The organism is uncultured Enterovirga sp., assembly GCF_964242715.1.
Taxonomy (GTDB): Bacteria; Pseudomonadota; Alphaproteobacteria; order Rhizobiales; family Beijerinckiaceae; genus Enterovirga.
On sequence record NZ_CAXTAZ010000009.1, the window covers coordinates 52,233 to 108,508 of the forward strand.

General features: G+C 64.6%; 58 protein-coding genes and 3 pseudogenes (2 of these 61 cut by a window edge). 35 read left to right on the forward strand and 26 right to left on the reverse strand.

All coding sequences use genetic code 11. From position 1 onward, the window contains the following. From ACFE87_RS06920 to ACFE87_RS06935, 4 genes are all read left to right on the forward strand, one after another. A protein-coding gene (locus tag ACFE87_RS06920) for a hypothetical protein (protein WP_375458894.1) crosses the window boundary here: on the forward strand, positions 1-1,126 show its final stretch. The gene continues 2,963 nt to the left of window position 1, outside the view; only the last 1,126 of its 4,089 coding nucleotides appear in the window; its start codon lies off the left edge, out of view; it ends in the stop codon at positions 1,124-1,126. A 282-nt stretch (positions 1,127-1,408) separates the two neighbouring features. After that, the gene (locus tag ACFE87_RS06925) at positions 1,409-1,705 is read left to right on the forward strand and encodes a hypothetical protein (protein ID WP_375458895.1); all 297 of its coding nucleotides are present in this window, start codon (positions 1,409-1,411) and stop codon (positions 1,703-1,705) included. Further along, positions 1,705-2,007, forward strand: a complete 303-nt coding sequence (locus tag ACFE87_RS06930) for a hypothetical protein (protein ID WP_375458896.1) — start codon at positions 1,705-1,707, stop codon at positions 2,005-2,007. The genes ACFE87_RS06925 and ACFE87_RS06930 overlap by 1 nt, the downstream gene beginning before the upstream one ends. Positions 2,008-2,076: 69 nt before the next feature. Next, positions 2,077-3,720, forward strand: coding sequence for a tail fiber domain-containing protein (locus tag ACFE87_RS06935; protein ID WP_375458897.1), 1,644 nt, complete (start codon positions 2,077-2,079; stop codon positions 3,718-3,720). Here the strand turns inward: ACFE87_RS06935 and ACFE87_RS06940 are convergent. Together ACFE87_RS06940 and ACFE87_RS06945 are read right to left on the reverse strand one after the other, a co-directional pair. Then, on the reverse strand, positions 3,717-4,442 hold the full coding sequence (locus tag ACFE87_RS06940) for a Stf0 family sulfotransferase (protein ID WP_375458898.1): 726 nt from the start codon (positions 4,440-4,442) through the stop codon (positions 3,717-3,719). The two genes, ACFE87_RS06935 and ACFE87_RS06940, sit on opposite strands and share 4 nt — an antisense overlap. 385 nt (positions 4,443-4,827) lie before the next feature. Then, entirely contained in the window at positions 4,828-4,974 is a 147-nt protein-coding gene (locus tag ACFE87_RS06945; protein WP_375458899.1) for a hypothetical protein, read from the reverse strand. A gap of 484 nt (positions 4,975-5,458) precedes the next feature. Here ACFE87_RS06945 and ACFE87_RS06950 point away from each other — a divergent pair, with 484 nt between their 5' ends. The 4 genes from ACFE87_RS06950 to ACFE87_RS06965 all read left to right on the forward strand — a co-directional run bounded on the left by ACFE87_RS06950 (position 5,459) and on the right by ACFE87_RS06965 (position 7,694). Further along, a complete protein-coding gene (locus ACFE87_RS06950) occupies positions 5,459-6,658 on the forward strand; it encodes a lysozyme (RefSeq protein WP_375458900.1) in 1,200 nt (399 codons plus the stop codon). A 4-nt stretch (positions 6,659-6,662) separates the two neighbouring features. After that, positions 6,663-6,998 (forward strand): hypothetical protein, encoded by a 336-nt coding sequence (locus ACFE87_RS06955; protein ID WP_375458901.1) that lies wholly within the window; start codon positions 6,663-6,665, stop codon positions 6,996-6,998. After that, on the forward strand, positions 6,995-7,444 hold the full coding sequence (locus ACFE87_RS06960) for a hypothetical protein (RefSeq protein WP_375458902.1): 450 nt from the start codon (positions 6,995-6,997) through the stop codon (positions 7,442-7,444). Before ACFE87_RS06955 ends, ACFE87_RS06960 begins: the two co-directional genes overlap by 4 nt. A 112-nt stretch (positions 7,445-7,556) precedes the next feature. Further along, positions 7,557-7,694 (forward strand): hypothetical protein, encoded by a 138-nt coding sequence (locus tag ACFE87_RS06965; RefSeq protein WP_375458903.1) that lies wholly within the window; start codon positions 7,557-7,559, stop codon positions 7,692-7,694. A 3-nt stretch (positions 7,695-7,697) separates the two neighbouring features. Here the strand turns inward: ACFE87_RS06965 and ACFE87_RS06970 are convergent, their stop codons facing one another. Then, positions 7,698-7,916 (reverse strand): hypothetical protein, encoded by a 219-nt coding sequence (locus ACFE87_RS06970; RefSeq protein ID WP_375458904.1) that lies wholly within the window; start codon positions 7,914-7,916, stop codon positions 7,698-7,700. 475 nt (positions 7,917-8,391) lie between these two features. On the opposite strand from ACFE87_RS06970, the gene ACFE87_RS06975 reads away from it, so the two are divergent. From ACFE87_RS06975 to ACFE87_RS06990, 4 genes are all read left to right on the forward strand, one after another. Then, on the forward strand, positions 8,392-10,575 hold the full coding sequence (locus ACFE87_RS06975; protein WP_375458905.1) for a hypothetical protein: 2,184 nt from the start codon (positions 8,392-8,394) through the stop codon (positions 10,573-10,575). Between the two features lie 86 nt (positions 10,576-10,661). Continuing rightward, on the forward strand, positions 10,662-11,621 hold the full coding sequence (locus ACFE87_RS06980) for a hypothetical protein (RefSeq protein ID WP_375458906.1): 960 nt from the start codon (positions 10,662-10,664) through the stop codon (positions 11,619-11,621). A gap of 38 nt (positions 11,622-11,659) precedes the next feature. Beyond that, positions 11,660-12,790, forward strand: a complete 1,131-nt coding sequence (locus tag ACFE87_RS06985; RefSeq protein ID WP_375458907.1) for a hypothetical protein — start codon at positions 11,660-11,662, stop codon at positions 12,788-12,790. A 55-nt stretch (positions 12,791-12,845) separates the two neighbouring features. After that, positions 12,846-13,832: a class I SAM-dependent methyltransferase gene (locus tag ACFE87_RS06990; RefSeq protein ID WP_375458908.1), complete on the forward strand. Its 987-nt coding sequence runs from the start codon at positions 12,846-12,848 to the stop codon at positions 13,830-13,832. Positions 13,833-13,896: 64 nt separating this feature from the next. Here ACFE87_RS06990 and ACFE87_RS06995 read toward each other — a convergent pair whose 3' ends face one another. Then, positions 13,897-14,769 (reverse strand): hypothetical protein, encoded by an 873-nt coding sequence (locus tag ACFE87_RS06995; RefSeq protein ID WP_375458909.1) that lies wholly within the window; start codon positions 14,767-14,769, stop codon positions 13,897-13,899. A 149-nt stretch (positions 14,770-14,918) separates the two neighbouring features. Further along, complete coding sequence (locus tag ACFE87_RS07000) at positions 14,919-16,217, reverse strand: FkbM family methyltransferase (protein ID WP_375458910.1); 1,299 nt, start codon at positions 16,215-16,217, stop codon at positions 14,919-14,921. A gap of 421 nt (positions 16,218-16,638) precedes the next feature. On the opposite strand from ACFE87_RS07000, the pseudogene ligD reads away from it, so the two are divergent. The 3 genes and pseudogenes from ligD to ACFE87_RS07015 all read left to right on the forward strand — a co-directional run bounded on the left by ligD (position 16,639) and on the right by ACFE87_RS07015 (position 19,448). Beyond that, a pseudogene (gene ligD, locus ACFE87_RS07005) lies at positions 16,639-17,683 on the forward strand (non-homologous end-joining DNA ligase). Between the two features lie 166 nt (positions 17,684-17,849). After that, positions 17,850-18,980 (forward strand): sensor histidine kinase, encoded by a 1,131-nt coding sequence (locus tag ACFE87_RS07010; protein WP_375458911.1) that lies wholly within the window; start codon positions 17,850-17,852, stop codon positions 18,978-18,980. A 75-nt stretch (positions 18,981-19,055) separates the two neighbouring features. Continuing rightward, positions 19,056-19,448: a response regulator gene (locus tag ACFE87_RS07015; RefSeq protein ID WP_375458912.1), complete on the forward strand. Its 393-nt coding sequence runs from the start codon at positions 19,056-19,058 to the stop codon at positions 19,446-19,448. Positions 19,449-19,492: 44 nt separating this feature from the next. Here ACFE87_RS07015 and ACFE87_RS07020 read toward each other — a convergent pair whose 3' ends face one another. Beyond that, a complete protein-coding gene (locus ACFE87_RS07020; RefSeq protein WP_375458913.1) occupies positions 19,493-19,714 on the reverse strand; it encodes a hypothetical protein in 222 nt (73 codons plus the stop codon). 201 nt (positions 19,715-19,915) lie between these two features. Between ACFE87_RS07020 and ACFE87_RS07025 the strand changes: the two genes are divergently transcribed. Continuing rightward, the gene (locus ACFE87_RS07025; protein WP_375458914.1) at positions 19,916-20,293 is read left to right on the forward strand and encodes a helix-turn-helix domain-containing protein; all 378 of its coding nucleotides are present in this window, start codon (positions 19,916-19,918) and stop codon (positions 20,291-20,293) included. A 98-nt stretch (positions 20,294-20,391) separates the two neighbouring features. Here the strand turns inward: ACFE87_RS07025 and ACFE87_RS07030 are convergent, their stop codons facing one another. Beyond that, on the reverse strand, positions 20,392-20,649 hold the full coding sequence (locus ACFE87_RS07030; protein WP_375458915.1) for a hypothetical protein: 258 nt from the start codon (positions 20,647-20,649) through the stop codon (positions 20,392-20,394). Between the two features lie 199 nt (positions 20,650-20,848). On the opposite strand from ACFE87_RS07030, the gene ACFE87_RS07035 reads away from it, so the two are divergent. After that, entirely contained in the window at positions 20,849-20,977 is a 129-nt protein-coding gene (locus tag ACFE87_RS07035) for a hypothetical protein (protein ID WP_375458916.1), read from the forward strand. Between the two features lie 754 nt (positions 20,978-21,731). On the opposite strand, the gene ACFE87_RS07040 is transcribed toward ACFE87_RS07035, so the two are convergent. Beyond that, entirely contained in the window at positions 21,732-22,421 is a 690-nt protein-coding gene (locus tag ACFE87_RS07040) for a hypothetical protein (RefSeq protein ID WP_375458917.1), read from the reverse strand. Between the two features lie 52 nt (positions 22,422-22,473). Next, positions 22,474-23,355, reverse strand: coding sequence for a hypothetical protein (locus ACFE87_RS07045; protein ID WP_375458918.1), 882 nt, complete (start codon positions 23,353-23,355; stop codon positions 22,474-22,476). Positions 23,356-23,827: 472 nt separating this feature from the next. Between ACFE87_RS07045 and ACFE87_RS07050 the strand changes: the two genes are divergently transcribed. Together ACFE87_RS07050 and ACFE87_RS07055 are read left to right on the forward strand one after the other, a co-directional pair. Beyond that, positions 23,828-24,370: a hypothetical protein gene (locus ACFE87_RS07050; RefSeq protein ID WP_375458919.1), complete on the forward strand. Its 543-nt coding sequence runs from the start codon at positions 23,828-23,830 to the stop codon at positions 24,368-24,370. 5 nt (positions 24,371-24,375) lie between these two features. After that, a complete protein-coding gene (locus ACFE87_RS07055) occupies positions 24,376-25,830 on the forward strand; it encodes a DNA modification methylase (protein WP_375458920.1) in 1,455 nt (484 codons plus the stop codon). Positions 25,831-26,185: 355 nt separating this feature from the next. Here the strand turns inward: ACFE87_RS07055 and ACFE87_RS07060 are convergent. The 11 genes and pseudogenes from ACFE87_RS07060 to ACFE87_RS07110 form a co-directional block, all read right to left on the reverse strand. Further along, positions 26,186-26,747: pseudogene (locus tag ACFE87_RS07060) on the reverse strand (DsbA family protein). A 41-nt stretch (positions 26,748-26,788) separates the two neighbouring features. Next, on the reverse strand, positions 26,789-27,559 hold the full coding sequence (locus tag ACFE87_RS07065; protein ID WP_375458961.1) for an ABC transporter permease: 771 nt from the start codon (positions 27,557-27,559) through the stop codon (positions 26,789-26,791). Positions 27,560-27,739: 180 nt separating this feature from the next. After that, on the reverse strand, positions 27,740-28,609 hold the full coding sequence (locus tag ACFE87_RS07070; protein WP_375458921.1) for an ABC transporter permease: 870 nt from the start codon (positions 28,607-28,609) through the stop codon (positions 27,740-27,742). Between the two features lie 217 nt (positions 28,610-28,826). After that, positions 28,827-29,873: an ABC transporter substrate-binding protein gene (locus ACFE87_RS07075; RefSeq protein WP_375458922.1), complete on the reverse strand. Its 1,047-nt coding sequence runs from the start codon at positions 29,871-29,873 to the stop codon at positions 28,827-28,829. Between the two features lie 26 nt (positions 29,874-29,899). Next, the gene (locus ACFE87_RS07080; protein ID WP_375458923.1) at positions 29,900-31,000 is read right to left on the reverse strand and encodes an ABC transporter ATP-binding protein; all 1,101 of its coding nucleotides are present in this window, start codon (positions 30,998-31,000) and stop codon (positions 29,900-29,902) included. Between the two features lie 80 nt (positions 31,001-31,080). Next, the gene (locus ACFE87_RS07085; protein WP_375458924.1) at positions 31,081-31,425 is read right to left on the reverse strand and encodes a hydroxyisourate hydrolase; all 345 of its coding nucleotides are present in this window, start codon (positions 31,423-31,425) and stop codon (positions 31,081-31,083) included. 35 nt (positions 31,426-31,460) lie between these two features. Then, positions 31,461-31,805, reverse strand: a complete 345-nt coding sequence (gene uraH, locus ACFE87_RS07090) for a hydroxyisourate hydrolase (protein ID WP_375458925.1) — start codon at positions 31,803-31,805, stop codon at positions 31,461-31,463. Beyond that, a complete protein-coding gene (locus tag ACFE87_RS07095; RefSeq protein ID WP_375458926.1) occupies positions 31,802-32,188 on the reverse strand; it encodes a hydroxyisourate hydrolase in 387 nt (128 codons plus the stop codon). The genes uraH and ACFE87_RS07095 overlap by 4 nt, the downstream gene beginning before the upstream one ends. Then, positions 32,185-32,700, reverse strand: coding sequence for a 2-oxo-4-hydroxy-4-carboxy-5-ureidoimidazoline decarboxylase (uraD, locus tag ACFE87_RS07100; protein WP_375458927.1), 516 nt, complete (start codon positions 32,698-32,700; stop codon positions 32,185-32,187). Before uraD ends, ACFE87_RS07095 begins: the two co-directional genes overlap by 4 nt. 216 nt (positions 32,701-32,916) lie before the next feature. Next, complete coding sequence (locus ACFE87_RS07105) at positions 32,917-34,995, reverse strand: molybdopterin-dependent oxidoreductase (protein WP_375458928.1); 2,079 nt, start codon at positions 34,993-34,995, stop codon at positions 32,917-32,919. Positions 34,996-35,010: 15 nt separating this feature from the next. Then, positions 35,011-35,589 carry a helix-turn-helix domain-containing protein gene (locus tag ACFE87_RS07110; protein ID WP_375458929.1) on the reverse strand — a complete coding sequence of 193 codons (579 nt, stop codon included), beginning with the start codon at positions 35,587-35,589 and terminating at the stop codon, positions 35,011-35,013. A gap of 205 nt (positions 35,590-35,794) precedes the next feature. Between ACFE87_RS07110 and ACFE87_RS07115 the strand changes: the two genes are divergently transcribed. The 7 genes from ACFE87_RS07115 (at position 35,795) to ACFE87_RS07145 (ending at position 42,098) form a co-directional block, all read left to right on the forward strand. Further along, positions 35,795-36,868, forward strand: a complete 1,074-nt coding sequence (locus tag ACFE87_RS07115; RefSeq protein ID WP_375458930.1) for an ABC transporter substrate-binding protein — start codon at positions 35,795-35,797, stop codon at positions 36,866-36,868. Between the two features lie 19 nt (positions 36,869-36,887). Then, positions 36,888-37,694: an ABC transporter ATP-binding protein gene (locus ACFE87_RS07120; RefSeq protein ID WP_375458931.1), complete on the forward strand. Its 807-nt coding sequence runs from the start codon at positions 36,888-36,890 to the stop codon at positions 37,692-37,694. Beyond that, a complete protein-coding gene (locus ACFE87_RS07125) occupies positions 37,691-38,554 on the forward strand; it encodes an ABC transporter permease (RefSeq protein ID WP_375458932.1) in 864 nt (287 codons plus the stop codon). Before ACFE87_RS07120 ends, ACFE87_RS07125 begins: the two co-directional genes overlap by 4 nt. Before the next feature lie 13 nt (positions 38,555-38,567). Beyond that, complete coding sequence (locus ACFE87_RS07130; RefSeq protein WP_375458933.1) at positions 38,568-39,188, forward strand: 2-hydroxychromene-2-carboxylate isomerase; 621 nt, start codon at positions 38,568-38,570, stop codon at positions 39,186-39,188. 45 nt (positions 39,189-39,233) lie between these two features. Beyond that, entirely contained in the window at positions 39,234-39,725 is a 492-nt protein-coding gene (locus tag ACFE87_RS07135; RefSeq protein WP_375458934.1) for an MOSC domain-containing protein, read from the forward strand. A gap of 12 nt (positions 39,726-39,737) precedes the next feature. Next, entirely contained in the window at positions 39,738-40,688 is a 951-nt protein-coding gene (locus tag ACFE87_RS07140) for a PDR/VanB family oxidoreductase (RefSeq protein ID WP_375458935.1), read from the forward strand. A gap of 93 nt (positions 40,689-40,781) precedes the next feature. Then, positions 40,782-42,098: an MFS transporter gene (locus ACFE87_RS07145; protein WP_375458936.1), complete on the forward strand. Its 1,317-nt coding sequence runs from the start codon at positions 40,782-40,784 to the stop codon at positions 42,096-42,098. 102 nt (positions 42,099-42,200) lie between these two features. Here ACFE87_RS07145 and ACFE87_RS07150 read toward each other — a convergent pair whose 3' ends face one another. From ACFE87_RS07150 to ACFE87_RS07170, 5 genes are all read right to left on the reverse strand, one after another. Beyond that, complete coding sequence (locus tag ACFE87_RS07150) at positions 42,201-42,743, reverse strand: aminotransferase class III-fold pyridoxal phosphate-dependent enzyme (protein ID WP_375458937.1); 543 nt, start codon at positions 42,741-42,743, stop codon at positions 42,201-42,203. Next, a complete protein-coding gene (locus tag ACFE87_RS07155; protein WP_375458938.1) occupies positions 42,725-42,958 on the reverse strand; it encodes an aminotransferase class III-fold pyridoxal phosphate-dependent enzyme in 234 nt (77 codons plus the stop codon). The genes ACFE87_RS07150 and ACFE87_RS07155 overlap by 19 nt, the downstream gene beginning before the upstream one ends. Before the next feature lie 74 nt (positions 42,959-43,032). After that, a complete protein-coding gene (locus ACFE87_RS07160; RefSeq protein WP_375458939.1) occupies positions 43,033-43,170 on the reverse strand; it encodes a hypothetical protein in 138 nt (45 codons plus the stop codon). A gap of 434 nt (positions 43,171-43,604) precedes the next feature. Continuing rightward, a complete protein-coding gene (locus ACFE87_RS07165; RefSeq protein ID WP_375458940.1) occupies positions 43,605-43,958 on the reverse strand; it encodes a hypothetical protein in 354 nt (117 codons plus the stop codon). A gap of 253 nt (positions 43,959-44,211) precedes the next feature. Then, the gene (locus ACFE87_RS07170) at positions 44,212-45,345 is read right to left on the reverse strand and encodes a carboxylate-amine ligase (RefSeq protein ID WP_375458941.1); all 1,134 of its coding nucleotides are present in this window, start codon (positions 45,343-45,345) and stop codon (positions 44,212-44,214) included. A 906-nt stretch (positions 45,346-46,251) separates the two neighbouring features. Between ACFE87_RS07170 and ACFE87_RS07175 the strand changes: the two genes are divergently transcribed. From ACFE87_RS07175 to ACFE87_RS07215, 9 genes and pseudogenes are all read left to right on the forward strand, one after another. Beyond that, the gene (locus ACFE87_RS07175) at positions 46,252-47,340 is read left to right on the forward strand and encodes an aldo/keto reductase (protein WP_375458942.1); all 1,089 of its coding nucleotides are present in this window, start codon (positions 46,252-46,254) and stop codon (positions 47,338-47,340) included. Positions 47,341-47,833: 493 nt separating this feature from the next. After that, positions 47,834-49,054, forward strand: a complete 1,221-nt coding sequence (locus tag ACFE87_RS07180; protein WP_375458943.1) for an ABC transporter substrate-binding protein — start codon at positions 47,834-47,836, stop codon at positions 49,052-49,054. A 38-nt stretch (positions 49,055-49,092) separates the two neighbouring features. After that, positions 49,093-49,965 carry a branched-chain amino acid ABC transporter permease gene (locus tag ACFE87_RS07185; protein ID WP_375458944.1) on the forward strand — a complete coding sequence of 291 codons (873 nt, stop codon included), beginning with the start codon at positions 49,093-49,095 and terminating at the stop codon, positions 49,963-49,965. A 38-nt stretch (positions 49,966-50,003) separates the two neighbouring features. Then, complete coding sequence (locus ACFE87_RS07190) at positions 50,004-50,900, forward strand: branched-chain amino acid ABC transporter permease (RefSeq protein ID WP_375458945.1); 897 nt, start codon at positions 50,004-50,006, stop codon at positions 50,898-50,900. After that, entirely contained in the window at positions 50,897-51,658 is a 762-nt protein-coding gene (locus ACFE87_RS07195; protein ID WP_375458946.1) for an ABC transporter ATP-binding protein, read from the forward strand. The genes ACFE87_RS07190 and ACFE87_RS07195 overlap by 4 nt, the downstream gene beginning before the upstream one ends. Then, positions 51,655-52,383 carry an ABC transporter ATP-binding protein gene (locus tag ACFE87_RS07200; RefSeq protein ID WP_375458947.1) on the forward strand — a complete coding sequence of 243 codons (729 nt, stop codon included), beginning with the start codon at positions 51,655-51,657 and terminating at the stop codon, positions 52,381-52,383. Before ACFE87_RS07195 ends, ACFE87_RS07200 begins: the two co-directional genes overlap by 4 nt. Before the next feature lie 338 nt (positions 52,384-52,721). After that, on the forward strand, positions 52,722-55,040 hold the full coding sequence (locus ACFE87_RS07205) for a xanthine dehydrogenase family protein molybdopterin-binding subunit (protein ID WP_375458948.1): 2,319 nt from the start codon (positions 52,722-52,724) through the stop codon (positions 55,038-55,040). Further along, positions 55,037-55,417: a PIN domain-containing protein gene (locus ACFE87_RS07210; protein ID WP_375458949.1), complete on the forward strand. Its 381-nt coding sequence runs from the start codon at positions 55,037-55,039 to the stop codon at positions 55,415-55,417. Before ACFE87_RS07205 ends, ACFE87_RS07210 begins: the two co-directional genes overlap by 4 nt. A 420-nt stretch (positions 55,418-55,837) precedes the next feature. After that, positions 55,838-56,161 (forward strand): annotated as a pseudogene (locus tag ACFE87_RS07215) (integrase core domain-containing protein); the annotation flags it as partial. 76 nt (positions 56,162-56,237) lie between these two features. On the opposite strand, the gene ACFE87_RS07220 reads toward ACFE87_RS07215, so the two are convergent. After that, a protein-coding gene (locus tag ACFE87_RS07220; RefSeq protein ID WP_375458950.1) for an FAD-dependent oxidoreductase crosses the window boundary here: on the reverse strand, positions 56,238-56,276 show its 3' portion. 1,560 nt of this gene lie beyond the right edge of the window; the window shows 39 of its 1,599 coding nt (coding positions 1,561-1,599); its start codon lies beyond the right edge, outside the window — the gene reads right to left on this strand; the stop codon is at positions 56,238-56,240.

Consider the following 56,276-nt stretch of genomic DNA (forward strand, 5'->3'; position numbering starts at 1 on the left):
GACCACTCGGGCGAGCGCCGACGCTGCGCTCTCAACTTACGCTACGGGTGTGGCCGCCCAGGTCGGGACCAACCTCGCGCGCCTCGTCACGGAGGAGACCACGAGGGCGAGCGAGACCTCGGCCCTGTCGACCTCGCTTTCCGGTCTGTCAGCAACGGTCGGGACCAACCTCGCGCGCCTCGTCACGGAGGAGACCACGAGGGCGACGGCCATCAGCGGATTAGCATCCCGAACGCAAGCGCTCGAGACATCCCTCAACGATCCCGCGACGGGTCTCGCGAACACTTATGCCGGCCTGATCGCTTTTCAGCAGGCACAGGTGGCCTCGAACTTCGCACTGTCCTCAAGCGCGGCATCGAACGCAGCGTCGATTGGCGGCCTTCAGGCCTACGCCGACGCGATCAACTCGGCCCGGATCGCGAGCGAGATCGCTCAGGCGGCCGACATCACGGCGGTCAACGTCAAGTCGAATTACGGCTCGGCCTCGGGCCAGATCGGGCTGTTCGCGGAGAGCGGCCCGGCCGGCACCTATGCCGCCTACCGCATGAGGCTGGTCGCGAACGGGCAACCGACGGGCATCACCGTTCTGGCGATGAACGACGGGACAAGCCGGATACTGCTCGACGCGACGAAGGTCCTGTTCGGGGACGGTTCCGGGGGCGTTCCGGGATTCATCTACGACTCAGCCACGGGCACTCTCTCTGTCGCGAACCTCATCGTCACGACGTCACTGATAGCGCCAGGCGCCATCAACACGCTGCTTGAAGGCTATTTCGGTGCGCCGGTCGGAAATTACCCGTCAAACGCAGGAATTTGGTATGACATCGTTGTCATGGCTGTTGCTGGCGCGCCAGGAGCTTATGCATTTGCGATTGCCACCATCAATGCAACGATCACGGGTTCGGGTGGGTCAAGCACGATCGAAATGCGATTGGTTAGCGACGCCTCCGGTGAAATCATCCGCACGCAGCAATTTACGACGGCATCTGTGTTTTCTTTTGATGTAAACTGCACTGTTCCGACATTTTACCGTTTACAGATCAAAAACACGACCGTCGTACCGCCCGGTAGAACAATATCTATTACCCCTCCGACGCGCCTTCAGGTCGAGCTACGACGCCGATGACTGTCCGATATCTCGATCCGGCTCACAGATACGTGGAGATGGTGACGGAGGCCGGCCGCTACCGTTTCCCTACCGACATTCGCGTAGAGTATTGGGCAATAATCGTAGCGAAGGTTGAAGCAGGCGAACTCGTAATCGAACCCTACGCGCCTCCTTCGAATGTAACGGAGTAGGCCGAGCCGATTTCCTAGCGGCACGACCTGATGCCAGGCTTCGGTGCCCACCCATCCCGGCCGGCCTCTGAAGCGCGAGCGAAGACGAAATCACTCAAGGGGGACCATAATGCCCATCGAAACCACCCGCACCGTCACGGCGACGTCGCCGCATTCACCGAAGGAGTTGCTGGCGATCCTCCAGGCCGAGGTGAAAACCCGCCTGCAAGCCGCGGCCTTCAAGTCGGGCGACGTCGCCCGAGTCACGGATGGCGATCTCGAACGGACGGCCATGTTGCTCAGCCCGATCGGGGTCGTGCTGGCTTATCACCCCGAGGACAAGGTCACGACGTTGCTCGTCCACAATGCCGACGGGATGGAGCTGCCGCTCCGCCTCATGCCGGCGCAAATCGAGAGGGCGTCGTGATGTCGGACGCTCCGATCCCGCTCGCGCTCGATCCCGTCCTCGTCCAGGCCCAGCTCGACGAGGTCGTCCGGCAGCGCGACGTGGCGCAGGCGCGGCTTGTCGAGGGTGCCGTCATCTTCGCCCGCGTCAGCCGAGAGCGCGACGTCATGCAGAAGGTGGCCGAGCGGCTCGATGCGGACAACGTCACGCTCCGGGCGCGCCTGAAGGATCTCGGCGAGGATCCGCCCGAGACGCCGGCTCTGCCTGCCCCCGTCAAGCCACTGGCGCCCGCCGGCGCTGCCGAGACCGTCACGGCGCACTGACCCGCCCCGTTGCTCTTGCCTGCCTCCCGGCCCGCCTCTGGCGGGCTTTTTCACGCCCGGAACTGACCCATGTCGATCTACTACCCGGCGCCCAGCGTCAGCATCACGATCGCGGCGAACTCGTCGGCCGGCAGCGTGGCCGGCGACGTCAGCGCGTGGACCGTTCAGTCGGACATGACGATCTCGATCGGCAGCCGGAATGCCGTGATCGGGCCCAAGGTCCGCATCCTGAACTGGACGCCGACGGGAAGCACGGGCGCGACCTTCACGCTGGCGGAGCCCTACAGCACGACGACGAGCTATAGCGCGGCTGCCTTCGTGCTCGACACGCAGGGCTTCACCGGCTCCGCCACGTCGCTCGCATTGGCTGGCCTCACCCGAGTCATCAGTTACCTCACGAGGCTCCTCGGCGCCGACACGAACGCGGACAGCGAGTCGAAAACCGTCACGCTCGATCGCGCCAATAACGGGGTCACGACCTATGGCCGGCAGGTCTGGTCGATCGCCGGGCAGGCCTGGTTCCAGGCGATAAACAAGACGGTCGGTTCCGCACAGCGCTGGCTTCTCCAAGCCTCGACCGACGGGGCGTCCTTCGTCGATGCTCTCGTCGTGAGCCAGGACGGCACGGTCGACTTCCGTTCTGGATCCACCGACGTCGCGTCCGCTGCAACCTGCGACATCGGCGCGGCGCCCACCCGTCGCGTGAACATCACTGGAACGACCACGATCACCTCCTTCGGCTCGGGCGGGAACAAGGAACGGCGGATTGTCTTCGCCGGCGCGCTCACCCTCACCCATAACGCGACCTCGCTGAGGCTGCCCGCCAACGGCGCAAACATCGTGACCGCAGCCGGCGACACGGCCGAGGCTGTCTCGGACGCCTCGGGCAACTGGAGGGTTCTCCGGTACAGCAGAGCGAACGGGAAGCCCGTCGCTGCCAACAGCGCGAGCGATGTCGGGCTCGGGGCGACGGTGACGCCGACCTTCGGAGGGATGGTCCTCAACAGCGCCGGTCCGTTCCTCACGTATCAGGCAGCTACGGCTCCAGCCACGCTCGGCACCACCGTCTCGATCGGTGGCGTGAACCGCTGGTTTCAGTTCTTCTCGGACGGAACAAACGAGAGCGGCGGCAACGTCGGCAGCAATTATGCCCTCCTCAGGTACGGCGACACGGGCACGTTCCTGAGCGCGGCGATCAGCATCACCCGATCGAACGGCAACACGACGTTCGGGGGGACGGTCTTCACGCCGACCGGCACGGTAACGACCTCCGATGCGCGCTTGAAGACGGAGGTGCAGCCCTTCGATGCCGCCCGCATTGCGGCCGCCCGCGACCTTGCCGCGGCGATCGGCTCATTCAAATTCCTCGCCTCGATCGCCGAGAAGGGCGAAGCTGTCGCGCGTACTCACACCGGCCTGACCGTGCAGCGCGCGATCGACATCCTGGAAGGGCACGGCCTCGACCCCTTCGCCGAGGCCTTCATCTGCTACGACGCGTGGGAGGCGAGCCCCGCCATCCCGCCGATCGAGGCGCGTCCGGCCGTGATCGACGAGGACGGCACCGTGCTCGATCTCGGCGAGGAAGGGCGAGCCGGCGTCCCGGAGCGTCCGGCCGGCAACGAGTACCGGTTCCGAACCGACCAGCTCGCCCTCTTCATCGCCCGCGGCCAGGAGGCCCGGCTCGCCGCGCTCGAGGCGCATTGCGGCGTCTAACCCGGCCGTCCCACTTCGAGTTCCGATATCGTGCTGCCGTGCTCTTCGCGCATACGATCATGCCAAAGGCGCGAGGTGTCGTCCGAAATGCGCCGCATCTCGCCAGGCTTCGGGTCTTTCACCTTGATCTCCTCCCCGGAGATGCATTTGACCATCCATGACATGACCGCTGCTGGATCATTTACCAAATCCTCATACCAGATTTGCTTTGATTCGATATTGCACGAGAAGAATGTATCGGCCATTCTCTTTTCATTTTCGATGAGTATGCGCACGCAGTTAAGTATAGCCTCGGCGCTGTACGGCAAACTATCAAAGCGTTCTCGCGCGTTAAGATCCGTTTGGAACGAATGGTAATACCCCGTAAAGTCACTACGGTATGACGAGATAGCTTGCTTGAGGATATTTCGCCTTCGTAGACTGAAAAAACATTTTATGGATCTGACCGCGTCTGCGCGAGATTGTAGCAATCCCGACATCATTTCCAAGTTCCACATTGCCATTTCAATGCCAATTAATCGCCGTGGCGACCTGTAATCCTCGACAACTGAACGCACAAACGTGTTAATGTCCGTTATGTTGAGCATGCGAGCCGACTTGCATCCGAGAACCTGCTTCTCCGAGTTCAGAAATCCATAGTTGAGCCACTCTTGTGGTGTCCCCAGTTCGCCGCTTTCCCGCGCCATCTCTGTCAACCAAGAGCTTCCTGAGCGAGGAGTCATCAAGATTACGTAGATGAAATTTTCTCGTGAAATTTCATCTATGGTGGACTTTAGAAGTAGAGAGTTGAAGGGAACGCCAAACTGAGTTGGTTTTTGCCATTTGTCATGCAGCTGCCTGGCTAATAGAGATGTCGCGCTACGCTGACGTCCACAGCGGTACCGGTGTGAACGAGCCGAACTCAGGGTCGTCTCTGGGCGTCCGTCAGGCTCTGACCCCGGCGACCGGGCGGTCGCCGGGGCTGACAGACCATAGCACGAGGCGAGCCGGGCGAGAGTTCTCTCGGGTCTCCCGCCCGGCTCTGACCCCGCTTCCGGACCACCGACGGCGGGGCTGAACGTCCCTCGCAAGATCACATCCACCCTGCAACGCTCGGCCTCCCGCTGATTAGATGTCGAGCATGCCCTCGACGAAGTTGTCAGGGATCTCGCCGAATTTACCGACGACGGTTGCCGTCGGGTGGCGGCCCTCGTCGTCCGTGACGATCCGGAGTGCGACGGCCCCTACATGTTTCGCGGCTAGCGCCTGGGCCATGTGACATGCGCTGACCATCGTCGCTGCAGCGACGCGTTTGCCGGAAGCTAGGCGGGCACCGGACCGCTCGAAGACTCGAACCGCGTACGTCGTCCTTATCGGCATTCAGAGCCTCCGATCTTCAACCGCCATCGGACCCATCCCGGCATTCCGTTCGGTAGCTGGGCCGGCCTCGCCCGTCACATCACGATCCCTCGTTCTTACCGCCCCGCTTCGTCGGGGCTTTTTTTCATGCCCGGAGATCACCGATGATCCGACCCTCCCTGGAGGCGGCGCTTCTGCTCGCGCTCGTCGCCTGCCTCGCGAGCCGGCACCCGCTTCCGCCCGCTCGCCCCTGACCTGGCGCTTCTACGTCCGCACCCCTGACGGCTGGCGCGACCTGCCCGACCTCCTCGACGGCGACCTCGCGGCGGCCCTGACCCGCTGCGCCGAACTCGAACATCAGCATGGCGCTGAGGTGTGCGCCGACCACCGGAGACCGACCATGAAGGTATCGGAGATCGGCCTTGCGGCCATCCAGTCCCGCGAGGGCGTTCGTCTCACGGCGTATCGTGACAGCGTCGGCGTCTGGACGATCGGCTGGGGCCACACGAAGGGCGTCAAGCAGGGCCAAAAGATCACGCGAGAGCAGGCCGAGGCCTTTCTCCGCGAGGATATCGACACGCACGCGGCGCCGGCCTTCGCGGCCGTGAAGGTGCCGATCAGCCAGAACGAGGCCGACGCGCTAGCCTCCATCGTCTTCAACATCGGCGTGGGTGGATTCAAGCGCTCCGGCTTCCTCCGCGCCCTGAACGAGGGCCGGCCCCGGGCCAAGGTCGCGCGGCTGATCATGCAATGGACGAAGCCGCCCGAGGTCACCTCCCGGCGGGAGGCTGAGCGCGACCAGTTCCTGACCATGTATAGCGTGCGGCTGCCGAAAGCGCGGTCCAACGACCGGAGTTCGGTCAAGGTGGTCGGTGCCGTTTCGCCCAAGCCGAAGACCATCTCCCACGTCCCGATCGCGACCGACAAGCCGGTTGTCGAGACGGTCGAGCCCGTCATCGAGGCCCTGCCGTTGTGGAAGCGCCTTATCGGCGTGAAGCCGCAGAGCGTCGTCCTGGTCGGGACGAACAAGGGCGACATCGTCCTGTTCCGAGCGCAGAACCGGCTCCTCGCGGCAGGCTATACGGAGGTCGGCGATCCGGACGGGCTGTGGGGGGCGAGCACGAAGACCGCGGTCACGCTCGCTCTGGCCGAGCAGTTCCCGGCCATCAAGCCACCCGATGATTGGCCGCTGTCCGACGACATTCTCGCGTCCATGGTCAAGCTGCAGCGCCGCAAGGTGGCGGAGGCTCGGGCGACCAAGACCGTCTCCGAGCTGCGCGCCGAGGGCAACACGCCGGTCAAGGCCCCGGCTGCCCTTGTCGGCGGTGGTATCCTGTCAGGGCTCTTCTCAATCCTCGGCGGCGTTGATCAGACAGGCGTGCTCGACGGCATCAAGGGCACGGCCGACAAGGCATCGGAAACGCTCAGCACGATCCAGACGATCCTCACGACAGGCATCGGGCTCGTCCAATGGGTCTTCCACCATTGGTGGATTCTCGGGCTGCTCGCCGGCATCTGGGCGGCCATGAAGGGCTTGAAGTATGCCCTGCAGATCCGAGCCCTCTATAGGCAGGGCACGATCCGGCAGGCGGGGCTCTAAGCCCATGACCCGAGAGGACGAGGAAGAGATCGCGGCCATCGTCGCGGCCGTGAGGCAGATACCTCACCTCGGAGGTGACGAGAGCATCGCGAAGCGGGTCGGCGAACGTGTGGCCGGCGCGACCCCGCTGCCGGCGCACGTGCGCGAGTGGCTGGCCGGCAAGAGCAAGCCCGAGCTCGAAGCCTTGGACAAGATGCTGCGGGACTACAGCGCCGCTCAGACGATCGGAAAGTTCGGAAAATGGCTCGGGCTGACGATCGCGGGCGTGTTCCTCGGATCGTGGGGTCTCGCGAAGGCCGGGATCGAGATCTTCGCCTGGCTGAAGGGAGGCGGTCGGTGATCATGCGCGCGCTCACCATGACCGTGGTCGTTCCCGGCTTCCTCATCGCGGCTCTGCTGGCCGGCCTCTTCGGCACCTTCCTGGCTGACCGTGACCCGCCGATCTCCATCATCTCGGCCGAGGTGCTGACGCCGATGGTCCGGCCGGGCGACCCCTTCACGATGCGGTTCAAGGTCGTCCGGCATCGCTCGTGCGCGATCCACGCCGACCGCGTTTTGCGGGACAGCGCCGGCGGGCGCGAGATCCTGGAGGATTTCGACCTGAAGACCGATCCCGGCCCCATCGGAAACGACAGCTTCCTGGTCCACGTCACGGTACCGGCCGCGTTCAAGCCCGGGCCGGCCCACTACATCACGGCCGCAGAATTCGCCTGCAACGTCGTTCACAAGCTCTGGCCGATCCGAGCTCCGGTCCGGGAATTCACGTTCGAGATCGTCGGGAGGTAATCGACGCCGAGGGCGCGATTGGCGCGCTGCTGGCCTTCGGGTTGATGGTGGCGATGGGACGGTCCTAGTTCCGCTCGCGCATCCGTTCGTGCCTCTCGCGGCTACCAGCCTCATGCTGGATCCTATACGACCCGAATCGAAACCGCTTCCCCGCCTCACACGCATCCTCCTCGACGTCATCATGCCCATCGCGGCGGTTCTCGTCATGATCGGGGCGCTCTGGGCCGGCGCGAGGCTTTGGGGCTGGTGATGCCTATCCGCAGACCAGCAGCTGCCGGCGTCGCTTCCTGATCTCGGCCAAGCGGGCCCGCTCGGCCGCGCTGAGGCGCCCGCGATCCGCCTCGAGCTGCAGGATGGCCGATTCCTCCCGGGCCAGGGCGTTGCGCGTCGCGAAGGCGGCGCCGCAATCGAGAGGGGGCCCGGCTAGCCCGGAGAGGAGCAGGGCCATTACTAGCCCGACCGGGGCGCTCATTGTCGGACGACCATGGTCAGGCCCCGCTTGCGATCGTGCCTTACGGCGCCGGAGATCACGCGATCGTGCCCGACACTGTCATCGGGTGAGCAGGCCAGTGCAGCACGTGCGACACTGCGAAATCTCCGCTCGCGTTCCAGCCGGACCAAAGCCAAGCCTGCGGTAGACCGTCCGACATTCGAATACCTACCAGCCGCGCGCTCAGGGGAATACAGGGGTGAGAGCGTTCGGACACGCCGAGAGAGAGCGGAAGGCGGGGTGGGCGCGCTTACGCGCGATTAGAGAACCTCGCCTCTCAGAGTTTGTAGCAGGCGAGCCAGCCAAACCGGAACAAGGCGTCCAAGCGCCCTTGCTCAGTTGCCTAGGCCTCGATAAAAAGAGGCAACAAGGTCAAACCCATCATATGTCGTCGTCCGATCCGCGCCCACAAGAGGCACCGACCGACAGCTGCCAAAGGTACTCCCCCCAAGTCTGGATGACGCTGGGAGAACATTTTGATCGCGCGTTCTACCTCGAAGAATATTCAGACGTTGCTCAGACGGGCATGGACCCGTTGGAGCACTACATCCTGGCCGGATGGCAGGAAGGCCGCTTTCCGAAGCCGGATTTCGACAGCGCGTATTACTTAGAAGCCAACCCAGATGTCGTTCAAGGCGAGGTCAACCCTTTCTACCATTATCTAACGGTGGGGCAAAAGGAGGGTAGGCGCTCGTTGAGGCCGGAGCCGCCTCTGGCCGGCATGCGGGAGCCGACGCTCGCGGAGAGCATCCAGACGTTTTTTCCGGAAGTTTGGGAGGCATTAGCTGGGCAAGTTGACTGCGAGCATTATAAGCGTGAGTACCCGGACGTAGCCGAGGCGGGCATGGACCCGTTGGCACACTATATCGCAGCAGGGTGGCGCGAGGGTCGTAACCCCACGAAGGATTTTGACAGCGCTTACTACTTGGAGTCGAATCCTGACGTTCAAGAATGTGGGATGAACCCTTTCTACCATTACATCATAGTTGGGCGAAGCGAGGGTAGGCCCTCGCTAGCTGCCGAGGCAGTTCCCGCGAGCTCTCCGGCTCAGCCGATACATGACAGCGCCGCTGACGTGCCTGACGTTGTGGCGGAGCATTTCGACCGGGAACTCTACCTAACAGAAAACCCGGACGTCGCTGAAGCAGGTATGGATCCGCTTCAGCATTATGTCGTTACAGGCTGGCGCGAAGGCAGACACCCCATTTCCGGATTCGACCCATTTTATTACTTAGAGGCGTATCCTGACGTCCTCGTGGCCGGGATGGAGCCATTTCATCACTACCTTCTTGCTGGCCGTTCAGAGGGGAGACTTGCCACCCGCCCTTACGGGACAGTGCGCGCCCTGATCGCGGATGCACACAGAAGGCACAAGGGGCCCGCATTACCTACCTTGCGGGCGCCCAAAGGCGTGCTAGGGGCAGAGGCTCTAATCCGAATACTGAATCTGCTCATACCGAGGCACCGGGACCAAATCGTCATCTCGGTCAGTCACGACGAGTATATTCGAGTAAGCGGGGGCGTGCAGAATGTAGTCGGCCACGAGCAGGTCTCACTCAACAAGGTCGGAATTTCCTACCTTCATCTCTCCCCAGCGGAGCCCTCGCTGAGACTGGCACGCGAGATTGAGGATCCGAGTAGGGCCATTGTCACAGTAATTGTAGACGGTGAGCGTGTTGGCCGTGCTAGCGGGGCTGACCTGCTCGCGTACCTCCAGCAACGAGAGAACGGCCAAGCCACCCTAACGTTGACAATTCACTCAATGCTGGGACACGCCCCATCGTTCTTGCAGCAGCTTGCTACCCACATCAAACCTGAACGTTCGTTCGTGTGGATCCACGATTTCTCGACACTCTGTTCCAGCTACGCCCTTTTACGGAATGACATTGAGTTCTGCTGGGCTCCGGCGGTCGGATCAACCGCTTGCCAGATCTGCGCGTACGGCAGAGAGCGCCCCGAGCATGTGAAAGCCGTTGCAGACATATTCACGTCGCTATCTCCAACCGTGCTGGCGCCGTCGGATACCGCTCGAAAGTTCTGGGTGTCAGTCAGCCCATATCTTTATCGCCAGGCGCAGGTACGTCCACTAGGCAAGCCGGAGCGGGTCGGCGTGCGCGCAGCTCTCCCGATCAGCGACCGAAAGTTGCGAATTGCGCACATTGGCGCACCAATCTACCTGAAGGGATGGGAGGTCTTCAGTTCGCTCGTCACGGAACGCGCTGACGACGCAAGGTACGAGTTCTTCCTCTTTTCACAAGAGGCACCGCGCCGGTTGGGCGATGTGAAGCATGTGACGGTTTCTGTTACACCAGACGACGCAGAAGCGATGGTCAACGCTCTTTTGGACGCGGATATAGACGTCGTGGTTAACTGGTCGCTCTGTTACGAGACGTTCTCCTACACCGCCCACGAAGGCATCCTGGCCGGAGCATACGTCATCGCCCGAGAAAACAGCGGGAATATCGCAGCTGTTGTGAAGGGCCGAAGGGCTGGAGTGGTTCTTCAGGACGAGCATAAACTGTTCACCCTGTTTTCCTCCGGAAGCGTGGTCGCAGCCGTTGAAGAATTCCGGAAAGCAGCCGTCGTCACGGGGCGGCTGGAGCCGAGCCCGACCCTGCCCGGCTTTGATCGCGCAAGTTAGTTCGGAGTACGCAACAGGTGGAGATACATTGTTATACGAGCATCTCATTCGCGTACCTCCAGCGGGCCAGAGTTCTTGCTGAGACAGTGAAGAAATTTCATCCAGACTGGGTGTTGTGGGTGTGTCTCTCCGACGAACATCCACCGGGCTTTCAGTTCGACATTGTCGACGAGCTGTTTGACCATGTTTTATGGGCGAGAGATTTGGCGCCTACGGCCACAAACGCCTGGATCTTCAAGCACAATGTTATTGAGTTATGCACGGCTGTCAAAGGTCTCTGCCTCAACGCGATATTGAGTGCTGGGGCTGAAGCTGTGATCTATATCGACCCGGACATCGCCCTCTTTGGGCCACTTGGCAGTGTTGTAGAGGCCCTGACGACCAATTCGGTTGTCCTCACTCCTCATCTCGTCGATGCTGAAGTGACAAAGTCAGCAATTTGGGAAAACGAGCGCAGTGCCTTGATGCATGGTGTGTACAACCTCGGTTTCCTAGCAGTGAGGAATAGCAGAGAGGGTCGGCGGTTCGGCAGCTGGTGGCAAGATCGTTTGATCGAGTTTTGTTACGAGGCGGCCGAGCAGGGGGTCTACACGGACCAGCGCTGGTGCGACCTGGTCCCGGCGTTCTTCGAGGAGGTTTTCGTACTACGCGATCCCGGCTATAACGTCGCCAGCTGGAATCTCAGCCGGCGTTTTCTGACGACCAACAAAAGCGGCGACATCCTGGTGAATGGTTCGCCTCTGCGATTTTACCACTTCACGAAGGTCGAGGGTCCTGGGGCAGCAATGATAGAGCGGTACGGGCTCGGTAGCCCCATCGTGTTCGAGCTGCTCGAATGGTACCGATCGGCGATCGGCAGATGCCAGCCTGCGGGGATCCCGCCCAAATGGTGGGCATACGGCCAGTACTCCGACGGGACTGCCATCAATTATCAGGATCGGGTCCTGTACCGGTCCGAGCCCGGCATGAGAGAGCGGTTTCCGGAGCCGTTTGAGGCCGACACCTATCTTGCCTGGCTGCGCTCCGAAGGTCAGCGGGCGGTGTAGCGGTTAGACCGGTCTTCGTAGGTTGAGAGGAAGACATTTTGAGCGCCCCTGATCTAAGCGAGGCGGCTGAGACATTACTCGCCGCGGCACAGGCCTTATTGGACACCGCCGCCGCGCTGAAAACGCCCGCTCTCTGCGCGGCGGTCAGCGAAATTAGCACGTCCAATCGGTCGATCGAAGGCGGTGTGCTTACGCCTCTGATCAGCCTATCGTCCCGTCTCCTAAATGCAGATCTCAACGCGAAAGCTCTGGGCGTCGGGACGGATCACGCGCAAGAGGTTGTGCCGTTGTTCTTTCCGCTTGGCCTCAGGTCGCCCGACGGGTCGGCGATACTGGGTCGAGAAGGCTACCTTTTCCTGATCGGGGGATCGAACGACGTTCTGTCCCAATACGATCAATCGGCCGAGGTGGAAGGACCCTGTCGCGCCTGGATGTCTATTCTCGCCGCGCGGATTTCCCGAGCCTCAGTATTGGGCATGCAATTTGTGCAGACGGTCATTCCGGAAAAGATCACAATCATCAGTGATTTATTCCCGACCGAGATCGCTACACCCACCCCTCTACTATCGCTCCTCGAAGCCGAGATCGCTCAGACGGCGATGAGCCGGAACTACGTTTCCTGTCTCCGCGCCTTCGGATCGGCCGAGCAGCCGAAAGCTCTGGTCCGACGCGCCGACTCGCACCTTTCGCCCCTCGGAACATTCACGGTATTTCGCGAACTCGTCCTTAGGCTCACCGGGAAGCATGTGGGACCGTTCGAGTTTTCCCGCGTGGCAAACCGGTTGGGGGATCTCAGCCTCCGGATGATGGGCTCCTTCAACGTAGACCAGTTCCTGGAGGTCGACCCGCGCGATCTTCCTGATTTCGTCGGGAACGCTGCACGGGTGTCGGAGAACTCTGCAGGTCCAGGCCGGGTAACCGGAACCATGCAGGTTTGGGAAAATCCCCATGCGCCGTTTGGCCAGACAGTAGTCGCTTTCGGAAACTCTTATTTCAGCGTCGCAGAGAATGGACAGCCCGCTCTCTCGTGGTGGTTCTCGCGCTGGTTCAAAAAATTCGTCTTCGTCTGGACGAACGAAGTGGATTTCGATTTCGCGGAGCATTGGAAGGCCGACGTCGTCATATGGCAGGGCAACGAGCGGTTCCTCCGGATCCTGCCAGGGGCGTGACGCAATCGTCCGTGACCCGGTTGGAACCGGTCGGGTGCCATCGAGGAATTTGACCGTGAATATACAGGATTACTTCGTCGTCCCAATCGTCGATCTCGGCCAGAAAGAAGCCAGATACGCAGGTATCTACGTCCCGGAGCCGGAACTGGATGTGCAAAAAACTGGGATTACCGATCAGTTTCTGGAGAATGCCGAGGTGTACCATGCCCGATACAGCGCGTCGGATCACTGGCTTGGCATGTTCAACCGCATATTCACGTCGGTTCAAAAGCCCGGTGGCGAAAGGCTGCGCATTCTGGACATCGGGACCGGTTCCGGGCTGAACACGATTGTTCCGTGCCTCAAGCTCTTCCCGGACTGCTCAATTGTTGGAACGGACTTGTCCCCGCAACTCCTGGCAATCTTGCGATCCTATGTCACCGCTGAGTCGCTCGATGACCAAGTCTACTGCGTCTGCACCGATGCGATGCGCAACTTCTTCAAACCGGGATCATTCGACGTCGTGGTTGGCGGATCGATCTTGCATCACTTGGTCGACCCCGTTGCCGCCCTCGCGGCTGCCAAACGGGCCCTGAAGCCCGGCGGGATCGCCGTCTTCATCGAGCCGTTCGAAGGTTACAGCGTGATCCGGGCTGCGTTCACCCTGATCCTCGCCAGGGCCGAGCTTGAGGGGAGCGTCAGCGAGAGCGCTAAGGCCTTCATGGTCGCCATGTGCCGAGACATCGAGGTTCGGGCTGGCAGCGACAAGAGCTCGCCCATGTTCCAGTATATGGATGATAAGTGGCTGTTCACGCGGACGTATCTGCAGAGAGCCTCGCGCGAAGCTGGGTTCGACTCGATCGACGTGGTACCGATGTTCGACCCCGACAGGCAATATCGGCGCGGCGCGACGGGGCTCCTTGCCATGGGGGGTATCGACGCGGAGCGTGATTTGCCGGCCTGGGCCCTCGACTGCTTCGATCTTTTCGATCGCTCCTTCTCGAGCGATCTCAAGGCCGAGGCGACCCTCGAGAGCGGTATCGTTCTGCGACGGTCATTCTGACGAATTCGCAATCTAGAACGAAAGGTTCGTACCTTTCGAACCGGCGGTTCGGAAGAGCTCTTGCCTACGGGCGAGCGTGGCGGCCGAGCGCTAGCGCCCTGGCCGACGGTATCCAGTATGGCGCGCAGGCGATGTCGACCTCGTGTTCCTGCCGCGCCGTGTCCGACGGAAGAAGTCGGTCGACTGCGCCCTCGAGCGCAACGTTTCGTGGGTTCTGGTTGCGCGAGACGATCTCCTTGAACCGCTCTCGGGATGTCTCATTGAGCGATGCCGACGGGTCAATGAACATGGCCAGCCGCAGAAGCGAATGAACGTCGATGAGTTCGTCGATCGATATATCGAAATACGACAGGGATCCCGATCGAAACTGGCCGACATAGAACGCCTGCCTTCGTTCGATTTCCCGCGCATACCAGTAGCAGAGTTGGTAATCGGAATATCGCTCCCAATCCGGCAACGGTAGAACATGGGGGTCACTCGGGCCGAGCAGCACGAGCTTACCGGCCTCCGTCCGCTCCGGTATCCCGTTCATCTTGAATAGGCTTTCCGCGACCGCCCGTGGGTCTCGTCTCAATATGATGAATCGGGGCTCGAGCCCGCAGGCGAAGAAGGCTTCGATGAAGCCTTTGCAGTAGACATGCGAAGTCTCAATGTAGGTTCTCGCCCCGGACTTCGCGATTTCCGGAAGTTTTTCGGAGATGAGCCACTCTCGCGCGTACGCCGGGTCGGCAATGGCGGGCCGCAAGGCCAGATTCGCCCGCGGCGCCGGCTCGTGTTCGGCGTGCAGCCCGAAAACGTCACGAAGCAGGACGGCCAGAAGCTTGGTTCCGCTTCTGCCCGAGGTGACGGTCAGGACTATGTCTTTGGACGCTAGGCGCGCGCCGTCGTCGCCCTGAACAGGGCTGCGGCTAGAGTCACGTATTGGCTGCGAAAACATCGAATGATGGCCCGATCTTGGTCAAGACGACAAGTCAGGGAGGATTACGCTTTTCCTCGGTAGCTGGGGCGACTTCATCGTGCAACACATGGTTTTAAGTTAAAGTCCGTCTATTAGAGCGCTCATATCCAAGTTTTCTTCGGATCAGACTAATGCCTTTGCGCCAGCTGACTGCTGAGACGGGCGACTTCATCGGCTCGCTCGTATGCCAGTGTTTGCGCTTGGCCCAGGGCAGCATCCGTCTGCCTGAGCTGTTCACTGAGAGCGGCCATCTCGGCGGCTTGTGAGTAGGCGAGGGATTGTGCTTCAGCGAGGGCCTGTTCAGTCCGTCTGAGTTGGTCAGTGATGCCAGACAATTCGTCGGTCTGAGAGAATGCAATAGATTGCGCTTCGTTGAGCGCTCGATCCGTTCGCGTGAGTTGGTCCGTTAGCCGAGAGATTTCGTCATAGCGGGAGTAGGCCAAAGCCTGTGCCTCGGCTAGTGCCGCGTTGGCCTGTTCGAGCGGATTGCTCCCTCTCTGACTGCCCTCGGCGTCGCCTCGGTCGTCACCCGTCCGCAAATAGCTCTGGTACCCTTCGCCGGACAGTTCGTGACCTAGCAGCGCGACGAGGTGGGTGGCGTCCGCGCCAATCCACTCGTCCTTGCCCCATCGGGGAGTTAGCCACATTGCTTCCCGCAACCCCTCGGAACTCTGGATACGCCGGAGAACGCATTGGTGAGAGGCCAGAGCGTCATTTAGCGTTGGCGTCCTGTGGGGGGCTGCAAGCAGTCCGGCCTCGAACGCAAACGGGATGATAGGATCCTGTTTAGCATTAAAATTCTCGGGATTGTGGGATGGAAACGCAAAGTAGTAGACATCAACGCCGGACGAAATAAGTAGATCGGCTACTAACAGCGATGCCGTTGTGTCATTGCATTCGACCCAAAAGCTGGTTTGTCCACCGGACAGCAAGGCCGTAGACGCTTCTAGTACTTCGAGTTCCATACCTTCGACGTCGAGCTTGATTAGGTCGAATGGGCCGAATTCCTGGTCCAAATCTGCCAGGGTCAGTCTGCGTTCTGCCGGCAGGAAGGTGATATCTCCGTCGCTCGCTTCCGAAAATGAGGCAGATCCCAGGTTACCCAGTTGAGCTCGCCCGATCCGTGTTGCTTTATGCTGACCTGTGACGATTGCTTCTATTACGTGGCCACACGGAGAAAGGTTCGAGTCGATGTTTTCCTTCAGGTATGCAGCCGCCTGAGGATTCGCCTCTACGAAGTGGACGGATTTCAGCCTGCCAAGAGTACTAAGACCCAAGCCGAACGTTCCCACATAGGCGCCGACATCAAGCACCTTGGCATCGTCGGGTAGGGTCGAGCCTACGAAAGCGACCTCGTCCCACGCCCACTCCCCGCATTCTCGGAGAAAGCGACCGATGAGATCTCCGCTGGCCTCAGGAGCCAGCATGGGCCCATATCGAGTGACAATCTTGGTCAAAGGGGACCTTCTGAAGACTCAGCAGTACTAGATGCCAATCGACAGGCTTGTTCCGTCAACGAGCCGCAGCACACGCTCTTGTCGTGAGCGACAAGAACTTCTTCAAATCGGCCGTCGGGCCGATGTGCAGCTACCCGCCCCAGCCGTCGTCATCATCGGCTGCCGGCATGCCGGGGGCGATCAGCGCCGCTACAAAAGCTGAAACAGCCGCACCGAACGAGGTGGCCCAAAACTCAATTGTCAGCAGCCCCTGCAAAGTCTCGCTGGTCCATCGTTTCAGAGCACGGCAAGATAGGGCAACGTCCCACAACTTGCAAACTCAGGAGGCAGCAGATTGCGGCCTCGTGGCGGCGCTGACCCCACCTTAACCCGCCCGCCCCATCCTGCCCGGATGGCCAAGCCGCCCGAGAAGCCGAAGCGTCGCCTCCGCGCCACGCCCACAACGGACGTCGCCCTTCGCGGGCCGGATGCTCGGCCATCGCGCCAGGCAAAGCTCTTCCGTGACCTAATGCCAGAGCGGATCGAGCCGTGCCTAGCCACGCTCGCAGCGAAGCCGCCGGCGGGCCCGCATTGGGCATTCGAGGTGAAGTGGGACGGCTACCGCCTGCACGTCCATATCGAGCCCTCCGGCGTGCGGGTCATCACCCGCGGCGGGCATGACTGGACGCATCGCTTTCCGGCGATCGCCGCGGCGGGCCGCCGACCTCGGCGCCGGGACCGCCATCCTGGACGGCGAGGCCGTCGTGCTCGACGAGCAGGGTCGGTCCGACTATCCGGCGCTCCTGCAGGCGCTCGGTGGCCGCGGCGGCAAGCGGGTTGCCTCAGAGGTCATGTTCTACGCCTTCGACCTGCTCTACCTGGACGGGGTCGATCTGCGGGCCGGGACGCTGGATCAGCGCCGGACCGCGCTCGAACAACTGCTCTCCGGCTCCGACCCGGCCGGCTGGATCCGGCTCTCCGAAGAGGTCCACAGCGAAGGTGCCGCCCTTTTCCGATCGGCTTGCGAGCACGGGCTCGAGGGGATCATCGCGAAGGATCGTCGCAAGCCGTACCGCTCAGGCCGCGGCACGGACTGGCTCAAGATCAAGTGCATCGAGAGCGAGGCCTTCCTGATCATCGGCTATGAGCCGTCGTCCGTCGCCCGCGGCGGGCTCGGGCGACTTCTGCTGGCCTGCCGCCAGAGCGACGGGCTCGCCTACGCCGGCAGCGTCGGGACCGGGTTCTCCGAAACGGTCGCCCGGGCCCTCCGGAGAGACCTCGACGCGATCCGGCGCGAGACGTCGGCCGTCAGGTTGAAGGAGAAGCGCATTGTGTGGGTAGACCCGGTGCTCGTCGCCCAGGTCGAGTTCCGCGGATGGACCGGGGACGGCAAGCTCCGGCACGCATCCTACAAGCGGCTGCGTACGGGCGAGGACTCGGCAGTGTTTCAGCGCTGATAGGTCGAAGCGCCTACGGCAAAGAAGGGCGGGTACAGTGTTCGCGGGATATCGCGGCGACGTCCGCTTCGCGCGCCTGCCGCGGTCATTCGGAACCGCAACGTAAGGGAGCTGGCCTAGTCGTGCTGCAAGGCGTAATTGATCCCTTCCTTCCCGGACGCCTCTTATGAACGCCGTCGCAATCAGCACCTTTCCTTACGATGAGGCCGGCCGAATGGCGGCCGTGAAGCGGTATGACATCCTCGATAGCCCGCCCGATGGCGCATTCGACCGCATTACGGCAATAGCGGCTCGGCGCTTCGGGGTGCCGATCTCCATCGTGTCGATCGTCGATAACGACCGCATCTGGTTCAAGTCCCATCACGGCATCTCGGTAAGCCAGATTGGTAGGGACCCAGGCCTCTGCGCTTCGGCAATCCTCGCGAACGATCCTCATATCTTGACGGATGCAAAGGCGGATCCACGGTCGCTCGCTAACCCACTTGTAGCGGGCGAGTTTGGGCTGCGCTTCTATGCCGGCGTCCCGCTTACGACACGGGACGGCCACAACCTTGGGACCCTTTGCGTTATCGACCAAGCGCCCCGGCCCATCGACCAGGGTCAGATCGATGACCTCGTCGACCTCGCTTCAGTGGTGATGGACCAAATAGAGCTGCGCTTGGCGGCTCGGCAAGCAGTGTCTCAGGCGCAACTAATGGCCCGTGAAATTGATCATCGGGTAATGAATAGCCTTCAGTTCATAGCGTCTCTTTTAACGATGCAGAGCCGTAATCCAGGCAGCAGCGATGCCGCTTTAGAACTACGGATTGCGGCAAACCGCGTGTCAGCAGTCGCTCAGGTCCATCGCAACTTTTACGCCGATGAGGCTGCCGAGACGTCCGCCATCGCTTTTATCCGCCGGCTTTGCGCCGATCTGGCAGGCATTGTCGGCCAACCCATCGACGTAAGCGGCGATGAAGGTGACGTGCCAACCACCTTGATCCAGCCTATCGGCCTGATCGTCAACGAGCTCGTGACCAACGCGGCCAAACACGGCTCGGGTCGAATTTCAGTCTCCCATCGCGTCGCGGACGGAGGCCACACGCTCTCCGTCTGCGACGAGGGAACCGGCCTTCCGCTGGATTTCGACCCCGGACGACCGTCTAAAAGCCTCGGTATGAAGGTCGTGACAGCCTTGACTGGCCAGCTCAGAGGTCAGCTGACGGCCGGCGTGAACCCAGCGGGAACTGGGTCCTGTTTTGAGGTCGTGTTTCGTAACGGGCAGCCTGGCCAGCGTCCATTGGGTGGTCCGGGTTAAAAGGGTTTTCGCCCGCCCGATGGACCCTTCCCGACCGAACGCAGTTCTCCGATCCCACCGCGGGTCGACCGGTTCATGACTGAAGCACCGACTTCGCCGACACTGATTTTTGTTGTCGAGGATCAGGCCCTCCTCAGGATGGAGGCGGTGGACCTTCTCCAAGAGGCCGGCTTCGAGACTATCGATGCGGAGAACTCGGACTTCGCGTTGGAGATTATGAGATTGCGCTGGCGTGAGGTCCGCGTCCTTTTCACCGATGTCCAGATGCCGGGGAGGATGGACGGCGTTGACTTGGCAACGGAGGTTCATCGGTGCTGGCCACATGTTCTCCTGCTGGTGACTTCCGGGGGCGTCGCGTTGACGGACGAGGACCTGCCCGACCACGGAAAGTTCTTGCCGAAGCCGTACCAAGCGTCGACGCTGATTTCCCAAGTCCGCGGGCTGATCGCGCGAGGCCACAGCTACTGATCAGGAGCAATTTGCGTCAGCAAGGGATCAGAGCTGGCCAGGGCCTACACCGGCCGCCACAAGTCCCATGGGTCGGCCGCGCGTTCTTCGACATCGCGACGCTCCTGGTCTGAGATGCGCTTCGCCTCGACCATCGCGACCTCGATCAGGTAGGCGAGGGTCCCCTGTCCCGCCGCACTGGCCTCGTCCCGCAACAGCTCAAGCCGGAGCAGCATGTCGTCCGGCTGGTGGTGCGGGATCAACGGGAAGGGCGAGCGGTCAGGCATCTCGCGATCGTGCCACGGCTCAGCTACGCTCGCCAGCCATGTGCAACCTCTACTTCGTTACGACGAACCAGGAGGCGATCCGGACCCTGTTCCGGGTCGACCGTGACCTCGCTGCAACCTGCGGCGGCCCCGATCTTGCTCCGGCGCCGATCAGGAATGGCACCCCAGATTTCGGCAGGCCTCTCGTTAGGATCTCGAACCGTGAACCCCAAGGCGCCGGAGCAGGTGGACCGCGATATCGGAAAGGCGATCCGCGCACGCCGAACCGCGCTTGGCTTATCTCAGACGAAGCTTGGCGAGGCAGCCGGCGTCACGTTTCAGCAGGTCCAGAAATACGAGAACGGCTTGAACCGAGTCTCAGGATCCAGGCTCTCGAAAATCGCCCTCGCCCTCGCGTGTCGCCCGTCGGACCTGGTCGATGGAGAAGCCTTGCCCGGCATCGCCGCAGCAACCCCAGAGGGCATTCTCCTGCAATCGAACGACGGAGCTCGGCTCGCTAGGGCTTTCGCCGCAATCCCGGTGGGCCCTCAGCGGCGAGCTTTGCTCGAGTTTGTCGAGGCAATGGCGCACCCGGAGTAGCGGAGAAGCTGCCCTCAACGCTCGCCCATCACCCGGCCGCGGCGAGGCTGAGGATGAGCGCGACCGCCGGCGCGAGGTTCACGATCCGCCACCCATGGTCAGGCCCGCCCCGCTGCCGTCACCTGCCGCGCCAGCGACCACGCGATCGTGACCGAAACAGTTATCGGGTCAGCCGGCAGCTCGAGCACATGCGACACCGTGAGATCCACGCCCGCATCACAGGCCAGGACCCATCGCCCGGGCCCGTCGACCGTCCACCACTCCCCGACGTGCCAGCCCCCGTGCTCTGGGCAGAATACGAGGTAGGAGCGGTCGGTCTCGGGCTTGAAGCCGTAGGCGGGGATCGGTTCGGTCACAGCTTCACGTCGAGCCAGACTAGGAGCACCCCGCAGGCAACGAAAGCAAGCACGGCCACGACCCCCACCATCGCGGTCAACCGCCAATCCGCCTTCATAGACCGAGCATCCCTGATGCCCGCTGGCCAGCGGGGCGGGCGTAGGGCGTCTCGCCTCTGTTTTCCCACATTGCTGCGGCCCGTTCCCACGCGGCCGCGGCATGCGCCTGCATCTCGCGCCGATTGTCCGGATGGGCCGCGCACAGGTCTCGGTAGCGCTGCTCGACGGCGGCCTTCGCCGCTTCTCTGGTGGCCGCTCGTCCGCGATCCCGGGCGTGGTCCCGATGTGACACGCTACCGGTCGCGAACGGCCCTTCCGTCCCCCGACCCGCCCCGCTCTCCTTCTCCCCAACGCCAGGATGAAGGTGTGCGACGCCGTGGATGGTGAAGGGGGGGGCTGGTAGGTCCGGCACCGAAGAGTAGTGAGCCGGGCGCTTCCAACGCCCGGCTCACCAGGACCGTAATCAGACCTGCTTCCGGAGAGGGATTCAGGACCAAAAGGCGACGGGACGACCAACCCAAATGTCGCACCTTTGGCCCAGGATTTCAAGCCGGAAGCTCCCTCATCGCCTGGCGGATGGTAAGGGTCTCTCGACGGGGCATGAGGGCGGTCAAGACTGGACGGGACGCCAGTCTCGGCACGAAAGCGTCCACAGGCTCTCATCACGGTCTGAATCCGGCTCCCCATTATGGCTGATCGTCTTCGCCAGAAGCTCTTTCTCGCCAATGGCGGTGATCTCGATTACGGTCGGGCCGTAGCCTTCGTCTCCGACCAACCGCGTTCCTGGCAACCAGCCCTTTCGGCGGCATAGGTCCGCGTCGCTCTCGTATCGGGCCATCAGGTCGCTTCCCCCGTTCCGCATGAAGGTGGAGGGGATGGGGCGGGGACGGGCGAGTAGGCTTTGAGGATCAGGCCCGTCGAGCACCCGCAGTGGCCCGCGTCCACGCATTGCCCGACTTTCATATTGCCATCCGCGAGGCACCAGTGGTCCCGGAGCGCTTCACTTAGAACGGCAATCTGCCGGCGTAGTTCGGGCTCGTCGCTCATGATCGCTCTCCTGTCCCATCCCTGCCGGGGAACGCGGTTTGGTCTTTCGAGGGGGAGGTGGCCCGATCAATGTTCGCGCGCTCGACGGTCAAAGAGATCGCAACGACCCATGGATCCGCGTTCCAGGCGCCGGAGCCGTGTAAGCTATCCCAGAGAACCGCGAACGGCTGATGCCAGCCGGCCACGACGTTAGCGATCGACATGCCCTCCCACTCGCTGACGCCTTCAGCTATTACGTCTTCGCGGCTGATCTCCTGAAGCCGCTGCACCCGAATATCGGTGACGTGGAGTGTCAGGCGGGAGGCCCAGCGGGGCATGTGGATTGAGGGACGTAATCTGCGGTGGCGGGCCCTGAGTTCGGCGGTGAAATTGGCCGGCAGAGAGTCGATCTCGGCTAGATGCTCGCGGACATCATTCTCGTCGGCGGCGAAGATCGCGAAATCCTCGTGCCCGTCGTCGGTGAGGTAGTGCGCCTCCCGCACCCATAGCCGGTCGTAGACCGCGTAGGGGATGAACCTCGCGCGCCAATCGGCATTGCCGGGGTCCAGCACATATCCGTCGGTCCACGTACCATCGAAAATATTGGCGTGCCCGGTCGTCCTGATGAGCCGCCGCGTTTGCGTCTTCCGCCCGTCCAGAAGCGCCCGCACCATCGGTGCCGAGAAGATGATCGGTCGATCAGTCACGATCCCCTCCTCCCGAACACGCGGGCCGAGGACGGGGGAACGGAGCGAGCGCTCATGCTGCTATCCTCAGTCTGCTCGTTTTGGCCGAGGCGTCGTAGTCAGCGAACGGCACTTTCCGCCAAAGGCGGCGGTTCACCCATCGCTGGACTTGTCGGAGAAGGAGGGGCGTCCAATCGTGGCGGACGGCCGGCTCCTTCACGAGGGCATTGAGCTTGATGAATGGCTGAGCGTAGGGTTCGCCCCCTGCTCCAATGACGCGCTGGATCCGGTCCATGCACACATCGAACGGCTCGTGGCCGATCATCGTGTAGACCTGCTTCTTGCGGGGCGAGATGTCCTTCAAGATGCGGAAGGCGCGCGCGACCGCCTCACCCTCTGTCGTCTCATCAAACCCGAAGCGCCACGGACCTTTTAGGACCGGCCGCCAACGGGCGAACACCTCTTCATCGAAGGTCGCCGGCTCAAAGCCGGAATTGGCGTCCAGCAGCGGCACACCGGCCCGGACGTAGCGGTTCACGATGTGCTGCTGGTAGTCGGCAGGCAGAGCCGACAGGTTGTCGTCGCAGAGTACAGGCCGGACAGGGAAGTCCGGTAGGAATGTGAAGGCTTTGCCGTCCATCTTAGGAACGATGCAGAACCAGCACCCGACCGGGCAGCCGTAGCTGGCGCGCGTGGCGAACGGGTTGTGGCGCGCGATCGCGTCGGGGATGCGGTCGCCAATCTCCGCGAACTCGGCCACATACTTCCGCTGCGTGAAGACGCCCGGCCCGCCCGCGATGACCCGCTTGACGCCGATCGCGCGGTAATATTCCGCGACGCGACGCGCTTCTGGCAGCCGCCACGTGAACGCGACGGACAGGTAGGCCGTGTCGGCATCGCGCCAATGCGCGATGCCGCGAACCCATTCGCCCTTATCGAGCGAGGTACCGGTCACAACAGACACCCGGGTCGGTTCGCGTAGGCGCCGTCGCGCGCGACGAAGAGGGCGGCGATACGGCTCCCGTCGGGTATCGGACCGGGTAACGTGACCTCGCGGAACCCACCTCGCGTAGGGCGGAAACAGGGGTCGTCAGAGGGCAGGTGGCGGTGGACGCAGTCCGGCCAAACGGGTCTCCGACACACGAAGTACCCGTTTCAACGGGAAATCTTTGCGCCACTTGGTAATCGGCAGCTGTTTGGAAGCATTTTTGGTTCGAGATCACAACGGCTTGCGAGGAATCAAGCTGGTCGCTGAACGGGAATTTAGCCGGCTCTAAACGGGAATGGGACATCTGCGAACGGGAATTCGGTGTGCAGCATTGGAATGATTAGGCACCGTTGCGGCACTTGGTCGAGCACAGTTAATTTAACCCCTCACTGCGGCATTCGCAGTTTCCTTTCTGCCTGCCTGCAGCTAGGTCATCGGCATGAGCCGAGTCGGCTCACTTGAAGAGGAGGAGGAGGCCGCATCATCATGGGGTATCACAATGTCTGGTTCAGATTCGGAAAACGATCGGGAGAAGGCGAAGCGCCGTGAGCGCATAGCTAATGCGCAGTACGGCGTCGGTTACGGTAAGCCACCCGAGGCGGGAAAGTTTGTTGCGGGAAATCAGGTCGCAAAAGGCCGCCGCAGACCTTCCGTTACCGATCGGCATTCGTTCGCTGAACGTATCGGAAAGATGAAGCGGCGTCTCATCATAGATGGAACCCCGGTGGTACTCACAAATGATGAGGCGCTAGACTGGAAGGCGTTTCAGAACGCTTTCACCGGCGGACCAAGAGAGATGGCCCTCTGGCACAAGCTGCGAGACAAAGCCGAAAAGCGACATCAAGGCTCCGCAGGAATGGTCGATCACGGAGCAGAGGTCCGCCGGCGGCTCGAACTTATGCATGAGCGCCAGCAGGAGTTCAAAGAACAGGCCGCCGAACAGCCGTCTCCTTCCGATATCGACCCAGCTCGTGAGGGTTGATCGGCATGCTTGAGAATCTAAAAGCGGCAAGCCGCAGGCGCCGGGCAGCGCAGGCGAAGGTGGCGAATGCGGCGACTTTCCATCCGCCGCGCAACGACATGTTGCCAGAGTTACAGCTTGTGAGGCGCGATCCCGGCGGTCTCTTGGCTCCGGTCCGCCGGAAGGTTCGCAACGCTGATGCAGCTCACATCCGCGAGGTAGCAAACGCCATCGCGGCACTTGGCTTCTGCGATCCAGTGCTGATCGATGAGGACGGGCGCGTGCTCGACGGCATAATACGGGTGGAAGCCGCAAAGCTTCTAGGCCTTTCAGCTGTACCTTGCATCCTCGCGAGCCATCTCACGGTAGCGGAGCGACGGATGCTTCGGCTCGCGGTGAACCGGCTCGGCGAAAAAGGCGAGTGGGACGTCGACGAGCTGAAGCTCGAACTGGAAGAGTTGATGGTAAGCGGCTTTCCTATCGAAATCTCAGGGTTCTCGATTGGAGAGGTCGACCAAATCCTAATCGGGGAGGGAGCCGAGGCGGTCGAGGCGGGGCCGCTCGCGCCGCCTGATACTGCTCGCGCGGTTGCGCGGCTGACCGACGTGTTCCTGCTAGGGGAGCACCGGGTCGTTTGCGGCGACGCGACACAGCCTGAGGCTCTGGACCTCGCGATGTGCGAGAGCCTTGCCCGCGTCGTTCTAACCGACCAGCCCTACAATGTTCGGATTGCCGGTCACGTTACGGGAGGCGACCACCGCGAGTTCGCTATGGCGAGCGGGGACATGACTTCCGAGCAATTCCAGGCCTTCAACGAGGCCTGGATTCACGAGGCGGAGGGGCATCTCGTCGACGGCGGCCTTCTCGCGACTTTCATAGACTGGCGAGGACTCTCGTCCGTGACAGCGGCGGCTGTCGCGACCAGGCTCGAGCAGATCAATCTGGTCGTGTGGGGCAAGACCAACGCCGGTATGGGCAGCCTCTATCGGTCGCAGCACGAACTCCTTCCGATTTTCAAGAAGGGGAGGGCGCCCCACATAAATAACGTGGATCTTGGCCGCAGGGGGCGCTGGCGATCGAATCTCTGGACCTATCCGGGCGCCTCGAGCGTCGGCTCGGACGCGCGGCGCGGGCTTCAGCACCATCCGACCGTGAAGCCGGTCACCATGCTTGAGGACGCCCTTCTCGATGTCACAAACCGGGGCGACATCGTGCTCGACCCTTTCCTCGGCTCCGGTTCAACCCTTATCGCGGCCGAAAAGACCGGGCGGGTTTGCAGAGGCGTTGAGCTCGACCCACTCTACGTGGACGTGATCGCAACCCGATATCAGGAGGTTACCGGCCGACAGGCGGTCCTCGAGAGCACGGGCGAGACTTTCACCGAGGTTCGGACACGCAGGGCCGGCGAGCGGGCCACGACTGATGCCGCGGACATCAGTCAAGATTACGACGGCGACGCGCGCACCAGAAACTCAGCTTGATGCCGTCTAAGGCGGGAGAGACAACTTCAGAAGGGCTTCGACCAGGCCTGGCGATGAGCGCTCTCTGGCCCGCTCAACGTGACAATGCCGCAGCGTTCGACTGCGGCCTTCACTTCCTCCTTGGCGTCCTTCACGCCGGAGCTTCTCACCGGGTCGCGGCCTCGACCGACCACGGTCATCGTCCACCACCAGATCCCGTCTGGGTGGTTCCCGTCGGTCCGGAAGGTGGCGCGACCGATTGGCATATCTCCGTCGCCCGCGTGGCAGCATGAGGTTGTCTCTCGCGTGAAGAACGGTCGTTCGCGTCCCGGACCCGCCGAGAGGGCGCCGTCCTGGGCTCGGGCCGAGGTAATCGCTAGCCCGGCACCAGGCGTGACACCCAGGCGGAAACCGGGTCGCCGCTGCTCATGTCGGCCTGGACCAGGCCGTCGATCATGAAGCTCGGGGAGCTGTGGATCCCGTTCTGGCGGGCGTATCGGCAATGCCATTTCATCTCCCGGTCGAGATCCGGAATAGCGAAGGCTTCGGACAGCCCGACGTCGCTGTAGCCTTCGATCCGGGCGACGATCTCGTTCGGCGAGACGTCGAGATTCGGGCCGCCGCAATGGCGTTCGAACTCGAACTCTTCGCGATGGGCGGCGACCGCGGAGAGGACGGCCTTCGCGGCCTCCTTTCCGCGCGGGAGCGTCGATGCGGCAAGGACACACCGCACGATCACGCCCGAATAGAGGTGCCAGGGCTGCGAGTGCAGCCTGATCCGGACCGTGATCCGGTCCTCGCCCGCTTGCGCGAGGAGGTCGTAGAGTTTGCCGAACGGCTTTCACGGAGAAGGGACAGGTCGGCTCAAGGAAGATGTCGAGGAGACGCGGCCCGTGGCCCCAGGCGAGAGGGTCGGCACGCCATGTCGTCGACGTCATGTCTTTCCTGTCGTTCGAGGAGGGGCGAAGCGGGCCATGCCTTATCCGGCGAGGCGGCGCGACAGGCCGGCCGCCCGCTCCATCACGAGCATCAGGGCGACGGTGGCGAGGATCAGCACGCCGGAGGCGGCCGCGATGGTGACGTCGAGCCGGCTCTCCAGGTCCTGCCACATGCGGATCGGCAGCATGTCGGTCTTCGCGTCGCGCAGGAACAGCGACACCGGCACGTTGTCAAAGCTCGACATGAAGCAGATGAACCCGCCTGCCAGGATGCCGGGCCGGATCAGGGGCAGCGTGACCCGCCGGAAGGTGTAGAGACGCGAGGCGCCCAGCGAGGTCGAGCTTTCGAGAAGAGCCGGGTCCATCTGGGCGAGCGCCGCAACCGTGGTCCGCACGACGTAGGGTACGCATACGACGACATGGCCGATGACGAGCGTCGTCGGCGAGACCGGGATGCCCGAGATGCTGAACAGCATGAGGGCCGACAGCCCGAAGGCGAGCGCCGGTAGGACGAGCGGCGACATGAACAGGCTGTCGAGGACACGTGCCTTCATCGTCGGCGACCGGGCGATGGCGAGGGATGCGGCCGTGCCGAGAAGGACCGAGATGGCCGTCGTCCAGAGCGCGACCGTGAGGCTGTTCCAGGCGGCGAAATGGAGTTGCCAGGCATCCACCAGCGCGGCGTACCACTTCAGGGAGTAGCCGGGTGGGGGGAAGCGCAGGGAAAAGCCGCTCGTGAAGGAGACGATCAGGACGACGAGCGTCGGGGCGACGAGAACCACGAGGCAGATCGCGGCGAGGAGCGCGATCACGCCGTGGAAGCTGAAATAGTCGAAGCCGCGCCTCACCGACGAACCCGTTCGATCCACACCATCCACATCCTGAGGTGGCCGCGCAGCGACCCTCGAAGGACGCAGGACGGGTCCGGCCCGTGCTTCGAGGCTCGCTCCGCGAGCCCCTCAGCATGAGGAGCGTAGGAGAGACCCGGGAGTTCACGCATGCGCGTATCCCCGCGAGAGACGGCCGGCGAGGTTGAACAGGGTCACGCAGGCCAGGACCGCGATGAGGAAGATGATCGAGATCGCGGCCGCGAAGGGCCAATTGTTGAGCGTCGAGGCCTGCTGGTAGAGATACATCGGCATGAACAGCATCTGGCCGCCGCCGATCAGTGATTGCGTGATGAAAGCCGTGATCGCCCCCGCATAGGTCAGAAGGCAGCCCGCGATGATGCCCGGCAGGGCGAGCGGCAGGGTCACCCGGACGAAGGTGCGCCACTCGCCCGCACCGAGCGCGGAGGACGCGTCCGAAAGGTTCGGGTCGATGCGCGACAGCGCCGTGATCAGCGGCAGCACCATCAGGGGCATCTGCACCTGCGCCAGCGCGAAGACGACCCCGACCTCCGTGTAGAGGAGGCGGAGCGGCGTATCGATCAGGCCGAGGGAGATCAGCGTCGTGTTGACGATGCCCTGTCGACCGAGGATCACGATCCAGGCGAAGGTGCGCACGACGACGCTCGTCAAGAGCGGTAGCAGGACGACGAGCATCAGCGCGCCTTGCAGCCATCCCGGCCCCCGCCGGAAAACGAGCGCCAGCGGCATCCCGAGCACGAAGGTGAGCGCCGTCACCTCGAGGCCGAGCCACAGCGTCGCGCCGAGCACGCGCAAGGAGAACGGATCGAGCAGGAAGCGGGCATACTGGTCGAGGCCGATCCGGGCCATCGTCGGATCGGTGAACAGGCTGATGACGACAAGGAGGACCAGCGGGGTGACGAAGAAGACGAGGAAGAACGCGGCGAGCGGAAGCGCGAGCTTGAGGTCGTAGCCGATCGCGGGTGGACCGGACGGCGCCGGGGTGGCGGCCATCAGGTAAGCGCTCCCCCGGTGCGTGCTTCGAGGCCGGCCTGCGGCCGCTTCGCCGTCATTGCGAGGAGCGTCAGCGACGAAGCGAAACAGAGGCAGGCGCGCGTCCCTCTGGGTTGCTTCGCTCCGCTCGCGATGACGGAAGGCCGAGTTCCCACATCCCTCCTCATCCTGAGGTGCCCCGCCGCCAAGCGGCGGGGCCTCGAAGGACGCACAACGATCAAACCCGGATCTCGCGGTTGAAGCGCTCGATCCAGGCCTGCCGGTTCTGGTTGATCGTCTTCCAATCCTGGAACACGAGCTTGCGCTTGATCTCGTCGGTATCCTTGGCCAGCACCTTGGCGATCTCGCCCGTCATCTTGACCTTGCTGTTCGTCGGGATGATAAGGTAGGGGCTGTCCATCAGCTTAGTCTGGACCTCGGGCGAGAGCGTTGCCTCGATCAGCTTGAAGGCGAGCTCCTTCACGGGCGTGTTCTTGACGATGTGAATCGTCGTCTTGAAGCCGATCGCGCCCTCCTTCGGAGCCGCGAACTCGACCGGAACGCCGCGGGATTTCAGGATCTGGATGGCGTTGAAATTGCCGGGTCCGATATCGACCTGCTCCTGCTGGTAGAGCGTTGCGAGCGCCCCCGGATTGGCCGCGACCGCCCCGAGATTCGGCTTCAACTCCTCGAGCGCCTTGAAGCCGGCATCGACATTCGCCTCCGAACCGCCCCGCATGCGGGAGATCTCGACCAGGAAGCCTGTGCCGAGCGTCGAGTTCAGGTTCGTGATGCCGACCCGACCCTTGTATTCCGGCTTCCAGATGTCGGCCCAGGAGGTCGGCGGCGACTTCACCTTCTCGGGATTGTAGATCATCCCGACGCATTGGATGAAGTTCGCCGGTCCCATCGGCTCCTGCGCGTCCGTGATCAGGTCCTTGTAGTGGGCGGATTGCGCGACCGGATAAGGCTCGGCGAGGTCCTGCCCGAGCGCGACCAGGGCCGGGCCGGGATCCATCAGCATGACGTCGATGGGCGGGTTGGCGCGCGCGGCCGTGATCTTCGAGATCTGGTCGACCGAGAGGATCGCGTCGAGCACCATGTCAGAGCCCGGCGCGCTCGCCCGGAAGGCCGGCACCCAGGCGTCGCGATGCGCCTCCTCCCAGCTTCCCTGGAAGGTCGCCACGACGAGCTTGCGGGCCTGCGCCTGCGACAGGCCCGGGAAGGCCTGGAGCGCTCCGAGCGTGAGCGCGCCCTGCAGGAGATGGCGTCGGTGGAAGGTCATGCTGGATCCTCGTCGTGGCTGCAGGGTCAGGCGCGGGCTTCGCTGAAGACGGAGACGACGTCCGGCGCGACGGGACGGATGCGGACCGGCGTGCCGGGAGGGCGCGGCCCGGCACCGGGCGCGCGCGGCTCGGAGATCTTGATGCCGCGCCCGTCGCGGGTGCGGATCTCGTGCACGAGTGTCGATCCGAGCGGCAGGCCGATCTCGACCGTGCCGTCGAGCCCGAGCCCGTCCTCGACGAGCCGCAGATGCTCCGGCCGGATGCAGGCCGTGACCCGGGCATCCGCCGGCAGGGAACTGCCCGTTCCGGTCGCCCATTCCTCGCCCGTATCGAGCACGACGCGGCGTGCGCCGTCCGGGGCCGTCGCGAGCCGGCCGGCGAAGACGTTCGCCGCTCCCACGAAGGTGTTGACGAAGAGCGAGCCCGGCCGGTCGTAGATCTCGGTCGGGGGCGCGAATTGCTCGAGGCGGCCGGCATTGAGGACGGCCACGCGGTCGGCCATCGACAGCGCCTCCTCCTGATCGTGCGTGACTATCACTGTGGTGGTGCCGGCGAGGCGCTGGATCCCCTTGATCTCGATCTGCATGTCGAGCCGCAGATTCTTGTCGAGCGCCGCGAACGGTTCGTCGAGAAGCAGGATGGACGGCCGGACGGCGAGCGCGCGAGCGAGCGCCACCCGCTGCTGCTGCCCGCCCGACATCTGCTTCGGGAAGCGGTCAGCCAAGTGGCCCAGCCTAACGAGGTCCAGCATCTCGGCGACGCGCGCTTTCTGCTCCTGTTTCGGCCTGCCGCGCGCGGCGAGCCCGTAGGCGACGTTCTCGGCGACGGTCATGTGCGGGAAGAGGGCGTAGTTCTGGAAGACGATCCCGACGCTGCGCTTGTTCGGCGGCAGGTGGTCGACCGCCTCGCCGCCGATGATGACTCGTCCCTCGGTCGGCTTCAGAAAGCCGGCGATCGCACGCAGCAACGTGGTCTTGCCACAACCGGAGGGTCCGAGGAGCGCGACAAGTTCGCCGCCCCGGATGTCGAGGGTGACGGTGTCGACGGCGAGGGAGGCGCCGTAGCGCTGCGTGATCCCGTCCAGGATAAGCGACTTCCCCGCGGTGACCGGCGGCCCGTTCGACATGAAACGTCCTCCACGCATTCGGGCAGACACAAGAACCATGCCGGCTTTTGGAGGCGGCATGCCGACTCGCGGCTCGGCTCCTACACGCCCCGAAACAGGGCGTAGCCGAAGGGCGTGAACTTGATCGGCAGATGATGATGGGAGTCGCCGTCCCGGATCCTGAAGCGGAACCGGACAGTCTCCATGAAGGTCGGCGTCCCGCGGGCAGCGAGCCAGGAATCGAGGTGGAGGACCGCCTCGTACAGGCCGTTCGGCACCTCGCGGCCGATCGCGGCATCGTCGGGCTCCCACCATCCATTGGCGGCCACCAACCCGCTCGCGACCCGCGTCGGTTCCGGCTCGATGCGTAGAAGGTCGCAAAGCAATCCGAGCGCCGGCACGCCCGCGGACACGTCGACCGCATGGATGGAGACGCCGCCGTTCATGGCTTCGACCTGGGCTGCGACCGCATGGCTGTCGGTCAGCTGCCGCGATAGGTAGAATAGCTGAACGGCGCGATCAGCAGCGGCACGTGATGATGCTCGTCGGGCCGGGAGATCCGGAACTGGACGGGCGCCTCCTCGAACGGGCCTGCGGGCCCGCCCAGCGAGCGCTGGTAGTCTCCGAGCGCGAAGACCAGCCGGAAGCGGCCGGCCTTCATGGCGGCAGCACCGAGCAGCGGTTCATCCGTGCGGCCCTGGTCGTTCGTGAGCATCTCCCGAATCAGCGCGTCGCCGTCGTCGCCCAGGAACCAGAGCGCGACGCGCAAGCCCGTCGCCGGCCGCCCCCGCGCCACGTCGAGGGCATGGGTCGTCAGGCCGCTCACGCGACCATCTCGGGCGGCAGCCCGGCGAGGTCGGCGGGCGGCACGCCGCCCCGATAGGCCGAGAAAGCCGCCGGCGACAGGATGATCGGGAGGTGCCAGGAACCTCCGGGCTCCTCGACGAGGACCCGCAGCACGACCTCCTCGAAGAAGGATTCGTGCCCGGCGGCCTGATGGTAGGAAAGCGTCTCGAAGGCGAGCTCGTAGAGACCGGGCACGATGGCCTCCGATCCGAGCAGGAGCGCCCGGCCGTTCGTGTCGGTGCGGGCCTCGGCCACTTCGCGGAAGGCCGCCTCCGGCAGGATCCTGGCCCGAAGCGTGAGCGCGATCCCGCGGGCCCCGCCTCCGCTGACCGTATCCAGCACGTGCGTGGTGAAGCCGCTCACGCCGACCTCCCGTCCCGGGCGTCGGACACCACTCCGTCGAGTCGGCCGCGCGTGATTACCGCGATCTGGTCGAGGCACGCGGCGATCTCGGTCGCCCGGTCGCGGACGAGGCGCCGGCGGTGCTCGGCGAACACGCTCGCGCGATTACGGTGCAGCTTCAGCGCGATGATGCATGGGAAGCCGAAGCGGTCCCGGTAGCGGGCGTTCAGATCCTCGAGCATGGCCTGCTCGTCTTTGGCCAGACCCGCGAAGCCGAGCCGCCCCTGTTCGCCGGTCGAGGCGGCCGTCATGGCTCCCGTCCGGGCTTCACGTCCGCCGAGCTCCGGATGGGCGCGCAGCAGAGCCAGCACGGTTGCTTCGTCGGCGGCTCGCACCACTGCCATCATCGCCTCGTGAAGCGCATCGACGGAGGCGAACGGCCCCGACGCATGGGTCGCACCCGCGATCCAGTCCGTGTGTTCGAAGACCCCTGCTAGATGCGTCGCGAACGCGTCACCCGAGAGGCTGTTCAAGTGCATGAGGTCCATTCGCCGACCACGAGAGCAAGTCTCGCGCCACGACGGACCGCCCTGGCTGAGGTTCACCCGGGCCCGCTACCGTGTCCCGATCGTACATTATGAGCGGACCCTCGGAACGTCCCTTGCGGGTCGATGATGGTTTGCTCTCCCTCGACCAGCATGGGATCACACGCCCCGAAACTCCGGAAATTTGAGGCGAGGCGCTCGCTCCTAGTACGCGGCGGACGTTTCCCGTGTCAGGTAGACGGCGATGTCGTGGAAGGCGGCGCCGCCATTCGGCGGCACGGCGTCGTCGCCGATGAGGTGGTTGATGCCGCGCCGCTCCGCGAAGGCCTCGTCCGGCCAGATGCCCTCGACGACCAGCGTGTCGGCCTGCTGACCCGGGTCGATCTCGGCCCGGAGGAGAACCGAGCCGCGGGCATTGCCGACGCGGACGGAGTCGCCGGCCACGATCGTCTCGCTCAAAGCGGCATCCGGGTGCATCCGGACGCGCGGCTCGACCTCGCGGGCCTGACTGGTCGGCGTCTCGGTGAAGGTGGAGTTAAGGAAGTTGCGGGCCGGCGGGCAGACGAGCTTGTAGGGGTGGGTCTCGTCCGTGCGCTCGTAATCCGCGCTCCAGTCCGGCAGGCGCGGCATCCGGGCGTGGTCCGGTCCGACGCTCGCCCAGTCCGGCTTGAAGCGGAAGCGGCCGCCCGGCTGCGGGAAGCCGTTCAGGAAATGGGCCGTGTCGAAAAGCTGGGCGCGATCGAGGAACCCGTCCTCGGCGACCCTGGCGAGGGACGGCAGGCCGGCCCGCTGCAAGCCGTCATCGAGAAGCTCGGCCGCGCTCATCCGGAAGCCAGGATGCTCGGCGCCGAGCCGGGATGCCAGCCCGCAGACCACGTCGTGGTTCGAGCGGGTCTCGCCGCGCGCCGGGACGATCTGCGGCCCATGCGTCAGGTAGGTGTGGCCGAGGCCGAAATACATGTCGTCCTGCTCGACGAAGGTCGTGGCCGGCAGGACGATGTCGGCGAAGCGCGCCGTCGGCGTCATGAACTGCTCGTGCACGGCGAGGAAGAGGTCGTCGCGCGACAGCCCCTCCCGGACCTTGGCCGAGGACGGCGCCACGACGACGGAATTCGCGTTCTGCATCAGCATCGCGGTGACCGGCGGCCCGCCCTTCAGCGCCTCCGGCTCGCCCGTGAGGACCGCGCCGATCCGGGACTGGTCGAGGATGCGGACATGAGGATCGATGGCGTCAAGGCCGTGGATCAGCGTCGTGTCGATGCCCCAGGTCTCCTTGTCGAAGGACAGGAAGAAGGCCCCGCCGCCGCGCTCGGTCCAGGCTCCGGTGACTGCCGGGAGGCAGGAGACGGCGTGCATCGCGGCCGCGCCGTTCCGGGTCCGGGTGAAGCCGAAGCCGACCCGGAGGAAGGAGCGCTTGGTCCGGCCGAAGAGCCGAGCGAAATCGACGATCTCGCTCTCACGGAGCCCGGTGATCGCGGCCGCCCAGGCCGGATCGCGCTCGCGGATATGGCGCTCGACCTCGTCGTCGAAATCGGTCAGCCGGGCGAGATAGTCGCGATCGACCATGCCCTCGGCGAAGAGGACATGCATCATGCCGAGCGCGAGCGCCGCGTCCGTGCCCGGCCGCACGATCAGCGCCACGTCCGCCGCCTCGACCGTCGGCGTGCGGTAGACGTCGACGACCGCAAAGACGCCGCCGCGCTTCCGGGCGCGGGAGACATGCGTCATCACGTTGACCTGGGTGGAGACCGGGTTGCCGCCCCAGGAGACGATCAGGTCGGCTTCCGCCATCTCGCGCGGGTCCGGCCCGACCAGCTTGCCGACACCCGCCTTCCAACCCGATTCCGCCGGCGTCACGCAGATCGTCGTCTGCTGGCGGCTGTAGCGCTTGACGTTCCGCAGCCGGTCGAGACCCCAGCGCTGCACGATCCCCATATTGCCGCCGGAATGGTAGGGCCACACGGCTTCCGGTCCCCAGCGCTCTTCGGCGCGGATGAATTCGGCCGCGATCTCGTCCAGCGCCTCGTCCCAGGAGATCGGCGCGAACTGGCCCGAACCCTTCGGGCCAGTGCGGCGCAGAGGCTGGGTCAGCCGGTCGGGATGCTCGACCCGCTCCGCATAACGGGCGACCTTGGCGCAGACCACACCGGCCGTGTAGCTGTTCGAACGGGAGCCCCTGACACGGCCGATCCGGTCGCCGTCGAGAACCTCGACCTCGAGGGAGCAGGCGCTCGGGCAATCATGGGGGCAGGCGGATTTTCGAATGAGCGTGCCGGTCAACATCGAGGCATCCTCCCCTCAGCTTCGGGTCACGGTGATCAGCACGCAGGCGACGTTCGTCGTGCGGCGCACCTGATGCTGCAGCCGACCCGGGAATTGCAGCGCGTCGCCCTCCCGCAAGGCGACGACCCGGTCCGCGAACCGGACCTCGACCTCGCCACCGACGACGAAGAGCAGTTCCTCGCCGTCATGCTCGGCCCGGAACTCGTCGGAGAAGACTGGCGGCGGATAGACCAGGAAGCCTTCGAGGCCCGACCGGCCCTTGCCGGTCGTCAGCGCCTCGAGGCGGTAGCCGTCGGCCCGGTCGGCCGGCGCCCGGCGCGTCTCCCCCCGCGAGACGTGGATGGCGGATTCGTCGACCTCGGCCCCGAAGAGCTGCGCGACCGGGACGTCCAGCGCGCGCGCGAGGTTGAGCAGGGTCGAGACGGAAGGCGCCTTCAGGCCGCGCTCCACCTTCGACAGGTAGCCCTTGTCGAGCTTCACGGCGGCCGACAAGTCCGACAGGGTCCAGCCCCGGGCCTTGCGCGCGGCTCGGATTTCGCGCGCGAGGCCCTGCGAGGGGTCGGCGCGCAGCCATTCCGGTAGCTCGTCGAGCATCCGCGCCCGTCTCCCCCGCGCGACCGTCGCGCCGACTTGGACCTGCAATCTCCACCCTCCGCATCGACCTCGTCAAGCTCAATACTGACATCGATCAATGAGAAGCAAAGTTTGTCCGGCGCACCGCAGGTTGTGTCCAATGCTGCCTTCCTAGGCAACTCGTTGCCTAAAGGACAAGCTTGCCGCTCGACATGGACGATGTAGCGTGAGGGCGACCGATGACGGGGATTTCCGAGCCATGACGCAAGCCTGTTCACTCGATCGGCGGACATTCCTTCGGATTTCGGTCGGGGGCAGCGCGATCGCGTGTCTCGGCTCGCCGGCTGTCGCGGCGGGCAAATTTGATTACGGGGTCGCCAGCATCGACCCGATCTATTCGCCCTTCTACGTGGCGATGAAGAAGGCGTTCTTCGACAAGGCGGCCGTCGACGTTACCTATGTCAACGTCCAGAGCGGTCCGCGCGGGAAGCAGCTTCTCGCGGCCGGACAGATCTCCGCCTCAACGACGGGCGCGACGGATTCGATCGCGCTCTCCATCGCCGGCAAGCAATCCGTGCTCGTCTATTGCTTCGACGACCGGGTGCCCTTCGCCAACATCCTGATCAACAAGGAAATCTACGAGTCCGGCATCAACACGATCGCGAAGCTCGCCGGACGGTCGCTCGGGGTGACGCAGCCCCAGGCGGCGACCTGGCTGATGGCGGTCTACCTGGCCGAGCGGAACGGCGTGAAGGACAAGGTCGCGATCCGGCCGCTCGGCGACTTCACGACCATGATGGGCGCCGTGAAGAGCAAGGGCGTCGACGCCTGCATGGCGACCTTCGCGATGCTCGAGAAGGGCCGGGAGGAGGGCTGGGGCGTGCCGCTCTTCGACATCACCGACGCCGCGACCTGGGACAAGACCTTCGGTGGCCCGCTGCCGGGCGCCGGCACCTATGTCCTCGCCGACACGGTCCGGGACAAGCCGGCCGAGGTGCAGGCGCTCGTGACGGGGCTCTGCAAGGGCGCCGACTTCATCCACGCGAACACGCCCGAGGCGACGGCGGAGCTGATCCTCGCCGATTACCTCGGCGGCTATTCCATGGCCTCGGCCGTCTCGGCGATCGGCACCTTCAAGAAGGTCTGGAGCCGGGACAACCTGATCACGCCGGAGAACTATGCCCGCCTCACCGGGATCATGGGCAACGGCCGCATGTACAGCGATGCCGAGATGGCGGGCGCGAGCTACGAGAAGAACGTCGACGTGAGCTTCGTGAAGAAGGCGCGTGGCCTCGCCTGAGCTCCCGAGGATCGGCCCCATGATCGAGCTCCGCGGCATCGGGAAAAGCTACGGCTCGGGACGCGAGCGGATCACGGCGATCGGCTCGGTCGACCTGACCATCGGGGCAGGTGAGTTCGTGTCGATCGTCGGGCCGTCCGGATGCGGCAAGTCGACGATCCTGAACATGATCGCGGGCTTCCTGCCCCCGACCGCCGGTCAGATCCGGGTGAACGGCAAGCCCGTGGTCGAGGGCCGTGTCCCCGAGGGGCTCGGCTACATCTTCCAGAAGGACACGGTCCTGCCCTGGCTCGATGTCGCAAAGAATATCGGGCTCGGCCTGCGCTACCGCGGCCGCCCCAAGGCCGAGATCGACGCCAAGGTCACGGACCTCCTCAACATGGCCGGGCTCGCCGGCTATGGCGGCCTCTTCCCGCACCAGCTCTCGGGCGGCATGCGTCAGCGGGTGTCGCTCCTCATGACGCTCGCCTGCGACCCGAAGGTGCTGCTGCTGGACGAGCCCTTCGGCGCGCTCGACACCCACACAAAGATCGTCCTGCACAAGGAACTGCTCGAGATCTGGCGGCGGCTCGGCCAGACGATCGTGCTCGTGACACATGATCTCGACGAGGCGATCACGCTCTCGAACCGCGTCGTCGTCCTGTCCTCGCCGCCGAGCCGCGTGGCGCTCGACCACGAGGTCACGATCCCGCATCCGCGCGACGTCTTCTCCGTGCGGGAGAGCGACGCCTTCAGCCGGAATTTCCAGGCCGTCTGGCACGTGCTGGGCGAGGAATTCCGCCGCAACCAGGCCTTCGATCACGTCGCGCACCGGAGCGCCGCATGACGACGACGAATGCCGGCGCGCTCGACACCGCCTTGCCCGAGCGCTCCCTGATGGCGCGCCTGCCCTGGCGACGGCTGTCGATCCTGGCCGGCCAGATCGCGCTCCTAGCCGTCTTCCTCGGTGCCTGGCAGGTCCTGACCGGGATCGACTGGTTCCGGAAGAACACCTTCCTCGACCCCTTCTTCATCAGCCGCCCGTCGCTCATCGCCCAGAAGCTCTACGACTGGACGCTCGGGAAGCAGGCCGGCTTCCTGTGGCCGCATCTCGCCTCGACGGTCGGGGCGACGTTGCTCGGCCTCGCGGTCGCCGTGGTGACGGGCTACGTCGCCGGCCTGACCCTGAGCCAGAACCGGGCGCTCGCGGCCCTCTTCAACCCCTTCATCGTGGCGCTCAACTCGCTGCCTCGCATCGCCATGGTGCCGCTCATCACGATGATCTTCGGCCTCGGCCTCGCCTCGAAGGTCGTCACGGCCTGGTTCATCGTGTTCTTCCTCATCTTCTTCAACGCCTTCAAGGGCGGCGTGAATATCGAGCAGCACCTGATCAACTTCTGCCGCACGCTCGGCGGCTCGAACCGCCAGATCACCTGGACGGTTCGGATCCCGAACTCGCTCGCCTGGACCTTCGCAGCCCTGCCGAACGCGGTCTCCTTCTCGCTGATCGGCGTCGTGATCTCGGAATTCGTCGGCTCGACGACCGGGATGGGCTACCTGATCACGACCGCGCTCGCGACGATGAATGCGAGCGACATGTTCGCGACGATCACCGTGCTAGGCATCATCGGGATCGTGCTCGTCACCCTGATCAGCATGGTCGAGCGACGCCTGCTGCATTGGGCGCCCGAATTCCGCCAATCCTGACGCGAGCCGAGCCGTGGCACCATCCCCGTCCGTCATTACCTATTACTTCTGGACCGCGTCCGACTGGGCCTATCTCGGCCACCAGCGCCTCGTCGCCATGGCGGCGAAACACGGGGTCGACATCGACTACCGGCCGGTCGACCTGCCGACGATCTACGCCCAGACCGGCGGCATCCTGCTCGGGCAGCGCTCGCAGCAGCGGCAGGATTACCGGATGGCGGAGTTGCGGCGCTGGAAGGCCCGGCTCGGCGACCCGATCGTGCTCGAGCCGCGCTTCTTCCCGACCGACCACCATCCCTCGTCGCGGCTCGTCGCGGCCGCGAAGCTCGCGGGGCTTCCGGTCGCCGAGCTGTCCTACGCCGTGATGCGGGCCATGTGGGTCGAGGATCGCGACATCTCCGACCGGGCCGTGCTCCGCGAGGTCGGCGCCGGTCTGGTGCCGGATATCGACGCCCTGCTCGCCGCCTCCGACCGGCCCGACGTCCAGGCCGAATACGCGCGCTACACGGCCGAGGCTCCGGGCGACGGCGTCTTCGGATCGCCCTTCTATCTGTACGACGGAGACATCCTCTGGGGGCAGGACCGCCTGGACTTCCTGGAAGAGGCGCTCGAGCGGCATTCCGCCGGCGCGTGACGACCGGCGGGCTACCCGACGAAGATCGAGAGAGGACACGAGACGATGACGTGGTCGGGACAGCTTCTTCACATCCACATCGCGCCCTCGGCATCCGTCGAGATGGAGGAACTCGACGAGGCGAATCTCATTCCGGGCAAGGGGATCGAAGGCGACCGCTACCTGCTCGGCACCGGCACCTACTCGCCGAAACCCGACATCCGCGAGGTCACGCTCATCGAGATGGAGGTGCTGGAGGCGCTCGAGATGGGGGAGCCCAAGGTCCCGGGCACCAAGACGAGGCTCGAACCGATTGACCATCGCCGCAACCTCACGACCCGCGGCGTGCCACTGAACCATCTCGTGGGCCGGCGCTTCCAGGTCGGCGACGTCGTCCTGAAGGGCGGCCGCATGAACTTTCCGTGCAAATACCTTGAGGAGCTGCTCGGCGTTCCAGGCCTCTATGACGGCCTCCTGAACCGCTCCGGCCTCAACTGCTCGATCGAGACCGGCGGGGTGATCCGCAAGGGCGATCCGATCGTCCCGCTCGAGGGCTGACGGGCCGCTCGGATGTCGCCGCGGCTGATCATGAAGCTCACCGTCGCCGACATCCGGCCGGAGAGCGGTGACGTGCTCGTCGTCGATCTCCGCCATCCGCGCCGGCCAGAATTGCCGGCCTCGACGCCCGGCGCCCATGTCGACATCCACCTGCCGGACGGGCGCGTTCGGCAATATTCCCTGTGCGGAGATCCGGCCGACCGCTCTTGCTACCGCATCGCCGTCAAGCGCGAGGGCGGCGGGCGGGGCGGCTCGCTCTGGCTGCACGAGAACCTGGTTCCGGGCGGCACGCTGATGGTGTCGGCGCCCCGCAACCATTTCGAGCTGTCGGACGAGGCCGACCGTTACCTCCTCCTCGCCGGTGGCATCGGCATCACCCCGCTCCTCGCCATGGCGCATGCGCTCACGCGGGCCGGCAAGCCCTTCCACCTGCACGATTTTGTCCGCAGCCGAGCCAATGCGCCGATGCTGGAGGAGATCGCGACGGCCGCCGACCCGGCCTGCGTGAGCTACCATTTCGACGACGAACCGGGCTCGCGGGTCGGCTTTGCCGATCTCTTGGCCGTGCCGCGGGCCGGAACGCAGGTCTATTGCTGCGGGCCGGCCGGCTTCATGGATGCGGTCCGACAGGCGGCTTCAGGTTGGCCCGAGGAGGCCGTCCGCTTCGAGGCCTTTCAGCCGCTCTTCGACGAGGGATTCACCCCCGAACCGTTCGAGATCCTCATCCGGTCGACAGGAGCCACCCTGCCGGTTCCGACTGATCGATCCGTGCTCGACATCCTGCGCTCCGCCGGGATCGAACTGCCATCCTCCTGCGAGATCGGCGTCTGCGGCAGTTGCGAATGCGGCTATCTCGACGGGATTCCGATCCATCGCGACGTCGTCCTGTCGCCCCGCGCGCGACGGAGCCGGCTCATTCCCTGCGTGTCCCGGGCCGTCGGCCCGCTGCAGCTGGATTTGTGAGCGTCACAGGAACGCAACCGAGGCGGGGCCGATCCAACGGCCGCGACAAGGGTCGAGACGGCAGGGGCGGCCATCCAGCAACGGAGGGGTCCCATGGCTACGGCAACACAGGCAGCAATCCCGATCGCGCCCGCGGGCGGTTCGGCCCAGATGAGACGCGTCGTCATGTCGAGCGTCGTCGGCACGGCGGTCGAATGGTACGACTTCCTGATCTATGGAACGGCGAGTGCGCTCGTCTTCAACAAGCTCTTTTTCCCCTCCTTCGACCCGGCCGTCGGCACGATCGCGGCTTTCGCGAGCTACGGCGTCGGCTTCCTGGCGCGCCCGCTCGGGGCCGCGATCTTCGGCCATTTCGGCGACAAGGTCGGCCGCAAGAAGATGCTGGCGGCGACCATCATCATCATGGGGATCGGCACCTTCCTGATCGGCTGCCTGCCGACCTATGCCCAGATCGGCATCTGGGCGCCGATCCTCCTCGTGCTGCTCCGTCTCGTGCAGGGCATCGGGCTCGGCGGCGAATGGGGCGGTGCCGTCCTGATGGTGGTCGAGAACGCGCCGACCAAGCATCGCGGCTTCTTCGGCAGCCTCGTCCAGGTCGGCAACCCGATCGGCAACATCGCGGCGATCGGCATCTTCGCGGCCATGTCGCAATTGCCCGAGAGCGAGTTCCTGGGCTGGGCCTGGCGCATCCCTTTCCTGATCTCGATCCTCCTCGTCGGCGTCGGGCTCTTCATCCGCATGCGGCTCGAGGAGACGCCGGCCTTCCGGAACGTCGAGGCCTCGAAGGACGTCGCGCGCCTGCCGGTCGTCGAGGTCATCACCCAGCATCCCCGGGCCTTCCTCACGGCCGTCGGTCTGAAGATCTCGGAGATCGCCTGGGCCTCGATCGGCAGCGTCTTCGCGATCAGCTACGTGACCGGAACGCTCGGCCTGCCCCGAAGCGTGATCCTGAACGGGCTCCTCGCCGCCTCGTTCGTGGCTCTCTTCTCCATCCCGCTCTTCGGCTGGATGTCGGACCGGGTCGGCCGGAAGACGATGTTCTATGCGAGCTGCCTCTTCTGCATCGCCTTCGCCTTCCCGTTCTTCTGGCTGCTCGACACGAAGGACACGACGATCATCACGCTGACGATCGTCGTTGCCATCAGTTTTGGCCAGATGGTCGGGTTCGGCATCGGGGCGCCGTTCTATTCCGAGCTATTCGCCGCGCGTCTGCGCTATAGCGGCGCCTCGCTCGGCTTCCAGATCGGGGCCGCGATCTCGGGCGGTCTCACGCCCTTCGCAGCCGCCTCGCTCATGGCCTGGAGCGGCGGCGCGACCTGGCCGATCTCGATCTACCTGATCGTGGCGGCCCTGATCACGCTGGCAGCCACCGCCGTCGCGCCCGAGACGGCCGGGACCGAGCTGCGCTGAGCAGAGGGGGCCGTCGGCTCCGCGCATTCCGCGAGGCCGCCGGCCCTCCTACGACGCCGCCAGCGACGGCGGCGATAACCGATCAACCCATGGTCTGTTGCCTCAAGCCGCTTTTTGCACGGACAGCTCGTCGAGGCTCTCCCGGAGAGCCCGGTCCAGGATGTCGGTCGCGCGGTCGATCTCATCATGCGAGACCGTGAGCGGGGGCGCGATGCGCCATACGGAGCCCCGCTCCGGGCGACGCCTGATATTCATGCTCAGGCCCAGCTCGAAGCATTTCTGCGTCGTCAGCGCACCGAGCGCGTGGGCGGGCTTGCGCGAGGCGCGGTCCTCGACGAGTTCCACGCCCATGAGCAGGCCGAGACCGCGCACGTCCCCGATTACCTCGTAGCGTTGCTGCAGCTCCTCGAACCGCCCGCGCAGATAGGCGCCCATTTCGTTCGCCCGCATGACCAGCTTCTCCTCCGCGGTTACGCGCAGCACCGCCAGGCCGACCTCGGCGGTGAGCGGATCGGAGACATGGCTCGTGTAGAAGGCGAAGTGCTTGGCGTGGATGTCCTCCTCGATCTTCGCCGTCGTCGCGACCGCGGCGAAGGGAAGGCCGCCGCCCAGCGTCTTCGACATCGTCATGATGTCCGGGACCACGCCGAAATACTCGGACCCAGTCCTCGTGCCGATCCGGCCGAAGGCCGTCTGCGCCCGTCGAAGATCAGCAGCATGCCGCGATCGTCCGCCGCCTGACGCAGGGCCTGCATGAAGGAGTGGGGCGGCACGAGCACGCCACCCGCGCTGATGACCGGCTCGACGATGATTGCGGCGCCCCGGCCGATCGATTGCATGTCGAACAGCTTCAGCGCCATCTCGAGTCCGGCGAGCGCCGAATCCTCCTCCGAAATCCCCTTCATGTAGGGCCGGTAGGAATTCGGCTCTGGAATCACGAAGACGCGGGGGCGGGCACGCCGTAGCCTTTGCGGTCGCTCGCCATCGAGACGGAGCTCGCGCCGCCCGTGATGCCGTGCCAGGAGCCGCCGAGCGCCAGGATCTCGTAGCCGTCGGTATACATCTTGGCCATGCGGAGCGCCGACTTCTGGACCCGGTAATGATGAAGATCGTCTTCATGATGTCGCCTGGCAGCCAGTCGCGGGCGAGCATCTGGGCGAGTTCGGCCACGACCTCCGGGATCATGCCGCTGAAGAAGTGGAAGGCCTTCAACGTGTCATGCTTCCGGTGTGCGCCGATATCGTTGAAAAAGTCGGCAAGGGTGTTCCGCCGCTCGCCAACCACTCGCTTAAAGAGAATAAAGTTCTACCGTGCTCCGCTCCGAGCAGGCTAGACGACAATCTTGTTCTACATGACGCCGGCATTCGACATTTGATCTGACTCGCTCGGATGCCGCGATCGACGTTTTTCAACAGTATCCGCCAGAAGCGGACGTGAGGTGCGTGCCGGATAGCAGACGCAATAACGCGGCTCGGATGCATCTTCCCCGTTTATGGCGCCGTTCAGCTAGGCGGCGCACTTCAGCGTGCATCGAAGCCAGCCACCAGCTGCTTTGGCGCGACAGCACGCCATCGGCGCTTCAGGAACGGCGTCAAACTTGCCGCTTTCAGGGCGCCAATCCGGGCCAACACGATGGTGTACGCCGTCGTAGTGCGGCGTGACGTGGAAGACGCCCGGGTCGGCGGCTATCAGCATCTCGCGCTCCTCAACGGGCACGTCCGGCAGAACCAAGCTGTCGTCTTCTGGGCGCAAGCGCGTCAGCAGCTTGCCCCTGACTTTCAGGGCAGGCGTGCCAAAGGACGTCGAGACCTCCACCTCGGGCAGCGTCCGGGCAAGCGCCACCAGATCGTCCGAGGTCATCGGTCTGATTTCCGCACGTCTGACTTCTACTCTACGGCCTTCGTTGCGCCCGGCCGATCATCGCCAGCGCTCCTGAGTCGCGCTAGAAGCAGACTCGGGGTGCCCGGCGGAAACCGGACATACGTCAGGCTGCCGGCAATGACCGCTTTACCTCTGGTGCGCACGTAGCACCTGCCCGCCCTCAAACGTCGCAAATTGGGTCGGCGGTTCACATTCGGTCAGCATCGGCTCCCGTGCGACTTCTAGCAGAAACTTACCTTCCGAGAGCGACCGGTGCCGTCGTGTCGGCGATCCAGTCCACCACGGCCGACACTGACGCGGAGGAGGCATCATCAGAGCCCGCGGCTTGCTCAAGAATTGCCAGCTGACGGTCCGAGCTGGTCCCGTGCGCGACGATCTCTCGACTACGATCCAGTTCAGCTGTGCAGCCGAGCTCCGTCGCGTCTGGTTCGAGCTGATCCAGAAGTGCAGTCAGGTACTCGGAACACGCCACCGATGTGCCGCTCGCCTCGTCGATGAAGCTGGCCCGAACGCCGTCGCGTTGAGCCCGCCACAAATTTTCCGATACGATCGCGCGGGAGGCACCCGTGAGCCCCGCATTCAGCGTGGGTTCGCGGACAACCCAACGTACGAGACAGCGATACAGGGCCGCGACCGCGAGTGTATCCTCTAGCTTGGTGCAGCTGTCGGCGACTCGAAGCTCGAGGGTCGGGTAGCGGATCGAAGGCCGCAGGGTCCACCACAGGAAACTCGCATCCTTGATTGCGCCCGCGCTGACCATCGTCGCGACGAGCCGCTCGTACTCGTGCGCATCCCGAAATAGCTCCGGAAGGCCAGTCCGGGGCATCTCTCCCCAAACTGAGAGACGGTAGGCGGCTAAGCCCGTCGGCCGGCCCTGCCAGAAGGGCGAGGATGACGAGAGGGCGAGCAGGAGTGGCGTGTAGGGCAGGAGGCGGTTCATCAGATCGACCCGCCGGTCGGGATCGGGAACCTCGACATGGACGTGCATGCCGCACACGACGTTGCGACGGCCAAGCATCTGCATCTCTTCCGTGAGGGCCCGATAGCGCGCCTTCTCAGTCTTCTCCTGCTCGCTCCAGTGTGCCATCGGGTGTGTGCCCGATGCGAGCAGTCGGATCCCGTGCTCACGGCCGACAGCGGAAAGCTGCTCCCTCATGCTGCTCAGGACTAAACGAGCCTCCGCGAAGCTGGTGGTCGGCGGGGACGCAATTTCGACTTGAGACTGCAGCAGCTCGCGCTCGGCCTCGGGGAGGTCGCGATGGACGGCTGCGTGGAACGCATCGAGCGAGCGGCCAGGCGTGCCCCGCGTAATTGCGTCAGCCAGGAAGAACTCCTCCTCGATGCCGAATTGAAAGCTGCCGTTCATCACGAATCCTGTCCAGGAGGCCCATATGCCCCGAAGCCGCCCAATGCACGCCGCTGTCGGAAATCGGTAATGTAAGCGCAGCCGGCCTGCTTGGTTTCCCGCAAGATTGTTCATGGCCTGAACTGCAGCCACAAGCCGTCCCGAGCGGGTGTGGCGAACTCGGCTCGACCGACCTGGGCCGGCATCCTGCGACCTTGTAGCAGGGCGCCGATCTTCCGCTGGACTCGTGTCTGACCAGAGATTCCATGGAGGCCTGACCGGTCGCTGCCATTTTTCCCCTTGGACAACCCGGAGGCGGAGTTCGCTCTCATGCACCTCACTCGTCACGACGAATTGGTCTCGTCAGCCACCAAAGTCTTTGCCGCAATCGAGCTCAGTTCGACCTCCTGGGTGGTCGCGCTCCATGTTCCCGGCAGGCTGAAGATCAGCTTCGCGCCGATACTGTTGAAAAAGTCGATCGCGGCATCCGAGCGAGTCAGATCAAACGTCGAATGCCGGCGTCATGGAGAACAAGATTGTCGTCTAGCCTGCTCGGAGCGGGGCACGGTAGAACTTTATCCTCTTTAAGCGAGTGGTTGGCGAGCGGCGGAACACCCTCGCCGACTTTTTCAACGATATCGGCCGGAAGCGGACGGACCGCATTGGGGCAGAGATCGTCGAAAGCTGCCGTTCGGTCCGTACTGCCTCACCTTATAGGAACGTGGCTAGCTGCAGCCGACAAACCGCTCAGGGGCCGGCAAGCTACGAAGCGATCGTAGAAGGCTATCCCTTTCTTAGCTGCGAGCGGCCGAGGGCAGAATGCGTCACTCCGCGCCGCGCGACTGCGTGCGCTTGATCGCGGCGCCCTCGCAACGACGAATGCAGTGCGGTACAGCGACTTCCACCTCGCCGCATCTAGGAGATGACATGAGCAACCAGGATCAGCGTTTGCTATCGAGGGCCGGATTCTCCAGGCGAAGCGCGTTAGGCGGGCTCGGCGCGGGAGCCCTGTTCATGTCGGGCCCGCTCGGCGGACCGGCCTGGAGTCAGGCGGCGCCGGCCGCGACCGGGCTGATCACGAAGAAGCTGCCGAAGTCGGACGAGATGCTGCCGGCTATTGGCCTCGGCACCTACCTGACCTTCGACGTGTTGCCAGGCCGGCCACGCGGGCATCTCGGCGAGGTGATGAAGCGCTTCTGGGAGGGCGGCGGCCGCGTTGTCGACACGTCGCCGCTCTACGGCATGTCGGAGATCAGCGTCGGCGACTTCGCAACCGCGATGGGGATCAACAACGAGCTTTTCATAACCAACAAGGTCTGGACGACCGGCGAATTTCTCGGGGACGACAGCCATGCCCGGCGCAGCCTCGAGCAGTCGATGCAGAGGCTGTGGCGCGACAGGATCGACGTCATGCAGGTGCACAGCCTCGTCAACGTCGACATGATGGTTCCGCTCCTCAACGCCTGGAAAGCCGAGGGTCGGGTCCGCCATGTCGGCGTGACCCATCACGAGCTGCCCTATTTCGCTGCGCTGGCGCAGTGGGTCGAGCGCGGCCCAGTGGACTTCGTGCAGGTGCATTACTCCATCCACACGCGCCAGGCGGAGGAGCGCATCCTGAAGGCCGCGGCGGACCGGGGCATCGCCGTCCTCGTGAACATGCCTTTTGAGAAGGCGCGGCTCTTCAAGATCGTCGAAGGGCACACGATGCCCGACTTCGCTCGCGACTTCGCGGAGAACTGGGCTCAGTTCTTCCTCAAATGGGTCATCTCGCACCCGACCGTGATCTGCGCGATCCCCGCCACAACGAACCCTGACCACATGAGCGAGAACATCGGAGCGCTAAAGGGGCCGCTCCCCGATCCCGACATGCGTGTCCGCATGGTCCGGCACATGGAGACGATCCCCGGCTTCGAGGCGCTCGGGCAGATGCCGAGCTATCCTGGGAAGACGTTCGTCGGCGCCGTGCAACCGCCGCGGAGACCGGCCCAGCCGCCGGCGGGGCCGAGCCGGACCTAAGCGCGCCAACCCCCACGAGAGCCCAAGGCTCGTACGTCCGGGCGGGGCGCAGAGCCGCCTCGTCTTGGCCGAAAGCAGAAGGGCAGCTTTCGGTGAAGGATCGCGACATGCAGACGCGGTCTTGCCCATCGGGTCGGGGTAAGGCGACAAGCCAAAGACGGTGTCTACGGCATCCTAAGCGGGAATCTGCTCGCTGCTGGTAGGGTTCCGCGGCGCGACGCCGTTCTCTCGATTCCGAAAGTCGCTGAGGGCTTTGTAGACCTACAAGGCGCGCTCGCGTCACCGATCCGAGTGGCCGATGATCGGCGAGGCTGTGCGCCGGCCGGACATCTCGGCGTTGCAAGCTGATGACCACTCGAGTCCGCTGACGGCGCCTCGAGGTGGCTGCGGATGCGCCAATTGGCATTCGAAACGGCACGATCGGGTTCCGTTTCGCCTTTGTTGCGGTAACGGAAGAGGGTACCATCCCGGCAGATCGTTGCGAGGACATTTCATGCCGACACGTCGTTCCTTCCTGGCAGCCTCTGGCGGAGCGCTCGCTGCAGCAGCGGGAGGCGCGTCGGCGCAATCCACCGAGCCCTTTCGGATCGCATGCCTGACGCCGCTGACTGGCGCGGGCAGCACGTTCGGCCCAGGCATCGCCAAGGCAGTCGCGGCGGCAGTCGAGAGCATAAACCAGCAGGGCGGGGCGGCGGGGCGCCGTTTCGAGCTGTTTTCGGAGGACGATCAGACCCAGCCGCAGGCGGGCGTGCTCGCCGCCAAGAAGCTGATCGAGGTCAACAAGGTGCGGGCGATCGTCGGAGGCTGGAGCTCGAGCGTGAGCATGTCCATCATGCCGCTCACGAACGATGCCGACGTGATCTTCTCCCATGTATCCACGGCGCCGGAGCTTTCCGATCCGCGCAACAACAAGAAGTCGCTCGGCTTCCGCTTCCAGTCGCCGGCCTCGGTTTACGGCACGACCTATGCCGAGGTCTGTGCTCGCGAAGACTTCAAGCGCGTCGCCGTCATGGCCTTCAACAACGGTTCGGCGGTGGGAATCGCCGACGCCTTCGAGAAGGCCTGGGCCGCGCGTGGCAACAAGATCGTCGAGCGCGTGATCTACGAGCCGAACCAGACGAGCTATCGAGCCGAGCTGCAGAAGGTGCTCGCCGCGAGACCCGATTGCATTGCGACGGGCTCCTATCTCACTGACACCACCATCATCATGAAGGACTGGTTCCAGAGCGGGGCGACCAACAAGTGGCTCGCGCCGAGCTGGGCGATCAACAGCGACCTCGTGAAGGCCATCGGCAACGAGCCCTCGGAAGGCCTCCTGTCGATCACCACGGTCGCGAACGAGACGGCGCCCGCCTGGCGGACCTTCGACGAGATGTACCGTCGCGTGATGGGCGTGCCTGGCGAGACGAACAAGGACGCGGCCATGAACTGGGATGCGATCAACGTCATCGCGCTCGCGCTCGAAGCCGGAAAAGGCGCGGACGGAGCGGACCTCGCGCGCAACATCAAGCTTGTCACGGGACCGGAGGGCACCAAAGTCGGATCGTTTGCCGAAGGTCGAGACCTGCTGCGGCGCGGCGAGCGGATCAACTACGAAGGCGCCTCGTCGGCGGTCGATTTCGACGACAGGAACGACGTGGTCAGCGGCTATGCTCTCCAGGCCGTCGAAAAGGGACGCTTCGTGCGAAAGTATCTCGTCGGCCGCCCTGCCTGATCGGTTCGCCCGAGACGCTTACCAACGTTCGGTTTTTCGTGGATCTCTCCTCCTTCGCGCAACTCGCCATAAACGGCGTCGTGACGGGGCTGATCATCAGCCTCGGCGCGCTTGGGATCACGCTCGTCTTCGGCCTGGCGCGTTTCGCCAACGTGGCGGCCGGGGACATGGCGACGCTCGGCGCCTATGCGGCGCTGGTCGGGGCGTCCACGAGCGGCTCGATGACCTTCGGGGTCGGGGCGGCACTGGTGGCCACCGCGCTCGTCGGCGCCTGCCTGCATCTTGCTGTCTATCAGCGGCTGGAAGGCCGGCCGTCGATCGCCTTTCTGGTCTGCTCGATCGGCGTCGCCTTTCTGATCAGGTCGGTGGTCGGCTTCACGTTCGGACACGGGCAGAACGTCTACCCCGTTCCACTCACCCGCCCCTATATTTTCGGCGACGTGAGGATCGGTGTCGTGGACATGCAGGTGTTCCTCATGACGGTCGCGGCTTTGGCCGTCGCCTTCGGGATCCTGAGGTTCACGGCAATCGGTCGCGAGATGCGCGCCGTCGCCGACAGCATCGATCTGGCGCGGCTCTCCGGGATCAAGGCGCAACGCGTGATGATCGCCTTGTGGGCGCTCGTGGGATGTCTGTCCGCGGTTTCGGGCGTGGCGCTTGGGCTCAAGGCCGTGATCATTCCCGAGATCGGGTGGGAGACGCTCCTGCCGTCCTTCGCCGCCGCGATCCTGGGCGGCCTCGGATCGCCGGTCGGCGCCGTGGTGGCGGGCGTGGTGCTCGGGATCGTGCAGGAGATCTCCACGCCCATCCTCGGCTTTTCCTACAAGATCACCCTCGCGTTCTTCGTCATCCTGGCCGTGCTTCTCGTCCGGCCGAACGGACTTTTCGGAAAACGGGAGCTTGTCCGCTGAGCCCCGTGCGGGAGCGCTTCACGTGAGCTGCGCTTGAAATGGAAGCGTACGCCGTCGCAATCGGGATCGTGGCCCTGATATACGTCCTCATGGCGCTGGGTCTCACCCTCCAGTTCGGCCTTGCGGGGCTGATCAATTTCGGAGTCGTGGGGTTCTTCGCCGTCGGCGCCTATGCGAGCGCGCTTCTGACCCAGCTGGGGGGCTGGCCGCTGCCGGTCACCTTCTTCTGCGCGTCCCTGCTGGCGGGCGCCGTTGCCGTTCCGCTCGGGCTCGTCTCCTTGCGCCTACGCGACGATTACTTCGCAATCATTACCTTGGGCTTCTCCGAAACGGTTCGGATCGCGGCCTCGAGCGAAGTCTGGCTCACGGGAGGCGTGCGGGGCCTGGCCGGCGTGCCGCGCCTTTTTCAGGGTTGGGCGCCCGGCCGAGGCGCGCAACTCCTGACGCTTGCGCTCGCGGCAGCCGCGGCCCTCGTGACCGCGATCGTTGTCCAACGGATTGCGCGTTCGCCCTTTGGCCGCATCATCGAGGCAATCCGTGACAACGAGCCCGCCGTCGCCTCGATCGGCAAGGATCCGGCGATGTTCAAGGTGAAGGTGTTCGTGGTCGGAAGCATCGTCGTGGGTTTCGCGGGCGCGCTTTACGGGCATTATATCGGCTTCGTGGCGCCCGATCAGTTCGCCCCCATCGTGACCTTCTACGTCTGGGTCGCGGTCGTGCTCGGCGGCGTCGGTCGGGTCTCCGGCGCGATCGTGGGCACCGCGCTCCTGCTAATCCTGCTCGAAGGATCGCGCTTCGTCCGGGACGTGTTTCCGGCCGTGTCCGAGGTCGAGATGGCCTCGCTCCGTCTCGGCCTCGTCGGGCTCGCCCTGATCCTGCTGATGATCTACCGGCCGACGGGTCTCATGGGCGACTACTCGACCGACCGCAAATGACGCTGGAACTCGCATCGGTCAGCAAGAGCTTCGACGGGCTGCGCGTTTTGACGGACGTGTCCCTGAGCGTGCCGGAAGGCGGCGTCTTCGGCCTGATCGGCCCGAACGGGGCCGGCAAGTCGACGCTGTTCGCGCTAGTCACCGGCCACCAATCTCCGGATAGCGGGCAAATCGCCTATCGTGGCGAGAGCCTGGGACGGACCTCCGCCTCGCAGCGCGCCCGCAAGGGCCTGATCCGCACGTTCCAGGTCCCGCGCGAGTTCACCAACCTGACCGTCCGCGAGAACCTCATGGCGGCCGCGCCCGACCAGGCCGGGGAGGGGCTTCTGAACCTCTTCTTCCGCCCAGGCCTCGTAGCACGCGACGAGAGGCGGGTGGGGCAGGAGGCCGACGAGCGCCTCGCCTTTCTCCGCCTCGCGCATGTGGCCGACGTTCCGGCGGGGCGCCTGTCCGGCGGCCAGAAGAAGCTGCTCGAACTCGGCCGCGCCCTGATGGCCCGACCCACGATGATCCTGCTCGACGAGCCCTTCGCGGGCGTAAACCCCGTGCTCGTTGAGCAAATCATCGACCGCCTTCAGGCCCTGGCCGAGAGCGGCATCGGCCTCTTCGTTATCGAGCATAACCTGGAGGCGCTGGCGCGGCTCGTTCCCCGTATGGCAGTCCTTGACCGCGGCGTCGTCATTGCCGACGGGAGTCCGGCCAAGGTGCTGGCCGACGAGCGGGTGCGCGAAGCCTATCTCGGCGGAGGCCCGGCGTGACGGCCCTGCTCGAAATTTCGGACCTCCATGGCGGCTACGGCGATTCCGATATCCTGAACGGGATCGACCTGGAGGTCCGTCCCGCGGAGATCGTGACGGTCGCGGGCACAAACGGGGCCGGCAAGTCGACGCTCGCAAAGGCGATCGTCGGCCTTCTGCCCCGTCTCCGGGGAAGGATCGCCTTCCGGGGCGCTGACCTCGTCGGGCGCAGGACGGAGGCCTGCGTTCAACTGGGCATCGGCTTCGTGCCGCAGGTCGCGAACGTTTTCCCGTCGCTGACCGTCGCGGAGAACCTCCAGGTCGTCTCGGGCGCGCGCGACCGGAAGGCCAGGATGGCCGAGCTGCTCGCCACCTTCCCGGCGCTTGCCCCCAGACTGGGGCAGCGGGCGGGAAGCCTGTCCGGCGGGGAGCGCCAGCAGCTCGCCGTGGCGCGGGCGCTGATGCCGCGGCCCGCGCTGCTGATTATGGACGAGCCGACCGCGGCCCTGTCCCCCGCCCGCGTTTCCGCGGCCTTCGAGCTGATCCGGGATCTTCCGCGTCTCGGCGTCGCCGTTCTCCTCGTGGAGCAGCGGGCCCGTCAGGCTCTCGCGATCTCCGATCGCGGCTGCATTCTCGATGGTGGCAAGGTTGTCATGGCCAGTGAGGCGGCGACGCTGCTCACCGATGGGCGTGCGGCCGAACTTTACCTCGGCCAGGCCCGGCAGGAGGCCGCCGCTGCCTCCTGATAACCCGGCTTTGGTCCTTCATATCCGCACCGTCCTCGTGCCCCGATGGCCGATCTCGCCGGCCCTCGACGCACGCCTGCACGGTCGTGCGTCCTTCGAGTCCGGGCAGTGCCCGCACCTCAGAGTCCGGCCGAGACTAGGAAGGTCCCCCATCCTCACGCTGAGGTGCCGGCCTTTGGCCGGCCTCGAAGCACGCACAGGCGCCCTGCGTCCTTCGAGGCCTCGCTGCGCGAGGCACCTCAGGATGAGGAGGGAGAGAGTTCTCGGCCAGCCTCTCACGAAGAGGGGGGACGGGGCTCGCCTGCGGCCGACAGAGTGCAGATCATGGTGAGTTCCTGATGGACGGGCCGGAAACCGGCCGCTCGCGGCGGCGCGTCGAGGATCTCCGGTTCCTGACCGGAGCCGGGCGCTTCGTCGACGACCTCGTCGAGCCGGGGCAACTGTTCGGGTGCGTTCTGCGCTCTCCCGTCGCGCATGCCAGGATCGCGAGGCTCGACCTTTCGGCAGCTCTGGCCGCGTCAGAGGTACGGGCCGTGTTTACGCAAGCGGACCTTGATGCCGACGGCATCGGCCCGCTTCCCTGCAACGTCCAGGTCGCGACCGTGTCGCGCTTGCACGTCCCGCCGCGTCCCGCGCTCGCTGCGGGCCGCGTTCGGCATGTCGGCGATCCCGTCGCCTTCGTGGTCGCCGACAGCGCGGAAGCCGCCCGGGTTGCCGCGGAAGCGGCCGTCGTCGAATACGAGGATCTGCCGGCCGTCGTAGATCCCGTCGGGGCACTCGACCCGGCTGCGCCCCTGGTCTGGAACGACGCGCCGGGCAACCTCGCCTTCAGGTTCCGGAAGGGAGATCCTGTCGCCGTGGCGGCGGCCTTCGCAGATGCAACCACGATCGTCGAGCTCGCGCTCGAGAACAACCGTGTGGTCGTGGCGCCGCTCGAGCCGCGCGCCGCCATCGGCCGCTACGATGCGGCGGAAGCGTGCTTCGACCTCGTCCTGTCCGGACAGGCGGTCCACGATATCCGCCGGCAACTCGCCGAGGACGTGTTCAAGGTGCCGCTCGATCGGGTCCACCTCGTCGCACCCGACGTGGGCGGAGGGTTCGGGGCCAAGAACATCCTGTATCCGGAATTGGTCTTGGTCCTGTTCGCAGCCCGAAAACTGGGCCGGCCCGTGCGGTGGATTTCGGATCGCAGCGAGGACTTCCTGAGCTCGGCCCAGGGACGGAGCAACCACACCGTCGCCCGCCTGGGCTTAGATCGCGAGGGCCGCTTCCTCGCCCTCGATGTCTCGACCGTGGCCGACATGGGCGCCTACCTGTCCGCACTCGGGCCCGCCATCCCGACGAACTCCGCCTCCTCCGCCATGGCGGGCGTGTACGATATTCCCGCCGTGGCAATGGATGTCCGCGGGGTGTTCACGAACACCGTCCCGGTCGACGCCTATCGCGGAGCCGGGAAACCGGAGGCGAATTACGTCATCGAGCGCCTCGTCGACCTCGCGGCGCGGCGAACCGGCGTGACGCCCCTCGAGCTTCGGCGACGCAACATCATCTCGCACTTCCCCCATCGCAGCGCGCTTGGAATGCTCATCGAGAAAGGCGCGTTTGGTGGGAGCCTCGACGCGGCCCTGGCCGCCGCGGAGTTCGACGGCTTCGAGGCACGTCGGGCCGAGGCCAGGAACCGAGGGCGCCTTCGCGGGCTCGCCCTCGCCTGCTTCCTCGAAACGGCGCGTGGCCAGCCGGGCGAGTGGGCACGGGTGCAGTTCGAACGGGACGGCACCGTCACAATCCTGCTCGGCACCCAATCGAACGGCCAAGGGCACGAAACCAGCTTCCCGCAGATCGCAGCCGATCGTCTCGGCCTCCCGGTCGAGCGTTTTCGGTATGTCCAGGCGGATACCCGCAAGATTCCGAAAGGCGCCGGTCACGGGGGGGCGCGATCGCTGCATCAGGGCGGCTCGGCGCTTGTCTCGGCAATGGTCGCGACAGCGCGCAGCGCCGCCGCACAGCTGCTTCAGACCTCCGGGGAAGGGCTGTCCTTCGCGAAGGGACGTTTCACCACGAGCGACGGCCGAAGCGTATCCCTGGCAACGGTGGCAGAGGCAGCCGCCGACCCGGAGCAATTGTCGGAGGGCGATGGCGTCGGCCTCGGCGGAGAGGCCGACAACCCGCTAGATCTCGTCACCTTTCCGAACGGCTGCCACGTCGCCGAGGTCGAGATCGATCCCGAAACAGGGGACATCGTCCTTGCCCGCTATGTCGCCGTCGACGATTACGGGACGCTCATCAATCCCGTGCTGACGATCGGCCAGGTTCAGGGTGGGCTGGCCCAGGGGATCGGGCAGGCGATCCACGAGCGGACCGTCTACGAAGCGGGCTCCGGCCAGCTTCTCACCGCCTCCTTCATGGATTACGGCCTGCCGCGCGCGGCCGACCTCCCGAATTTCGACATCCGCTTCAATCCGGTGGCGAGCGCGTCCAATCCGCTCGGCGTGAAGGGGGCTGGCCAGGCGGGCTGCATCGGGGCGCCGCAGACCGTCGTGAATGCGATTCTGGACGCGTTGTTTCCACTCGGCATCGAAGCCTTCGATATGCCGGCGACTCCTGAGCGACTCTGGCGGGTCATCCAGAAGGCTATCCAGGCGCGGGGGGCCGGTTGAGCGCATACCTCGACGCCCTTCAATGCGCCCGCGACGCAGAGGCCGATTCGCTCCCTCGACCGCTCGCCCACATGGAGGCGTCTCTGGAACGCGCCGAGGAGCATCCTCTGGCGGAGATCGGCCGCTACACTGGCGAGGCCTTCGCGTACGTTAGATCAAACGTGGCGCTGCAGCGATTGGACGTGCGACGTCGCGTGCCGCGGTGGGTAGAGGGGTGGTCTGGCCGGGTGACCGGGCAGCACCTCCAGATCGACGAGAACGACCTGTGGATCGCCGCGCAAGCGGTCGAACGCAACCTTGTCGTCGTAACCGGCGATCGAGACTTTACGCAAGTCATCGCACCTGCGTTGCCTGAATTGAGAACGATGCCGGTGTAGCCGGAGTCGGCCGCGAACTCGGCCGTGCTCAAGCCCACGCCTGAGCCGGCCGGACGGAGAACGCTCGGCGAGCCTCGACGTCGTCGATGAACTCGTTCCAGAGCGTCCTGCCCAAGCGCTTCGACGCGAACGCGCCAGCCATCGCGACGACTGTTGCGCCAACGGAAGGTAGGGGTGGCCTGATTGTCCACTCGGTCGAAAGCCGCTCGTTGACGCGAAGGCAGCTGAGAATGAACTTACCCTCGCCGAGTGTTCAGGCGTCTCCTGAGTGCACCTTCCGGAGTGCGCCAGGAGCTGACTCTCGCTCTTTGCCGAAAAGCGGACGCCCTCGGCGTTGCAGCGGGACAGCACAGTCTTCTCAGATCGAGTGCCGCGAGCTCAGTCGAGGCCGAGCCGTTGAGCCGTATTGCGCAGATCGCTCATGCCTTCGAGCTCGCATGCGCGAAGGCCGGGATCGATCATCGAACCACGAAACCGAAAGCACCCTTGGACAAACGGCCAGGTCGAGCGGATGAACCGCACCATCAAGGACGCGACCGTCAAGCGCTTCCACTACGACGACCACGACCAGCTTCGGCACCACCTCACCGACTTCGTCTCGGCCTGCAACTCGGGCTCAGATTGAAGACGCTCAAGGGCCTCACACCCTATGAGTTCATCTGCAAACGCTGGACGACCGAACCCGAGCGGTCAATGATTAGCCCGCTCCAGCAATGGCCGGGACTAAACATCTATCGCTCCTGAACCGGCCCAACCTAAATCCATAAGTTGACTGGACCAGTCTATCGCTCGAGGTGAGATGCATCCGCCCGCTGCCATGTTAGGCGACGGGCGGATGAAGAGATTGGTGAATGGCCGC

Coding starts and splice junctions, on each gene's coding strand:
- ACFE87_RS07195 (WP_375458946.1), top strand. CDS start 50,897: ATGACGCTGGAACTCGCATCGGTCAGCAAGAGCTTCGACGGGCTGCGC.
- ACFE87_RS07070 (WP_375458921.1), bottom strand. CDS start 28,609: ATGGCCGCCACCCCGGCGCCGTCCGGTCCACCCGCGATCGGCTACGAC.
- ACFE87_RS07035 (WP_375458916.1), top strand. CDS start 20,849: ATGCGCCTGCATCTCGCGCCGATTGTCCGGATGGGCCGCGCACAGGTC.
- ACFE87_RS07110 (WP_375458929.1), bottom strand. CDS start 35,589: ATGCTCGACGAGCTACCGGAATGGCTGCGCGCCGACCCCTCGCAGGGC.
- ACFE87_RS06955 (WP_375458901.1), top strand. CDS start 6,663: ATGACCCGAGAGGACGAGGAAGAGATCGCGGCCATCGTCGCGGCCGTG.
- ACFE87_RS06950 (WP_375458900.1), top strand. CDS start 5,459: ATGAAGGTATCGGAGATCGGCCTTGCGGCCATCCAGTCCCGCGAGGGC.
- ACFE87_RS07190 (WP_375458945.1), top strand. CDS start 50,004: ATGGAAGCGTACGCCGTCGCAATCGGGATCGTGGCCCTGATATACGTC.
- ACFE87_RS07020 (WP_375458913.1), bottom strand. CDS start 19,714: ATGCCTGACCGCTCGCCCTTCCCGTTGATCCCGCACCACCAGCCGGAC.
- ACFE87_RS07105 (WP_375458928.1), bottom strand. CDS start 34,995: ATGTTGACCGGCACGCTCATTCGAAAATCCGCCTGCCCCCATGATTGC.
- ACFE87_RS07085 (WP_375458924.1), bottom strand. CDS start 31,425: ATGAACGGCGGCGTCTCCATCCATGCGGTCGACGTGTCCGCGGGCGTG.
- ACFE87_RS07010 (WP_375458911.1), top strand. CDS start 17,850: ATGAACGCCGTCGCAATCAGCACCTTTCCTTACGATGAGGCCGGCCGA.
- ACFE87_RS07155 (WP_375458938.1), bottom strand. CDS start 42,958: ATGGCGCTGAAGCTGTTCGACATGCAATCGATCGGCCGGGGCGCCGCA.
- ACFE87_RS06965 (WP_375458903.1), top strand. CDS start 7,557: ATGCTGGATCCTATACGACCCGAATCGAAACCGCTTCCCCGCCTCACA.
- ACFE87_RS06930 (WP_375458896.1), top strand. CDS start 1,705: ATGTCGGACGCTCCGATCCCGCTCGCGCTCGATCCCGTCCTCGTCCAG.
- ACFE87_RS06995 (WP_375458909.1), bottom strand. CDS start 14,769: ATGTTTTCGCAGCCAATACGTGACTCTAGCCGCAGCCCTGTTCAGGGC.
- ACFE87_RS07175 (WP_375458942.1), top strand. CDS start 46,252: ATGAGCAACCAGGATCAGCGTTTGCTATCGAGGGCCGGATTCTCCAGG.
- ACFE87_RS07120 (WP_375458931.1), top strand. CDS start 36,888: ATGATCGAGCTCCGCGGCATCGGGAAAAGCTACGGCTCGGGACGCGAG.
- ACFE87_RS07145 (WP_375458936.1), top strand. CDS start 40,782: ATGGCTACGGCAACACAGGCAGCAATCCCGATCGCGCCCGCGGGCGGT.
- ACFE87_RS07165 (WP_375458940.1), bottom strand. CDS start 43,958: ATGACCTCGGACGATCTGGTGGCGCTTGCCCGGACGCTGCCCGAGGTG.
- ACFE87_RS06940 (WP_375458898.1), bottom strand. CDS start 4,442: ATGACTCCTCGCTCAGGAAGCTCTTGGTTGACAGAGATGGCGCGGGAA.
- ACFE87_RS07125 (WP_375458932.1), top strand. CDS start 37,691: ATGACGACGACGAATGCCGGCGCGCTCGACACCGCCTTGCCCGAGCGC.
- ACFE87_RS06935 (WP_375458897.1), top strand. CDS start 2,077: ATGTCGATCTACTACCCGGCGCCCAGCGTCAGCATCACGATCGCGGCG.
- ACFE87_RS07205 (WP_375458948.1), top strand. CDS start 52,722: ATGGACGGGCCGGAAACCGGCCGCTCGCGGCGGCGCGTCGAGGATCTC.
- ACFE87_RS07135 (WP_375458934.1), top strand. CDS start 39,234: ATGACGTGGTCGGGACAGCTTCTTCACATCCACATCGCGCCCTCGGCA.
- ACFE87_RS07015 (WP_375458912.1), top strand. CDS start 19,056: ATGACTGAAGCACCGACTTCGCCGACACTGATTTTTGTTGTCGAGGAT.
- ACFE87_RS07000 (WP_375458910.1), bottom strand. CDS start 16,217: ATGCTGGCTCCTGAGGCCAGCGGAGATCTCATCGGTCGCTTTCTCCGA.
- ACFE87_RS06945 (WP_375458899.1), bottom strand. CDS start 4,974: ATGGCCCAGGCGCTAGCCGCGAAACATGTAGGGGCCGTCGCACTCCGG.
- ACFE87_RS07075 (WP_375458922.1), bottom strand. CDS start 29,873: ATGACCTTCCACCGACGCCATCTCCTGCAGGGCGCGCTCACGCTCGGA.
- ACFE87_RS07140 (WP_375458935.1), top strand. CDS start 39,738: ATGTCGCCGCGGCTGATCATGAAGCTCACCGTCGCCGACATCCGGCCG.
- ACFE87_RS06970 (WP_375458904.1), bottom strand. CDS start 7,916: ATGAGCGCCCCGGTCGGGCTAGTAATGGCCCTGCTCCTCTCCGGGCTA.
- ACFE87_RS07080 (WP_375458923.1), bottom strand. CDS start 31,000: ATGTCGAACGGGCCGCCGGTCACCGCGGGGAAGTCGCTTATCCTGGAC.
- ACFE87_RS06925 (WP_375458895.1), top strand. CDS start 1,409: ATGCCCATCGAAACCACCCGCACCGTCACGGCGACGTCGCCGCATTCA.
- ACFE87_RS07055 (WP_375458920.1), top strand. CDS start 24,376: ATGCTTGAGAATCTAAAAGCGGCAAGCCGCAGGCGCCGGGCAGCGCAG.
- ACFE87_RS07180 (WP_375458943.1), top strand. CDS start 47,834: ATGCCGACACGTCGTTCCTTCCTGGCAGCCTCTGGCGGAGCGCTCGCT.
- ACFE87_RS07050 (WP_375458919.1), top strand. CDS start 23,828: ATGAGCCGAGTCGGCTCACTTGAAGAGGAGGAGGAGGCCGCATCATCA.
- ACFE87_RS07170 (WP_375458941.1), bottom strand. CDS start 45,345: ATGAACGGCAGCTTTCAATTCGGCATCGAGGAGGAGTTCTTCCTGGCT.
- ACFE87_RS06975 (WP_375458905.1), top strand. CDS start 8,392: ATGACGCTGGGAGAACATTTTGATCGCGCGTTCTACCTCGAAGAATAT.
- ACFE87_RS07160 (WP_375458939.1), bottom strand. CDS start 43,170: ATGGCCAAGATGTATACCGACGGCTACGAGATCCTGGCGCTCGGCGGC.